At 69.3% G+C, this 55,466-nt stretch carries 49 protein-coding genes and 1 other annotated feature (1 of these 50 running past the window's edge); of the genes, 24 read left to right on the top strand and 25 right to left on the bottom strand.

The window, feature by feature from the left end; genetic code table 11:
- The first annotated feature begins 89 nt into the window (after positions 1-89).
- Both BLR51_RS14965 and BLR51_RS14970 read left to right on the top strand, forming a co-directional pair.
- Positions 90-1,256 carry an iron-containing alcohol dehydrogenase gene (locus tag BLR51_RS14965; RefSeq protein WP_089848378.1) on the top strand — a complete coding sequence of 389 codons (1,167 nt, stop codon included), beginning with the start codon at positions 90-92 and terminating at the stop codon, positions 1,254-1,256.
- A 387-nt stretch (positions 1,257-1,643) separates the two neighbouring features.
- Entirely contained in the window at positions 1,644-2,678 is a 1,035-nt protein-coding gene (locus BLR51_RS14970; RefSeq protein ID WP_089848380.1) for a helix-turn-helix transcriptional regulator, read from the top strand.
- Between the two features lie 211 nt (positions 2,679-2,889).
- Here BLR51_RS14970 and BLR51_RS14975 read toward each other — a convergent pair whose 3' ends face one another.
- From BLR51_RS14975 to BLR51_RS14985, 3 genes are all read right to left on the bottom strand, one after another.
- On the bottom strand, positions 2,890-4,941 hold the full coding sequence (locus BLR51_RS14975) for a calcium-binding protein (protein WP_089848382.1): 2,052 nt from the start codon (positions 4,939-4,941) through the stop codon (positions 2,890-2,892).
- 333 nt (positions 4,942-5,274) lie between these two features.
- Complete coding sequence (locus BLR51_RS14980; RefSeq protein WP_089848383.1) at positions 5,275-6,591, bottom strand: HlyD family type I secretion periplasmic adaptor subunit; 1,317 nt, start codon at positions 6,589-6,591, stop codon at positions 5,275-5,277.
- Positions 6,588-8,285, bottom strand: a complete 1,698-nt coding sequence (locus BLR51_RS14985) for a type I secretion system permease/ATPase (protein ID WP_311135842.1) — start codon at positions 8,283-8,285, stop codon at positions 6,588-6,590. The genes BLR51_RS14980 and BLR51_RS14985 overlap by 4 nt, the downstream gene beginning before the upstream one ends.
- 438 nt (positions 8,286-8,723) lie before the next feature.
- Here BLR51_RS14985 and BLR51_RS14990 point away from each other — a divergent pair, with 438 nt between their 5' ends.
- From BLR51_RS14990 to BLR51_RS15000, 3 genes are read left to right on the top strand one after another with little or no spacing between them, the layout of a single operon-like run.
- Entirely contained in the window at positions 8,724-9,293 is a 570-nt protein-coding gene (locus BLR51_RS14990; protein ID WP_089848387.1) for a TRAP transporter small permease, read from the top strand.
- On the top strand, positions 9,275-10,528 hold the full coding sequence (locus BLR51_RS14995) for a TRAP transporter large permease (RefSeq protein ID WP_242656740.1): 1,254 nt from the start codon (positions 9,275-9,277) through the stop codon (positions 10,526-10,528). The genes BLR51_RS14990 and BLR51_RS14995 overlap by 19 nt, the downstream gene beginning before the upstream one ends.
- A gap of 12 nt (positions 10,529-10,540) precedes the next feature.
- The gene (locus tag BLR51_RS15000; protein WP_089848389.1) at positions 10,541-11,509 is read left to right on the top strand and encodes a TRAP transporter substrate-binding protein; all 969 of its coding nucleotides are present in this window, start codon (positions 10,541-10,543) and stop codon (positions 11,507-11,509) included.
- A 28-nt stretch (positions 11,510-11,537) separates the two neighbouring features.
- Here BLR51_RS15000 and BLR51_RS15005 read toward each other — a convergent pair whose 3' ends face one another.
- Genes BLR51_RS15005 through BLR51_RS15020 form a run of 4 tightly spaced genes read right to left on the bottom strand, consistent with a single transcriptional unit; the run spans position 11,538 to position 15,019 of the window.
- Positions 11,538-12,080 (bottom strand): cytochrome b, encoded by a 543-nt coding sequence (locus BLR51_RS15005; RefSeq protein WP_089848391.1) that lies wholly within the window; start codon positions 12,078-12,080, stop codon positions 11,538-11,540.
- Positions 12,067-12,876, bottom strand: coding sequence for an ABC transporter ATP-binding protein (locus BLR51_RS15010; protein ID WP_089848393.1), 810 nt, complete (start codon positions 12,874-12,876; stop codon positions 12,067-12,069). The genes BLR51_RS15005 and BLR51_RS15010 overlap by 14 nt, the downstream gene beginning before the upstream one ends.
- Complete coding sequence (locus BLR51_RS15015) at positions 12,873-13,916, bottom strand: FecCD family ABC transporter permease (protein WP_207543635.1); 1,044 nt, start codon at positions 13,914-13,916, stop codon at positions 12,873-12,875. Before BLR51_RS15015 ends, BLR51_RS15010 begins: the two co-directional genes overlap by 4 nt.
- On the bottom strand, positions 13,913-15,019 hold the full coding sequence (locus BLR51_RS15020) for an ABC transporter substrate-binding protein (protein ID WP_242656741.1): 1,107 nt from the start codon (positions 15,017-15,019) through the stop codon (positions 13,913-13,915). Before BLR51_RS15020 ends, BLR51_RS15015 begins: the two co-directional genes overlap by 4 nt.
- Before the next feature lie 101 nt (positions 15,020-15,120).
- Here BLR51_RS15020 and BLR51_RS15025 point away from each other — a divergent pair, with 101 nt between their 5' ends.
- Positions 15,121-15,993, top strand: a complete 873-nt coding sequence (locus BLR51_RS15025) for an alpha/beta hydrolase (RefSeq protein WP_089848395.1) — start codon at positions 15,121-15,123, stop codon at positions 15,991-15,993.
- A gap of 23 nt (positions 15,994-16,016) precedes the next feature.
- Here BLR51_RS15025 and BLR51_RS15030 read toward each other — a convergent pair whose 3' ends face one another.
- From BLR51_RS15030 to BLR51_RS15040, 3 genes are read right to left on the bottom strand one after another with little or no spacing between them, the layout of a single operon-like run.
- Positions 16,017-19,877, bottom strand: a complete 3,861-nt coding sequence (locus BLR51_RS15030; RefSeq protein ID WP_089848397.1) for a non-ribosomal peptide synthetase — start codon at positions 19,875-19,877, stop codon at positions 16,017-16,019.
- 1 nt (position 19,878) lies between these two features.
- Positions 19,879-20,115, bottom strand: coding sequence for a phosphopantetheine-binding protein (locus BLR51_RS15035; protein WP_089848399.1), 237 nt, complete (start codon positions 20,113-20,115; stop codon positions 19,879-19,881).
- A complete protein-coding gene (locus tag BLR51_RS15040) occupies positions 20,112-21,737 on the bottom strand; it encodes a (2,3-dihydroxybenzoyl)adenylate synthase (RefSeq protein WP_089848401.1) in 1,626 nt (541 codons plus the stop codon). Before BLR51_RS15040 ends, BLR51_RS15035 begins: the two co-directional genes overlap by 4 nt.
- Positions 21,738-22,038: 301 nt before the next feature.
- On the opposite strand from BLR51_RS15040, the gene BLR51_RS15045 reads away from it, so the two are divergent.
- Genes BLR51_RS15045 through BLR51_RS15065 form a run of 5 tightly spaced genes read left to right on the top strand, consistent with a single transcriptional unit; the run spans position 22,039 to position 24,946 of the window.
- Positions 22,039-22,470 carry a hypothetical protein gene (locus BLR51_RS15045; RefSeq protein ID WP_242656742.1) on the top strand — a complete coding sequence of 144 codons (432 nt, stop codon included), beginning with the start codon at positions 22,039-22,041 and terminating at the stop codon, positions 22,468-22,470.
- Positions 22,467-23,129, top strand: coding sequence for a MotA/TolQ/ExbB proton channel family protein (locus BLR51_RS15050; RefSeq protein ID WP_089848403.1), 663 nt, complete (start codon positions 22,467-22,469; stop codon positions 23,127-23,129). Before BLR51_RS15045 ends, BLR51_RS15050 begins: the two co-directional genes overlap by 4 nt.
- The gene (locus BLR51_RS15055) at positions 23,122-23,514 is read left to right on the top strand and encodes an ExbD/TolR family protein (RefSeq protein WP_089848405.1); all 393 of its coding nucleotides are present in this window, start codon (positions 23,122-23,124) and stop codon (positions 23,512-23,514) included. The genes BLR51_RS15050 and BLR51_RS15055 overlap by 8 nt, the downstream gene beginning before the upstream one ends.
- On the top strand, positions 23,514-23,900 hold the full coding sequence (locus BLR51_RS15060) for an ExbD/TolR family protein (protein ID WP_207543636.1): 387 nt from the start codon (positions 23,514-23,516) through the stop codon (positions 23,898-23,900). Before BLR51_RS15055 ends, BLR51_RS15060 begins: the two co-directional genes overlap by 1 nt.
- A complete protein-coding gene (locus BLR51_RS15065; protein WP_089848409.1) occupies positions 23,897-24,946 on the top strand; it encodes an energy transducer TonB family protein in 1,050 nt (349 codons plus the stop codon). The genes BLR51_RS15060 and BLR51_RS15065 overlap by 4 nt, the downstream gene beginning before the upstream one ends.
- A gap of 150 nt (positions 24,947-25,096) precedes the next feature.
- Here BLR51_RS15065 and BLR51_RS15070 read toward each other — a convergent pair whose 3' ends face one another.
- Positions 25,097-26,476, bottom strand: a complete 1,380-nt coding sequence (locus BLR51_RS15070) for a YncE family protein (protein ID WP_089848411.1) — start codon at positions 26,474-26,476, stop codon at positions 25,097-25,099.
- A gap of 265 nt (positions 26,477-26,741) precedes the next feature.
- Between BLR51_RS15070 and BLR51_RS15075 the strand changes: the two genes are divergently transcribed.
- From BLR51_RS15075 to BLR51_RS15085, 3 genes are all read left to right on the top strand, one after another.
- Complete coding sequence (locus BLR51_RS15075; RefSeq protein WP_089848413.1) at positions 26,742-27,755, top strand: TRAP transporter substrate-binding protein; 1,014 nt, start codon at positions 26,742-26,744, stop codon at positions 27,753-27,755.
- A gap of 83 nt (positions 27,756-27,838) precedes the next feature.
- Positions 27,839-28,813 (top strand): D-erythronate dehydrogenase, encoded by a 975-nt coding sequence (gene denD, locus BLR51_RS15080; protein ID WP_242656743.1) that lies wholly within the window; start codon positions 27,839-27,841, stop codon positions 28,811-28,813.
- 9 nt (positions 28,814-28,822) lie between these two features.
- Positions 28,823-29,581 (top strand): FadR/GntR family transcriptional regulator, encoded by a 759-nt coding sequence (locus tag BLR51_RS15085; protein WP_089848415.1) that lies wholly within the window; start codon positions 28,823-28,825, stop codon positions 29,579-29,581.
- Here the strand turns inward: BLR51_RS15085 and BLR51_RS15090 are convergent.
- Positions 29,578-30,312, bottom strand: a complete 735-nt coding sequence (locus BLR51_RS15090; RefSeq protein WP_089848417.1) for a hypothetical protein — start codon at positions 30,310-30,312, stop codon at positions 29,578-29,580. The two genes, BLR51_RS15085 and BLR51_RS15090, sit on opposite strands and share 4 nt — an antisense overlap.
- A gap of 369 nt (positions 30,313-30,681) precedes the next feature.
- On the opposite strand from BLR51_RS15090, the gene BLR51_RS15095 reads away from it, so the two are divergent.
- Positions 30,682-31,992 (top strand): AAA family ATPase, encoded by a 1,311-nt coding sequence (locus BLR51_RS15095; RefSeq protein WP_089848419.1) that lies wholly within the window; start codon positions 30,682-30,684, stop codon positions 31,990-31,992.
- Positions 31,989-33,044 (top strand): ParB/RepB/Spo0J family partition protein, encoded by a 1,056-nt coding sequence (locus tag BLR51_RS15100; protein WP_089848421.1) that lies wholly within the window; start codon positions 31,989-31,991, stop codon positions 33,042-33,044. The genes BLR51_RS15095 and BLR51_RS15100 overlap by 4 nt, the downstream gene beginning before the upstream one ends.
- Positions 33,045-33,095: 51 nt before the next feature.
- Here BLR51_RS15100 and BLR51_RS15105 read toward each other — a convergent pair whose 3' ends face one another.
- A complete protein-coding gene (locus tag BLR51_RS15105; protein ID WP_089848423.1) occupies positions 33,096-34,166 on the bottom strand; it encodes an ROK family transcriptional regulator in 1,071 nt (356 codons plus the stop codon).
- A 102-nt stretch (positions 34,167-34,268) separates the two neighbouring features.
- Here BLR51_RS15105 and BLR51_RS15110 point away from each other — a divergent pair, with 102 nt between their 5' ends.
- Positions 34,269-35,261, top strand: coding sequence for a beta/alpha barrel domain-containing protein (locus tag BLR51_RS15110; protein WP_089848526.1), 993 nt, complete (start codon positions 34,269-34,271; stop codon positions 35,259-35,261).
- A gap of 76 nt (positions 35,262-35,337) precedes the next feature.
- On the opposite strand, the gene BLR51_RS15115 is transcribed toward BLR51_RS15110, so the two are convergent.
- The 4 genes from BLR51_RS15115 to ectA are packed head-to-tail and all read right to left on the bottom strand — an operon-like array spanning position 35,338 to position 39,048.
- Positions 35,338-36,777 (bottom strand): aspartate kinase, encoded by a 1,440-nt coding sequence (locus tag BLR51_RS15115; protein ID WP_089848425.1) that lies wholly within the window; start codon positions 36,775-36,777, stop codon positions 35,338-35,340.
- A 9-nt stretch (positions 36,778-36,786) separates the two neighbouring features.
- Positions 36,787-37,176, bottom strand: a complete 390-nt coding sequence (locus BLR51_RS15120) for an ectoine synthase (protein ID WP_089848427.1) — start codon at positions 37,174-37,176, stop codon at positions 36,787-36,789.
- Between the two features lie 6 nt (positions 37,177-37,182).
- Positions 37,183-38,457 (bottom strand): diaminobutyrate--2-oxoglutarate transaminase, encoded by a 1,275-nt coding sequence (ectB, locus tag BLR51_RS15125; RefSeq protein WP_089848528.1) that lies wholly within the window; start codon positions 38,455-38,457, stop codon positions 37,183-37,185.
- Positions 38,458-38,517: 60 nt separating this feature from the next.
- A complete protein-coding gene (ectA, locus tag BLR51_RS15130) occupies positions 38,518-39,048 on the bottom strand; it encodes a diaminobutyrate acetyltransferase (RefSeq protein WP_089848429.1) in 531 nt (176 codons plus the stop codon).
- A gap of 261 nt (positions 39,049-39,309) precedes the next feature.
- On the opposite strand from ectA, the gene BLR51_RS15135 reads away from it, so the two are divergent.
- Positions 39,310-39,798, top strand: a complete 489-nt coding sequence (locus BLR51_RS15135; protein WP_089848431.1) for a MarR family winged helix-turn-helix transcriptional regulator — start codon at positions 39,310-39,312, stop codon at positions 39,796-39,798.
- A gap of 6 nt (positions 39,799-39,804) precedes the next feature.
- Here the strand turns inward: BLR51_RS15135 and BLR51_RS15140 are convergent, their stop codons facing one another.
- Genes BLR51_RS15140 through BLR51_RS15170 form a run of 7 tightly spaced genes read right to left on the bottom strand, consistent with a single transcriptional unit; the run spans position 39,805 to position 47,429 of the window.
- Positions 39,805-40,851: a glycosyltransferase family 4 protein gene (locus BLR51_RS15140; RefSeq protein ID WP_089848433.1), complete on the bottom strand. Its 1,047-nt coding sequence runs from the start codon at positions 40,849-40,851 to the stop codon at positions 39,805-39,807.
- Complete coding sequence (locus BLR51_RS15145; RefSeq protein WP_089848434.1) at positions 40,848-42,410, bottom strand: ABC transporter permease; 1,563 nt, start codon at positions 42,408-42,410, stop codon at positions 40,848-40,850. The genes BLR51_RS15140 and BLR51_RS15145 overlap by 4 nt, the downstream gene beginning before the upstream one ends.
- A complete protein-coding gene (locus BLR51_RS15150) occupies positions 42,407-43,207 on the bottom strand; it encodes an ABC transporter ATP-binding protein (RefSeq protein ID WP_089848435.1) in 801 nt (266 codons plus the stop codon). Before BLR51_RS15150 ends, BLR51_RS15145 begins: the two co-directional genes overlap by 4 nt.
- Entirely contained in the window at positions 43,197-44,189 is a 993-nt protein-coding gene (locus BLR51_RS15155; protein ID WP_089848437.1) for an ABC transporter substrate-binding protein, read from the bottom strand. Before BLR51_RS15155 ends, BLR51_RS15150 begins: the two co-directional genes overlap by 11 nt.
- 59 nt (positions 44,190-44,248) lie before the next feature.
- Positions 44,249-45,169 carry a lysylphosphatidylglycerol synthase transmembrane domain-containing protein gene (locus tag BLR51_RS15160; RefSeq protein ID WP_089848439.1) on the bottom strand — a complete coding sequence of 307 codons (921 nt, stop codon included), beginning with the start codon at positions 45,167-45,169 and terminating at the stop codon, positions 44,249-44,251.
- On the bottom strand, positions 45,166-46,779 hold the full coding sequence (locus BLR51_RS15165; RefSeq protein ID WP_242656744.1) for a sulfatase-like hydrolase/transferase: 1,614 nt from the start codon (positions 46,777-46,779) through the stop codon (positions 45,166-45,168). The genes BLR51_RS15160 and BLR51_RS15165 overlap by 4 nt, the downstream gene beginning before the upstream one ends.
- Entirely contained in the window at positions 46,755-47,429 is a 675-nt protein-coding gene (locus BLR51_RS15170) for a CDP-alcohol phosphatidyltransferase family protein (protein WP_242656745.1), read from the bottom strand. Before BLR51_RS15170 ends, BLR51_RS15165 begins: the two co-directional genes overlap by 25 nt.
- Before the next feature lie 185 nt (positions 47,430-47,614).
- On the opposite strand from BLR51_RS15170, the gene BLR51_RS15175 reads away from it, so the two are divergent.
- The 5 genes from BLR51_RS15175 to BLR51_RS15195 all read left to right on the top strand — a co-directional run bounded on the left by BLR51_RS15175 (position 47,615) and on the right by BLR51_RS15195 (position 52,521).
- Positions 47,615-48,163 carry a cytochrome b gene (locus tag BLR51_RS15175; RefSeq protein WP_089848443.1) on the top strand — a complete coding sequence of 183 codons (549 nt, stop codon included), beginning with the start codon at positions 47,615-47,617 and terminating at the stop codon, positions 48,161-48,163.
- A 91-nt stretch (positions 48,164-48,254) separates the two neighbouring features.
- The gene (gene fucP, locus BLR51_RS15180; protein WP_207543637.1) at positions 48,255-49,550 is read left to right on the top strand and encodes an L-fucose:H+ symporter permease; all 1,296 of its coding nucleotides are present in this window, start codon (positions 48,255-48,257) and stop codon (positions 49,548-49,550) included.
- An 80-nt stretch (positions 49,551-49,630) separates the two neighbouring features.
- On the top strand, positions 49,631-50,719 hold the full coding sequence (locus tag BLR51_RS15185; RefSeq protein ID WP_242656746.1) for a TRAP transporter substrate-binding protein: 1,089 nt from the start codon (positions 49,631-49,633) through the stop codon (positions 50,717-50,719).
- 4 nt (positions 50,720-50,723) lie between these two features.
- Complete coding sequence (locus BLR51_RS15190) at positions 50,724-51,209, top strand: TRAP transporter small permease (protein ID WP_165616833.1); 486 nt, start codon at positions 50,724-50,726, stop codon at positions 51,207-51,209.
- A gap of 4 nt (positions 51,210-51,213) precedes the next feature.
- Positions 51,214-52,521 carry a TRAP transporter large permease gene (locus BLR51_RS15195; RefSeq protein ID WP_089848447.1) on the top strand — a complete coding sequence of 436 codons (1,308 nt, stop codon included), beginning with the start codon at positions 51,214-51,216 and terminating at the stop codon, positions 52,519-52,521.
- An 8-nt stretch (positions 52,522-52,529) separates the two neighbouring features.
- Here BLR51_RS15195 and BLR51_RS15200 read toward each other — a convergent pair whose 3' ends face one another.
- Positions 52,530-53,960: an alkaline phosphatase D family protein gene (locus BLR51_RS15200; protein ID WP_089848535.1), complete on the bottom strand. Its 1,431-nt coding sequence runs from the start codon at positions 53,958-53,960 to the stop codon at positions 52,530-52,532.
- Between the two features lie 171 nt (positions 53,961-54,131).
- Positions 54,132-54,187, top strand: a sequence feature (sul1 is cis-regulatory element that is thought to sense ions involved in sulfur or methionine metabolism; They are found in Alphaproteobacteria).
- Positions 54,188-54,261: 74 nt separating this feature from the next.
- Here BLR51_RS15200 and BLR51_RS15205 point away from each other — a divergent pair.
- A protein-coding gene (locus tag BLR51_RS15205; protein WP_089848449.1) for a SulP family inorganic anion transporter crosses the window boundary here: on the top strand, positions 54,262-55,466 show its 5' portion. It continues 295 nt past the right edge of the window; only the first 1,205 of its 1,500 coding nucleotides appear in the window; it begins with the start codon at positions 54,262-54,264; its stop codon lies beyond the right edge, outside the window.

Here is a 55,466-nt window from a genome sequence, read left to right on the forward strand (position 1 = left end):
ACCGCCGCCACGTGCCCCGGCGCCGTGAATACAAATGCAAGCGCCTTTCCCGGCGCTTTGACCCCATGCCATGACCCAAGGAGAAGATCATGACCGATGCCCGCCCCAGCTACAGCTTCGACACGCCCGGATCCCTGCTGGTGGACTGGGGCGGCGCCCGGCGGCTTGGCCCGCTGCTGGCGGAAAGCTTTGCCGAACGGCGGATCCTGATCGTCACCGACGCCTTCCTGCATCGCAACGGGCTGCTGGACCCGGCCAAAGCCTCGCTGCAGGAGGCGGGGTTTGCGGTGACGGTGTTCGACGATGTGGTGGCCGATCCGCCCGAAGCCATCGTGCTGGCCTGTGCGGACATGGCGCGCGCGGCTTCGGTCGATATCGTGCTGGGGCTTGGCGGCGGATCGTCGATGGACATTGCCAAGCTGGTGGCGGTGATGATCCGCTCTGACCAGCCGCTGGCGGATCTGTATGGCATCGGCAAGGTGCGCGGCAGCCGCACGCCGCTGGTGCAGGTGCCCACCACCGCCGGGACGGGATCCGAGGTGACCAACATCACCATCCTGACCACCGGCGAGACCACGAAAATGGGCATCGTCGCGCCGCAGCTTTACGCCGACCGGGTCATTCTGGATGCGGAGCTGACCGTGGGCCTGCCGCCGCTGCAGACCGCCGCCACCGGCATCGACGCCATGGTGCACGCCATCGAGGCCTTTACCGGACGGCACCGCAAGAACCCGCTGTCGGATCTCTTCGCCAAGGAGGCGCTGCGGCTGATGGCGGCAAACCTGCTGCGCGCCTGCGACACCGGCACCGACCGCGCCGCGCGCGAGGCGATGCTGCTGGGGGCGACGCTGGCCGGGCAGGCCTTTTCCAACAGCCCGGTGGCGGCGGTGCATGCGCTGGCCTATCCGCTGGGCGGGCATTACCACCTGCCCCATGGCCTGACCAACGCGCTGATGCTGGGGCCGGTGCTGCGCCACAACATGACGGCGGCGGCAGTGCACTATGCCGAACTGGCCGATGTGGTGCTGGGCACGTCGGGGGGCGATGTCGCGGCGCGGGCCGAAGCCTTTGTGGAGTTCATGGACGATCTGATGACCCGCTCCGGCGCGCCGCGCCGTCTGCGCGACTGCAAGGTGGCACAGGATCACCTGCCGGTTCTGGCCAAGGACGCGATGCTGCAGACACGGCTGCTGATGAACAACCCCGTGGAGGTGACAGAGGCCGACGCGCTGGCGCTGTATCAGGCCGCCTACTGACCGCTGCGCGGGCCCGCAGCCGCCGCGCTGCGGGCCCCGATCCCGCCCGGTGATCCCGCGCCTTTTGCCGCAAAGCAGAGCCGGTTTTTCGCTATTCGCCGCAGCGTTGCAATTTGCGCAATTCCCGGGAATTTGTTGACGTTGGGCCGGAGTCTGGATAATCTCGACAGTAATTAGAACCAAGTTTTTCCGATTCCGGTGACGGCCCAATTTTCACGGTGCAGACCGGGCTTTCACACAAAATGACGGGGGCGGGTCGCGTTGTCTGGCCCCCTGTTCGCCGATAAGGCTTCTTGATTTCCGAGGGTCGTTCGGGGTCGTCCATATGTGTGTAAATGGCGACCCCGTTGTGGTTTATCTTGTAAAGACGGGAGAAGGGGCAATTTCATGTCACCGACCGGCTCCGAAGACTCCGGCTTTCGCCGCCAGGAGTTCATTCAGCATCTGTGCCTCTGCGCGGAACTGCCCGCGCTGCTTATGGGGTTTTACGACAGCGCCACACGCCGGATCAGCGAAAGCTGGGCGGCAGGCACGGACGGGGGCCCCACCCCCGCCGAGATGATCCGCGCCGCAGAGGCGCGGCTTGCCGTGCAGACCGCGCTGACCGCCAATGGCCCGCCACAGGACGCGCCCGAGATCTGGCTGGCCGCCGGACCGCTGGCGGTGGGGATGGGCAAGCCGGTGGCGCGGCTGGTGCCGGTGCTGGTCTGCACCGCGCCGCTGCCGCTGACACAGCCCGGGCTTGCGGCGCTTTTGCGCATGGGGCTGGCCTATGCCCATCAGCAGCTGACCGAGGACGTGTATTCCCGGCTGATCTGGCCCGAAGGTCTGGTGGAGGCGACGCTGCGCGTGCTGTCCATCGAGGTGTTTCTGGTCACCGCCACCGGCGAGATCCGCTATGACGGGCGCAGCCCCGGTCCTGTGGGCGCCGATGAGCCCGACTGGCTGATGGTGAACGGGCGGCTGAGCCTGCGCGACGATGCCTGCCGCGCGCAGCTGCAGCGCGCGCTGGCCGTGGCCACCGGCCCCGCGCCCTCCGCCTCCATCGTGTCGGTGCCGGCGCGGTCGGGGCTGATGCGCATGGCGGTGGTGGCGCCACTGCTGGCCAGCACCCCGCCGCAGGCCATGGTGCTGTTCGAGGCGCCGCGCACCGATCACGCCGCGCTGCGCGAGCATTTTTTCGCCACGCACGGACTGACCCAGTCGGAAAAGCTGGTGGCGCAGGAGGTGCTGGACGGCAAGACGCTTAACGAAGCTGCTGAAAACACTCGGTTTTCGCTGTCGACAGTGCGCAGCTACATGAAACAGATCTTTGCCAAGACCGGCGCGCACCGGCAGAGCGAGCTGATTTCCATGTATTACACCGCGATCCTGCCCGTGGGCACCAGCATCGCCAGCGCCGAGGCCCGGCGCAGCCACTGACCCCGAACATCATGCGCCCCGCCTGCCGGATCAGCGGCGGGCGGGGCGTCACGCAGTGCAGGCCGGGAACCGGGGCGCCGAAGCACCGCCCCATGTCTGGAACGGTGCCCCGGAGAACGGACCGAGGATGGGGTCTTGTCCGTGGTCCGGTTCTTCTCCGGCAGAGCGCCCCTTGCGGGGCGCTCCTGTTCTTGGACCGATGGACCGGCGCTCACTCGGCGGTCAGGTCGATATACAGAGACCCGTTCTGGATCGACACGTTGGCATCTTCCTCCACGAACAGATCGGCGATCTGCAGTTCGGTGGCGTTGATGGTCGTGTCGCCCACCTTGTCGGTGCTGAGCGGGGTGATGCAGACCGGCGTCGGCACATAGGGTTCGGGGCAGTAGACCTCGGCCTGATCCGGTTCGCAGACGAAGGGCGTGATGCACTTGTCCTCGAAGCTGATGATGCCTTTGCCGTCGCCATCCTCGCCCTGCTTGGTCAGGAACTCAATCAGCACCGATTCATCAAAGAACGGATCGGTGGGGTCGATGCCCTCAAGCTCGCTCACCAGACCTTCGATCAGCACCGACCCGCCAAGGCTGGAGGTGATGAGCACGTCATCGCCCACGATCGAGGCAGAGAGCGTGCCTTCGAAGTCGGTGTGGAACACCACGCGGTCTTCCTGATCGGCGTCGAAGTCCTTGATGACGTTGTAATCGATGGTCAGGTCGGTGCGGTCGCATTCGCCGTCGCCATCCTCGTCGATCTCGTGGCCGAAGACAAAGTCATCCCCGTCCGCGCCCCCGATCAGCACGTCCTGTCCGCTGTCCGCGATCAGGCAGTCATCATCCTTGCCGCCTTTCAGCGTGTCGTTGCCGACGCCGCCAAGCAGGGTGTCGTTGCCGCCGCGGGTTTCACCAGCGTCGCCGCAGACCACGTCGTTGCCCTTGCCGCCGAAGACAAAGTCATCGTCCCGGCCCCCCGTCAGCTTGTCATGGCCGGTGCCGCCATCGATGCGGTCGTTGCCATCGTCGCCCTTGACAAGGTCATTGCCGTCGCCACCGGCCATGCAGTCATCGCCCACGCCACCATACATGCTGTCCGACCGGGCGCCGCCGTCCATGACGTCATTGCCGGCATCGCCGCACATGGTGTCAAAGCCGTCATTGCCCTGCATGTGATCGTCGCCGTCGCCGCCGGACATGAAATCCTGTCCGTCATTGCCCGCGAGCGTGTCATTGCCGGTCTGGCCATAGATCGCGTCGTCCCCGGTATCGCCGGTCACCACGTCATCATCTTCACCGGCATAGATGGTGTCGTTGCCCGAACCGCCGGAGATCGAGTCGCTGGCCTCGCCATCGGCGGGGTTGCCATCGGCATTGTCGCCATAGACGGTGTCGTTGCCGTCGCCGCCCGCGATGCAGTCGGCGTTGTCATTGCCTTCGATCAGGTCGTCGCCGGTGCCGCCCCAGATGTGGTCGTCATCCGCCCCGCCCTGGATATTGTCGTTGCCTTCGTTGCCCCAGAGGCTGTCCTGACCGCGCTGGCCAAGGATGGCATCGTCATCCGCCCCGCCCAGCAGTCTGTCATCGCCATCATAGCCGCGCATCGTGTCCGCGCCGCTGCCCCCGAAGGCAAGGTCATCGCCGTCGCCGGCGTTGATGTAATCGTCACCGGCGTTGCCCGCCATGGTGTCGTTGCCGTTGTTGCCATAAAGCGTGTCATCGCCCAGACCGCCCGACATCATGTCGTTGCCGCCCTGGCCGTTCAGCATGTCATCGCCGTCCTGACCGGCCATGCAGTCATCGCCCTCGCCGCCAAGCAGCTTGTCATCGTCGCTGCCGCCCAGCACGACGTCATTGCCGTCGCCGCCAGTGGCCCAGTCGTTGCCGGCCCCGCCGATCAGCAGGTCATCATCTGTCCCGCCGTCCATCTTGTCGTTGCCGCCGCCGCCCGCCAGCACGTCTTCGCCCGTGCCGCCGGTCAGTTCATCATCGCCCTGATCGCCGCTCAGCTCGTCTCCCATCAGGATGTCGTTGCCATTGCCGCCGAACAGGTAGTCATCCCCCGCGTCGCCGCGCAGGAAGTCGTTGCCGTTGTTGCCAAAGATGGCGTTGGCATTGGCATTGCCCGCGATGTGGTCATCACCCCCAAGGCCCTTGCCCCGGTTCACGCCGGGAATGTCCTTGAAATCACCGTTGTCGGTGTTCGGAGTGCCGCCCAGCCAGGGAGCGCCCCCGACAAGGGCCCAGGCTTCGTTTGCGGATTTCATGGTCATGATCTTTCCCCCAAATAAGGATTGCTAATCAAATCCCCCCGGATGTCCGGTCTCTTCCGGTCTCATCGGGGCCACCACGGTGCGGGTCTCAATTCTCCCGAACCTGCCCCAATTCAGCCATAGTCGCCCGAGTCCGGATACCCTCATTTGGGGGCAAACGTCATTGCGCAAAAACATCCAATGCAGACATAAATAAAATGGCGCTATTGCGCCCCCCGTCCTTTATTCAGCCGGACAGGCCGCGCAATAACGCCATTCAATTCGGATCAGGGCCCGGGTTTATTCGGTGAAATCCGGCAGAGGGGGATATATGGGGATGATGGGCCGCTCCTGTCAGCTGTCGTCGCGCATGGCGCGATCCAGATAGCGCGTCAGTGGCGCGGTCAGATAGGCCAGCGGCGTGTGTTCGCCGGTGCGGATGAAACTGTCCACCGGCATGCCCGGGATCAGCACCTGATCCGCGGTCAGCTTGGAAAGCTCGGTCTTGGGCAGCTCCACCTCCACCCGGTAATAGGGCCGCCCGGTGGTCGCGTCGGTGAAGGCGTCGGGCGAAACCAGCATGACCTGCCCCAGCAGATCGGGCGTGTTGCGCATGTCGAAGGCCTGCACCCGCACCACCACCTGCTGCCCCGGATGCACGCGGGTCACATCGATGGGGTCGACCTGCGCCTCGATCACCAAGGGCCGGTCCTGCGGCACGATGTAGAGCAGCGGATCGGCGGGGCGCACCACCGACTGCGCGCCGAAGAGCCGCAGATCATAGGCCACCCCCGCCACCGGCGCGCGGATCAGCATCCGGTCCAGCTGGGTCTTCAGCGCCGCGCGGCGCTCGCGGGTTTCCATCTCCGAGATTTCCAGATCGCGCAGCGTGGTGATCGCCTCCTCGCGGCGCTGGGTCTGCAGCTGCAGCAGTTCGATGCCGATCTCGGCGATGCGCTCCATCGCCTCGGCGCGGCGCGCCACCAGTTCGCCGCGCAGACCGGCCAGCCGCGCCTCTTCGCGCTGCAGGTTCAGCACGCGCGAGCTTTGCGCCAGTCCCCGGTCCAGCAGGCCCTGCTGCACCGCCGCTTCCTGCCCCACCAGATCCAGCTGCCGGTCCAGCGCCACCATCTGCGCGTCGATGCCGCCGATCTGGTTCTGCAGCTGCAGCTGCTGGTTCTCCAGCTGCGTCACCGCCTTGGACAGGCTGTCCTGCCGCGCCTCGAACAGGCCGCGCTGGCCCTCGACCAGCCGCGCCACCTCGGGCGCGCTTGCCGCCGCCAGCAGGTCGGGGTCAAAAACCACCGCGCCCGCATCGTCGCGCTCTGCCTCCATCCGGCCGCGCCGCGCCATCAGCTCGTAAAGGCGGCTTTCGGTGATCGCCAGTTCCGACAGCGCCAGCGTCGGGTCAAGCCGCACCAGCAGCGCGCCCGCCTCGATCCGGTCGCCTTCCTTGACCAGCACCTCGGCGACCATGCCGCCATCCAGATGCTGCACCGCCTGCCGGTTGCGGTCCACCACGATGCGGCCGGGGGCGATCACCGCCCCGTCGATGCGCGCCGAGGCGGCCCATGCGCCAAAGCCCCCCACCAGCGCCACCAGCGCCAGCCCCCCCGCCAGCGCGGGCAGGGTCACGGAAAACAGCGGGTTGCGATCTGATTTGCCCATCATGCCAGCCCTCCGACGCTGGTCTTGGCCACGTTGCGGCGGATGACCTGCACATTGGACAGCATGTCCGACATGACCTCTTCACGCGGGCCCCATGCCTTGCGGGTGCCATCCTCCAGCACCAGCAGCTTGTCGCATTCCTTGATGGCGGCGGGGCGGTGCGCCATGATGATGACGGCATGTCCCGCCGCCTTCATCGCCAGAACCGCGCCGTTCAGCGCCACCGAGCCTTCGTTGTCGAGGTTGGAATTGGGCTCGTCCAGCACCAGCAGCACCGGATCGCCATAAAGCGCGCGGGCAAGGCCGATGCGCTGGATCTGCCCGCCCGAGAGCTGCGTGCCGATGGTCTGGACCGGGGTGTTGTAGCCCTTGGGCAGCTTCAGGATCATCTCATGCGCGGCGGCACGCTGTGCTGCCTCGATCACGCGGGTGCTGTCGAAACTGGTGGCCAGACGCGCGATGTTTTCCGCCACCGTGCCGTCGAACAGCGTCACGCGCTGCGGCAGATAGCCCACATATTCCGCCAGACGTTCCGGGTGATACTGTTCGATCGGCGCGCCATCGAGCCGGATCTTGCCCGCCCCCGCCGGCCAGACGCCGGTCAGCGCCGAGGCGAGCGTGGATTTGCCCGACCCGCTGGGGCCGATCACCCCCACCGCCTCGCCGGGGGCCACGGCAAAGCTGACCTGCCGCAGCGTGGGCGCATGGCCCTGCGGCGGCGTCACGGTCAGGCCCATCACCTCCAGCCGGGCGCGCGGACGCGGCAGCGTCACCGCCACGCGGTCTTCGGGGATCTCCGACAGCAGGGCCGCCAGATTGTCCCAGGCGCGGCGGGTGCGCTGCACCGTGCTCCACTGGTTGACGATGGTCTCCACCGGCGCCAGCGCGCGGCCCAGCAGGATCGACGAGGCGATCATCAGGCCGGGCGTGATCTCTCCGCGCAGCACCAGCCACGCGCCCAGACCAAGGATCGCCGATTGCAGGAACATCCGGAACACCCGGCTGAGGCTGGCGAAATTGCCGCCCATGTCGCTGGCGCGCAGGCTCAGATCCAGCGCACGTTCCCGCGATTTCGCCCATTTTTCAAAGGCATTGCTCTGCATGCCCAGACTGCGGATCGTCTCTGCCTCGTTCTGCAGCTGGTCGGAATAGCGGTCCGCCACATAGGCGGAGACCTGCGATTTCACCGCCGCCCCCCGCGTCAGCATCTGGTTCAGCAGCGCCGACAGGATCAGCAGCCCGCCGCCCACCGTGGCGAAGAGCCCGATCATCGGGTGGAACAGCCCGAGCCCGACCAGAAACACCGGCGCCCAAGGTGCGTCGAACAGCGCGGCAAAGACCGGCGAGCCATAGAACCGCCGCATCGCCTCCAGATCCTTGAGCTGCTGGCCCGCCCCGGTGGTCTCGTCGATGCTGTGGTCGCTGGCGGATTTTTTCAGCAGCGCGTCGAACACGCGGCGGTCAAGCCCGGCCTGAAACCGGGTGCCGATGCGGTTCAGCACCCGCGCCCGGGCCCAGTCCAGAATGCCCATGATAAGAAACATGAAAACCATGACGCTAAAGAGCGCCACCAGCGTCGGCTCTGACCGGGCCGCCAGCACGCGGTCATAGGTCTGCAGCATGAACAGGGGGCCGGTCAGCATCAGCAGGTTCACAAAGATGCTGAACCCCGCCGCAAGCCACAGGAGCTTTCGCAACCCGCGCCGCGCTTCTTTTAATTCAGACAGTCCTTCCAATAGGTTACCCGCCATGTTCTGGCCCCCCTCGTTAAAAACACCATGGCCCTGAAAACAGCGGGCCTTTGTAACAATCGGCTCAGCGGGCCGGGGCAAATCCCGGTCGGGGTTCTCCGCGTCAAGGGGTGACCCCACCCTCTGAATGCCGTGTCAGCTTACTCCAGAAGGTGATTTTCGTCACTTCTGATTTTGGCACAGGCAAATGTGTTAAGAATTGGGCGCAACCCTATGAAATTACGGTCGACGCGCATCCGAGGCAGGCTGACGCTCTTGCGCATCACCCCTGAATCTGTCTTGGCCAAAACGAATCGAGGACCGGCGGAGCAAGGGGGCGCCAAAAATTCCTGATTGAATCTGTCGGCTACAGGATTAGAAGGGGCGCAAAGACACGAGGCAGGCATGATCTCCCCCCGCACCGCCCCCCGCCCCCCCGGCCCGCTTGCCGCGGTCTCTGACGCGCTGGCCTCGGTCGAGGCGGCGGCGGCGGGGCTGATGCTGGCGGGGGTGCTGGGCATCTCTGCGGCGGGGGCGGTGGCGCGCAGCGCGGGCGCGCCGCTGGTCTGGGCCGACGAGGCGGCGATTGCCGCCATGGTCTGGGCCGGGTTTCTGGGGGCGGCGGCGCTGTTCGGGCGCGCGGGCCATATGGCGATCACCCTGCTGCCCGAGCATCTGCCGCCCCGCGCCCGTGCCGCGCTGGATCTGGTCACCGCACTGATCCTGCTGGGATTTTTTGCGGGGCTGGCGGGGCTGGTCTGGCGCTGGTTCGACCTGCCCGGCCTGATCCGCAGCGGATCGGCACAGGCGCTGGCGCAGGACAGTTTCAACTTCCTCTATCTGGAGCCGACGCAGACGCTGGGTCTGCGCAAGATCTGGCTCTGGCTGGTGCTGCCGCTGTTCACCCTTGGCGGGCTGGTCCATGCGCTGGCGGGCGTGGCGCGGGCGGCGGCGGCATGGCGGGTGCTGTCATGATGGCGCTGGCCGGATTTGCCGGGCTGCTGACGCTGGCCCTGCCGATCGCGGTGGCGCTGGCGCTGACCGCCGCCCTGCTGATCTGGCAGCGCGGCGACGTGATCCTGTTCGACAGCCTTGCGCAGCAATATGTCACCGGGCTGGAAAGCTACGGGCTGCTGGCGCTGCCGCTGTTCATCCTGCTGGGCGAGGCGATGAATGCGGGCGGCGCGGGGCGGCGGCTGGTGGCGCTGGCCGCCGGGCTGGTGGGGCCGGTGCGCGGCGGGCTGGCGCATGTCAGCCTTGTGGCCAATGTGATGCTGGCGGCCATTCTGGGATCGACCGTGGCGCAGCTGACCGTGATGATCCGCATGGCGGTGCCGCAGATGGTGCGCGCGGGCTATCCCCGTGCCGATGCCGTGGCGATCACCGCGGCGGGGGCGATGCTGGCGCCGGTCATCCCGCCTTCGATGCTGTTCATCCTGTATGGCGTGATCGCGCAGGTGCCGATTGGCGATCTCTTTACCGCGGGGCTGATCCCCGGCGCGCTGATGGGGCTCGCGTTTTTCCTCCTGATCGCGCGGCGGGCGCGGCGCGCGGACTGGCCGGTGGGCACGGCCGACCGAGACCTGCCCTTGCGGCAGGCCCTGCCTGCGCTGGCGATCCCGGTCTTTGTGGTCTGCTCCATCGCCTTCGGTCTTGCCACACCGACCGAGGCAGGCGGGCTTGCCGCCCTGCTGGCGCTGGCGCTGGGGCTGTGGGTGTTCCGCGACATGCGGCTTGCCGATCTGCCGGGCATCTTCACCCGCGCGGCACTGGGGGCGGCGGGGGTGCTGTTTCTGGTGGCCTCGGCGCAGCTTCTGGCCTGGATTCTGGCCTATGCCGGGATCCCGGCACAGGTGGCGGCACTGCTGGCGGGGGCCAGCGACAGCCCGGTGCTGTTCCTGCTGCTGCTGAACCTGCTGCTGCTGGGGATCGGCATGGTCATGGATCCGATCCCCGCGCTGCTGCTGACGGTGCCGGTGATCCTGCCGCTGGCCACCGACCAGTTCGGGCTGGACCCCATCCATATGGGGCTGGTCATCTGCATGAATCTTTCGCTTGGCCTGCTGACGCCCCCCGTGGGCGCGGGCCTTTTCGCCGCCGCCAGCCTTTCCGGAGAGCCAGCCGGGCGCATCGCGGTCAGGGTGCTGCCCTATCTTGCTGCGGCGTTTGCCGTGCTGATCGGGGTCTCGCTCTGGCCGGTTCTGATCTGACAGGAGACGGGAATGGACCGCAGAACGCTTCTTGGCTCGGGGCTGGCGCTTGGCCTTCTGGGCCCGCAGCAGGCACTGGCGCAGGGCGCGCCCTCGCTTCGGCTGGGGCTTATCACGCCCCCCGCGCATCAATGGACGCAAAGCGCCATGGCGCTGGCCGACCGGCTGCGCGCCTCGGGCCTCACGCTCGCCGTGCATCCGGCGGGGCAGCTGGGGGCAGAGGCGCAGATGCTGCAGCAGCTGCAGACCGGCGCGCTGGATCTGGCCTTTCTGACGCTGGGAGAATTCACCAACCGCGCGCCGGATTTTGGCGCGCTGACAGCGCCTTATCTGGTGCGCGACATTCAGGGCGCGCAGGCGCTGCTGGCGGGGGAGGTGGCGCAGACCCTGTCGGCGCGGCTGGCGGAGTTCGGCCTTGTCGGGCTGGGCTTTGGCATGGCGGGGATGCGGCAGGTGCTGCTGTCGCGGGCAGCGCCGCAGGTCGGCGATCTGGCCGGGCGCAAGATCCGCACCGTGCCCTTGGCGCAGGAGCTGGATTTCTGGGAAAAGCTGGGCACCGCCCCCACGCCGCTGCCGCTGCCGGCACTTTATGACGCGCTGGCCAATGGCCAGATCGACGGCATGCAGATCGATTTCGAAGGCACATGGAACAGCCGGTATTTCGAGCTGGCGGGAGAGATGCTTGCCTCGGATCACATGATGTTCCCGATGGTCGCCGTCGCCTCGGCCCGCCGCTGGGGGAGGCTGGACCAAGGCAGCCGCGCCGTGCTGGAGACAGAGGTGGCCGACACGCTGGCCCAGATCCGCAGCGCCTATGAAGGGATCGACGCCGCCACCCGCGCGCAGATCGAGGCGGCGGGCTTTCCCGTGCGCACCGTGGGCCGCGACTGGTTCGGCGGCGCGGTGGAGGCGTGGTATGACGACTGGCGGAGCCGCACGCCGATCCTTGCCGATCTGGAGGCGGAGGCGGCGCGGCTGTAAGGGCCGCGCATCACGGGGTGCGGGCGGCTTAGCGCCGTCCGGCCATCCGCGCCAGCGTGCCGTCGCGCCAGACCCGTTCGTGCAGCACCACCATGGCGACATGGCCCAGCACCAGCACCCCAAGGATCCATGCCAGTTCGCCATGCAGCAGATTGGCGGGGGTCGTGGCCCAGCCCAGCTCCACCTCGCGCCCCGGGAAAACCGGGATGCCAAAGGGCGCAAAGGGCCGCGTGCCACCCCATGCCCGCAGCAGCGCCAGCGACGGGATGGCAAGCATCATCAGATACAGCAGCCCATGCCCCGCCTGCGCTGCCATGCCCACCAGCCCCGCGCTATGGGACGGGCGGCGGCCCCGGTTGGCCAGCGCCCAGCACCCCCGCAGCAGGATCAGCGCAAACAGCAGCGTGCCCACCGGCGCATGGGTGCCGACAAAGAAGCTGACCAGCGGCGTGCGCCCCAGCAGCAGCCGCAGCCCCATCCCGACAAACTGCCACAGGATCAGCGCCGCCATCCCCCAGTGCAGCGCCCGTGTCACCAGCCCGTAGCCGGTATGCGTGTCACGCCAGTGCATCTTCTGTCTCCGTGTTCTGGGACAAGCCGTCCACCATCACCATCACCCGGCCCGCCGAGCAATGCTCGACCCGTGCCCGGATGCCGTAAACCTGTGCCAGCCGCGCGGGCGTCAGCACCTCGGCCGGCGGGCCGGAGGCGGCGAGCCTGCCGCCTTCCAGCAGCACGATGCGGTCGGCCCATTGCGCGGCCAGCGCCAGATCATGCAGCACCGCGATCACCACCCGGCCTTCGCGGGCAAGCGCCCGCGCCTCTGACAGCAGGTGGAACTGCCGCGCCAGATCCAGCGCCGAGGTCGGCTCGTCCAGCAGCAGCAGCTCGGGGTCGCGGATCATCGCCTGCGCCAGCCCCACCGCCTGCCGCTGCCCGCCCGACAGCGCCGCCATGGGCCGCAGCGCCAGATCGGCAAGGCCGAACCGCGCCAGCACCGCCACCGCGTGGCGCGTCGCGGCGGGCCCGCGCAGCGCCCGGCCCGCCAGCCCGCCGCCTGCGTTCATCGCCACCACCAGCGCCTCCAGCACCGACAGGGCAGAGCGGCTTTCCAGCACTTGCGGCATGAATCCCACCCGCCGCGCCTGTTCGGCGCGCGGCAGCCGCGCCAGATCGTCGCCCTCCAGCGCCACCCTGCCGCTGGCGGGCAGCAGCCCCGCCACCGCGCGCAGCAGCGTCGATTTGCCAGCGGCGTTCGGCCCCGCGATCACCGCAAATTCACCCTTGGGAAAGGCGGGCAGCGTCAGCCCGTCGATCACCCGGCGCGGCCCCCGCGCCACGCTAAGGTCTTGCACCACAAGGCTCATCGCAGATCCCCCTTGCGCAGCACCAGCGCGAAGAACACCGGCAGCCCCACCAGCGAGGTGACGATGCCCACCGGCAGCAGGATGCCCGGCACCAGCAGCTTTGACGCAACCGAAGCCAGCGACATCAGCAGCGCGCCGGTGAACAGGCTCGCGGGCAGCAGGAACCGGTGATCCTCGCCCACGGCCATGCGCGCGATATGCGGCCCGGCCAGCCCGACAAAGCCCACCACGCCGACCATGGACACCGACGCGGCGGCGAGCAGGCTGACCCGCACCAGCGTCCAGCGCCGCAGATGCGCCACGTCCAGCCCAAAGCCCTGCGCCTGTTCCGCCCCCAGCCGCAGCGCGGTCAGCCGCCAGCTGGCCGCCAGCGAAAACGGCAGGCACAGCGCCAGCACGGCGGCCAGCACCGCGATGCCCTCCCACCGCGCGTTCACCAGACTGCCCATGGTCCAGAACACCAGCTGCTGCAGCGCGTCGGGCGAGGCCACGAATTGCACCAGCGCCAGCAGCGCGGCGGCGGTGAAGTTGACGGCGATGCCCAGCAGGATCACCACCTCGCTGCCGCCGCCGCGCAGGGCAGAGGCAAGCTGCAGCAGCCCCAGCGCCAGCAGCGCAAACAGAAAGGCATTGCCCGACACGGCCCAAAGCGCGGGCAGCCCCGGCAGCGCCAGCCCCAGCACGATGGCGACCCCGGCGCCAAGCGCGGCTGCGGCGGAAATGCCCAAGGTGAAGGGTTCGGCCAGCGGATTGTCGAGCACGGTCTGCATTTCCGCCCCCGACAGCGACAGGCAGGCGCCGACCAGCAGCGCCATCACCGCGACGGGCAGACGCACCTGCCAGACGATGACCTCTGCGGCGCGCGGCACCTCGGCGCCGCCCAGCGTGGCCAGAACCTGCCCCAGCGGCAGACCCGAGGGGCCAGAGACCAGATCCAGCAGCACCGAGGCTAGGGCCCCCAGCCCCAGCGCCGCCACCAGCGCGACGCGGCGTCGGGTGCGGCGGCCCTGTTCGGCCAGAATGCCGTCGGCCACGGTCATTGCTGCGGGATCCAGTAGGTGCCCGGCATCGACACCGGGGAAAACCGCGCCTCGATCTCGGCCAGCGTCGCCCTCGGGTCGAGATCGGCAAAAAGCTCGGGATGCAGCTGCTTGGCCAGCGCCTCGATCGCGACGATATGGATGGGGCTGTCGTTGAACAGATGCCAGAGCCCCATGGCGCGGCCCTCCGTCACCGCGCGCAGCCCGGCAAGGCCGGGCGTGGCGGTCAGCGCGTCAAAGCTGGCCTGCGCCGCCCCGGCCTCCACCCCTGCGCCCAGCACCAGCCCGCCGCGCGCCGCCATATGCGCGCCCCCGGTGGCAAGATAGACGTCGGGATCGGCGGCCAGCACGTTTTCCAGCCCCATATTGCCCATGACCCCGGGCACCACCTCGCGCCCGATGTTGATCGCCCCAGCGGCGGTGATGAAATCATCAAACACCCCCGGCCCCACCGTGGCGCAGCAGCCGGTGGGGGCCGCATGCACATGGATGAACACGCGCGGGCGGGCGGGATCGGCCTCGGCGATGCGGGAGGAGACCACCTCCAGATGGTCGGTGTAGAAGCGGGCAAACTCCTCTGCCCGCGGTTCGGCCCCGGTCAGCGCCCCCAGCAGACGCAGGCTGGGCAGGGTATGATCCAGCGGGGCGGTGAAGAAATCCACAAAGGCCACCGGGATCCCCGCCGCATCCAGCTGCTGCAGCGGCATGGCCATCTGCGGATCGCGCGCGTCAATCAGGCTCAGGATCACCAGATCCGGCATCAGCGCGATGGTGCGTTCCACCGACAGCAGCCGGTTGCCCGCCCCTACCGCCGCCACATCCGCCAGCGCCGGAAACCGCGCCAGATAGGCCGCCTCGGTCGCGGGATCGAGCCCCTTGTCCTGCCGCCAGCCCGCCACCAGCGCCACCGGATCGTCCTGCAGCAGGCCCAGCACCGTCAGGTGCCGCCCGTCGCCCAGCACGATTCGCCGCGCGGGCTCGGGCAGAACCACCTCGCGTCCGGTGACATCGGTGCCGCGCACCTCTGCCACAGCCGACAGGGGCAGACCTGACAGAAACAATAGGCCAAGATGCAGCAAGGTGGTGAAAAGACGGAACGTCACAACTCTTCCTTTCCGTAGGGGCAGCGCGGCCCATTGCAGCGGCGCGCACAGCCTTTTAGGTGGACGGCGCACCCGACCGACCTTTGCGAGAGATAAAAGACATGGACAAAACCGTCCGACAACGGGATCTCCCCCCCCACCGGGGGCGCGAAGCGCGGCTTGAGATCCTTGGTGCGCCCGTTTCTACCCACCGCGTCGAAACCTATGTCCTGCCCCGCGATACCTGCGGGCCAGACGATGCCACTGCCCCGGCCACCCGGGTGTTTCTGGCCCTGCCCAAGGCAGCGCCGCTGCGCCGGGGCTTTCCCGTTCTCTACCTGCTCGACGGCAACGCCGCCTTTGACCACCTGACCCCGGCGCTGCTGGAGGCGGTGCCCGATCTGGTGGTCGCGGGCATCGGCTATGACACCGACCAGCAGTTCGCCCGGGCCCAACGGACCTTTGACTATTCGCCGCCCGTGGCACCGGGGGCCGCACCGCGTCCCGATCCGCATCACCCCGACCGCAGGGCGGGCGGCGCGGAGCAGTTTCTGGCCCGGCTCACCGGCCCGATCCGGGCCGAGGTCGAATCCCGCCTGCGGATCGATCCGGCGCGGCGGATGCTGTGGGGCCATTCCTTTGGCGGGCTCTTCACCTTTTACACGGCGATGACCCGGCCTGACGCCTTTTCGCGCTATGCCGCGATCAGCCCCTCGATCTGGTGGGACGAGGATCTGGCCGCCGGTCTGGTGCGGGCACGCCGCCTGCAGCCGCGCCAGCGCACCCGGCTCTGCGTCGGGCTGGGCGACAGCGAACAGCGCACCGGCAGCTCCGCGCCCGCCCGCAAGGGACCGCCGCCGCAGACCATGGCGCTGCTCAACACGCTGTGCAGCCTCGACGGGCTGGAGATGCAGCTGACCATCTATCCCGAGGCGGTGCACATCGCGACGCTGGGCGCTTCGCTGCCGGAAACGCTGCGGATGGCGGCAGCCTGACCCAAGGCGGGATGCGGCGCGGGTCATGCGCGCCGCATCCGCTGGCCGGTCCGCGCCTCGGCTTCGGCCATGCGCGCGGACAGATCCGGCCCCAGCCGTGCGGCGGCGGCGGCGGAGACCATGTCGGGGTGCAGAAGCGGCAGGTCGATGGCCTCGACCGCAGCGGCATGGGCTTGCCACAGCGCTGCGACAAAGCCGCGCCCGGCATGGTCGCGCGCGGCGCGCACATGGGTCAGCAGGCCGGGATAGGCGCGGTGATGATGCGCGCGGATCAGCGCGTTGGTGCCAGAGACCAGCCGCACCACCGCATCCAGCGCCGCCCCCGGCAGATGCCCCATCGGCGTGCCGCCCCGGCGCAGGAAATCCACCACCGCCGCGCGGCTGTCGAGATCGGCATGGGCGTCGGGATCATGCCCCGCGATGGCCAGAAGCGCGCGCAGCGCCTCCGCCTCGGTCAGGTCGGGTTCGGCCCGCCAGACCTCGGCGGGATAGGCATCCAGCAGCGCCACCAGCCCCAGCTCGCGCCCCTGCGCGGCCAGCGTCACCGCCACCTCCTGCGCCAGAATGCCGCCCACCGACCAGCCCGCCAGATGCACCATGCCCTGCGGCTGCGCGGCGGTGATGCGGGCGGCATAGTCCTCGGCCATGGCTGACAGGGTCGCGGGCAGCACCGCGCCCGTCAGCACCGGCGCCTGCAGCGCATGGACCGGGCGGGCGGGGGCCAGCGCGCGGGCGAGCCTGCGATAGCCCCAGCCCAGCCCCCCCGCAGGCGGCAGCAGCCAGAGCGGCGCGCCCTGCCCTTCGGCCAGCCCCAGCAGCGGCTGCAACCCGGCCCGGGCGCTGTCCGCCAGATCCAGCGCGCGGGCCAGCGGGGCCAGCCCCGGTGTCTCGAAGATCTGCCCCAGCCCGGGATCGGTGCCAAACACCTCGGCGATGCGCAGGCTGAGCGTCAGCGCCGACAGGCTGTCGCCGCCCAGATCGAAGAAATCCGCCTCGCGCCCCGGGGGCTGCGGCAGATGCAGCACCTCGGCGTAAAGCTGCGCCAGACGCAGTTCCACCGGACCCAGCGGCGGGGTGCCGGGGGTCATGTCCAGCACCGGCGCGGGCAGCGCCTTGCGGTCAAGCTTGCCGCTGGGGGTCATCGGCCAGCGCTCCAGCGCCACCACCGCCGCGGGGATCATGTGGGCGGGCAGACGGGACGCGAGTTCGGCCAGAACCGGGGTCGCGTCAAAGCCGCGCCCCGCCAGCACATAGGCCACCAGCCGCACCGCACCGTGATCGGCCCGCGCCAGCACCAGCGCGTCGGACACCAGACCCGTGGCGCGGAGCACGGCCTCGATCTCGCCGGGTTCCACCCGCATCCCGCGGATTTTCACCTGATGATCGGCGCGGCCCTGATAGATCACCGCGCCATCGGGGCGCAGTTCCGCCAGATCGCCGGTGGCGTAAAGCCGCTCTCCGGGGGTGAACGGGTCGGGGATGAAGCGTTCGGCGGTCAGCTCGGGCTGGCCAAGATAGCCGCGCGCCAGCTGCACGCCGCCAAGGTAAAGCTGCCCGCGTACCCCCGGCGGCAGCGGGCGAAGCCGGTCGTCCAGAACCAGAAGCCGGGTGTTCCAGACCGGAAAGCCGATGGGCAGCGGGTCGGAGGTGTCGCTGGCCGGCGCGGGCCAGAAGCTGACATCCACCGCCGCCTCGGTCGGCCCGTAAAGATTGTGCAGCTGCGCGGTCATCCGGGCGTGGAAGGCCGCGCGATGCTCGGCGGTCAGCGCCTCGCCAGAGCAGAACACCCGCCCCACCGCCAGCCCGTCAGAGGCCGGATGCGCCAGAAACGCCGCGAGCATGGAGGGCACAAAATGCAGCGTGGTGATGCCCTGATCGCGGATCAGCCCTGCAATCGCCGCCGGATCGCGATGCGCGCCGGGCGGCGCCATGACCAGCGTCGCCCCGCAGAGATAAGGCAGGAACAGCTCCCACACCGACACGTCGAAGGTGATCGGGGTCTTCTGCAGGATCACGTCCGCGGCGCCAAAGCCGTACTGGTCGCGCATCCACAGCAGCCGGTTCACGATGGCGCGGTGATCGATCATTACGCCCTTCGGCTCTCCGGTCGAACCGGAGGTGAAGAGGATATAGGCCAGATCGCCGGGCGTGGTGCCGGGATCGGGGGCTCTGCCCTGCTGCGGCCAGTCCTGCGGCGCAAAGGGCACGGTGCCCCCGGCATCCAGCCCCGGCTCGGCCAGCAGCACGGCAGCGCCGGTGCGATCCAGCAGCCGGGCCAGCCGGGCGGGCGGGTTGTCGGGATCAAGCGGCACATAGGCCGCCCCCGCCCGCAGCACCGCCACCAGCGCCACCGCCAGATGTTCGGACCGCGGCAGCGCCACCGCCACCACGCCGCCCGGCCCCACACCCCGCGCGCGCAGCGCCGCCGCCAGCGCGGCGGAGCGACGGTCCAGCTCGGCATAGCTGAGCGTGGTGGCGCCGAAGCGGACCGCCGTGGCCTCGGGCGTGGCGCGCATCTGCGCGGTCATGAGGTCGGTCAGCGTGACATCGGGCAGCGGATGGGGGGTATGGGCGCCCTGCAGCACGCGGCGGGTTTCGTCCGCATCCATCAGCGGCACATCGGCCAGCCGGTCGGCCAGCAGCGCGCGGCCAAGATAACCCGCCAGCCGGTCACACTGCGCCTGCCCTTCGGCGGCGGTGTAAAGTGCGGGGTTGCTGTCCACCTCCAGCGACAGGGCGCGCAGCGCGTCGCCGCGATAGGTCACGGTCAGATCGTCGACGGCGCCTGCGCCAAGGATGTGCAGCCCCACCTCCAGCCCGGCGAAGCGCGGCGGCATGTCAAAGGGCTGCACGTTGATCATGGGCCCGTAAAGCCGCGCCTCCATCGCGCTGCGGCGCAGATCGCGGCGCATCTGTTCGGCACGGTAGCGGCCATGGCGGCGCAAGCGGGCCAGCCGCGCCGTCGCCTCTGCCACCACCTGCGCCAGCGGCGCGTCGGGGTCGGGATCGCAGCGGAAGGGCAGCACGTTCATCCACATGGCGGGCACGCGGGCGGCGCGGGTGCCCATGCGCGCCATGAAGGGCAGGCCCCAGACCCGGTCACCTTCGCCCGACACGCGCGACAGATACGCGGCGGTGAGCACGGTCAGCAGGTCGGGCCAGCCCACGCCCATCTCCTTGGCGCGCACCAGCAGCAGATCGCGGGTGACGGGCGGCAGATCGCAGCGCGCCCGGTCGAACCTGTGCGCAGTGACGGCGCGGCCCCGGGCGGGGCTGGCGACGTGATCGAGGCCGCGCAGATCTGCGCGCCAGAAGGCGGCATCGGTGGTCCGGCGGTCGGAGGCGCGGTAGGCGGCATCCTCCTCCAGCACCTGATCGAGCGGCGGAAAGGGCGGCGGCGGCGGGTGGCCCTGGCACAGCGCGGAATAGATCTCGCCCACGCGGTTGGTCAGCAGCACGATGCCGAAACCGTCCGTCGCAAGGTGGTGGATGCGCTGATACCAGAAGGCCCGGTCTTCGCTCAGCCGCAGCAGCACGAAGCGGGCGAGCGGATCGCGGGCAAGATCAAGCGGTGTGGCGCTGTCCTGCGCCATCATGGCATGGGCGGTGGCCTCTGGGTCCGGATCCGAGGTCAGATCAAGCAGTTCCGCTGCGGGGGGCGTGGGGTGCAGCCACTGTTCGGGCCGCCCGTCGCGCAGCGCGAACCGCAGGCGCAGCGCCGGGGCCTGCGCCACGGCCTCAGTCACCGCCTGCTGGAAGGCTTCCGGATCCAGCGGGCCGCGCAGATCCAGATATTGCCCGGTGTTCAGCACCGGGCTGCGCGGATCAAGCGCCTGCGCGATCCACAGCCCCTCCTGCGCCTCGATCAGCGGAAAGGCGGCCATGTCAGGCGCCCGCCCCCTGTGCCGCCAGCGCCTGCTGCCAGTCGGCCAGCGTGGCGCTTTCCCAAAGCAGGGTGAAATCAAGCGCGGGTTCAACCTCCTGCCAGCGCATCACCAGCGCCATCAGCCGCATGGAATCAAGGCCCAGATCAAACAGGTTGTCCTGCGGCGCGATCTCTTCGGGTGCCATGTCCAGCACCTCGGCCACGTCGGCGCGCAGCCGGTCCAGCGTCAGGGTCATGCGCCCTCTCCCTTGTCCAGATAACGGGTTTTCAGGGCCGCACGCAGCGCCTTGCGGCTGATCTTGCCCACGGCGGTGGTCTCGAACCCGGGGACGAAGATCACCTGATCCGGCACCTTGAACTCGGCGATGCCGCGCCCGCGCACAAAGGACTTGAGCTCGCGCGCCTGCGCCTCGGCGCCTTCGGCCAGCACCACGAAGGCGCAGCTGCGTTCGCCCAGAAACGCATCCTCCACCCCCACCACGGCGGCATCGAACACGGCGGGATGGGCGAGCAGATGATCCTCCACCTCCTCGGCAGAGATCTTTTCGCCCGCGCGGTTGATATGGTCGCCGGCACGGCCCCGCACCTCCAGATAGCCGCCGGGCAGGCGGCGCACCACGTCGCCGGTGCGGTAGAACCCGTCCGGGGTGAAGCTGCGGGCATTGGCGGCGGGATGGTCGTGATAGGCGCGGATGGTGTAGGGCCCGCGGGTGTAAAGGTTGCCCGGCTCCCCCTCGGGCACCGGGGCGCCCGCATCATCCAGCACCAGCACCTCGTCATCGGGGCTGATCGGGCGGCCTTGGGTGGTGGTGATGATGTCGTCGGGATCATCCAGCCGGGTGTAATTCACCAGACCTTCGGCCATGCCGAACACCTGCTGCAGGGTGCAGCCCAGCACCGGGCGGACGCGGGCGGCGGCTTCGGCCATGAACTTGGCGCCGCCCACCAGCAGCACCTGAAGGCTGCGGAGATCGTGTTTCGTGCGCGGCGCCGCCTGCAGCCAGAGCAGCGCCAGAGGCGGCACCAGCCCGGTGAGGGTCACGCCTTCGCGGGCGATCAGGGCGAAACACGGCTCCGGCTGCGGATTGGGCGCCATGACCACGCAGGCCCCCACATGCAGCGCGCCCAGATAGCCGGGGCTGCTCATGGGGAAGTTATGCGCGGCGGGCAGCGCCACCAGAAACACGCTGTCCGGCCCCAGCCCGCAGATTTCGGCCGAGGCGCGGATGCTGTAAAGGTAATCGTCATGGGTGCGCGGGATCAGCTTTGGCAGGCCGGTCGATCCGCCGGAGATCTGCAGAAACGCCACCCCGCGCGGATCGCGCGGCACCGGGGCGGGCATTTCCTCGGGTGCAAAGCCCGAAAGCGGCAGGAATTCCGCCGCCTCCCCCGCCACCACCACGCGCAGCCCGGGCAGATCGGCGGCAAGGCGGCGTGCCAGCGGCAGGTAATCGAAGCCCTCGTGCCGGTCGGCGCAGACATAGGCGCGCGCCTCCGACCGGGCGGCAAGGTGGCGCAGTTCGGTTTCCCGATGCGCGGGCAGGGCATAGACCGGCACCAGCCCGGCATGGAACAGGCCAAACACCACCGACAGGAACTCGGCGCGGTTGGGCATCTGCACCAGCACCCGGTCGCCGGGCACCAGCCCCAAACCGGCAAAACCCTGCGCGCACCGCCGCGCCTCGCGGCCCAGATCGGCATAGCTCCAGCGCGTATCACCCGCGACCACGGCGGTGCGGGGGCCGAACTCCCGCGTGATCCGGTCCAGCATCTGGCCAAAACTTTCGCCGGTCCAGTAGCCTTGGGCCACATAATGCGCGGCCAGATCCTCGGGCCAGATCTGCTGGGGATGGGTCATGGCGCCTCGCCTGCTCTGCCGTGTCTCAGCCCGCCCGTAGCAATCTCTACAAAAACAATCAACTTAGAACCGACGCCCCCCGACCCAGCGCCGGGGGGCTGGCAAATGCGGGAAAAGCCGTCATCCTAGGCGGAAACCTGGACATGCTGCTAATGTGTATTAATTTTCTCAGGTATTGAGCCTCACGACAGTGTGTGCCAAAGAAGCCCCCGACCCGCAGCCCCTGCTGTGGCCCACAGACCGCAGCCAGCGGACCGCACCCCGGCCCGCAAGCCCAATCCCCGAACGAACGGAGACGCCCGTGCCGCGCCTGACCCCCAAAGCCCTGATCTGGTTGACACTTTCCATGGTTCCGCTGCAGGCCGCAGCACAGGACGCAGCAGCGCCCGGCCTGTCGGTGGAGCTGAACGCGACGCAGGCCGTCGAGCAGGGTTGCCAGCTGAGCTTCCTGATCCGCAACAGCCATGACACCGACATTGATTCGGCGGTGTTCGAGACGGTGCTGCTGGACAAGGGCGGGCAGGTGGACCGGCTGACGCTGTTCGATTTCGGCCAGCTTCCCGCCGGGCGCCCGCGCGTGCGGCAGTTCGTGGTGCCGGGCACGCAATGTGACGGGCTGGGCCAGATCCTCATCAACGGCGCCAGCCGCTGCGAGGCGGGGGGTGCTGCCTCCAGCCTGTGCATCGACGGGCTGATGCTGAACTCCCGCACCGAGGTGGAGGTGATCGGATGATCGATCTGGTGAAAGAGGCGATCCAGCGCGCCGCCGATCTGGGCGGGCCGGTGGTGCTGATCCTTGGCGCGGTGTCGCTGGTGACGCTGGCGGTGGTGATCTACAAGCTGTGGCAGTTCGCGGCCTCCGGCGTGGGGCGGCATGCGGCGCTGCGGCAGGCGGTGGAGGCCTGGGATGCGGGCGACCGTGCCGGGGCGCGCGCCGCGCTTGACCGGTCGCGCAGCTATCTACGCCCGGTGATCGACATGGCCATGTCCGGCCAGCGCGACGCGCAGCGGCTGGAGGCGGAGGCAGAGACGCGCTTTGCCCGGCTGGAAAAGGGCTTTCGCCTGCTGGATTCCGTGGCGCAGCTGGCGCCGCTGCTGGGGCTTTTCGGCACGGTTCTGGGCATGATCTCGGCGTTTCAGGCGCTGCAGGATGCCGGATCGCAGGTGGATCCGTCGATCCTTGCCGGCGGGATCTGGGTGGCGCTGCTGACCACCGCCGTGGGTCTGGTGGTGGCGATGCCGACCGCCGTGATCCTGAGCTGGTTCGAGGCGCGGATGGAGGCAGAGCGCGTGCTGGCCGAACGCGCCGTGCACACCATCCTTGCCCCCAATGGCGACGCGCAGCGCGCCCCCGCCCGCAGCAGCGCCGAGGCCCGGCCGCGCCATGCGTAAGGCGCGGCGCAGACGGCGGCTGTCGATGACCTCGCTCATCGACGTGATCTTTCTGCTGCTGCTGTTCTTCATGCTGTCCTCGACCTTTACCCGCTTTGCGGAGGTCGATCTGGACGCCGCCGGGTCGGGCGCGCAGGTGGCGGCGGACACCCGCCCGCTGTTCCTGCAGCTGAGCCCCGACCGGCTGAGCCTGAACGGCGCCGACACCGCGCTGGAGGATCTGCCCGCCACGCTGGCCGAGCGGATCGCGGGCGCCGAGGCTGAAACCGCGACGCCGCTGATCATCGCCCTGCGCGGCGAGGTGACGGCGCAGCGGCTGACCGATGTGCTGGTGGCGCTGCGCGGCATCACCGGCCTGCGCGCCACCGTTCTGGGAGCAGGCTGATGCGCAAGGCCCGGCAGAAAACCGAACGCGAACCGACCATCGCGCTGATCAACATCGTGTTCCTGATGCTGATCTTCTTTCTTGTGGCGGGCACGCTGGCGCAGCCGCTGGACAGCACGCTGAACCTTGTGCGCACCGCCGATCTGGAGGGCAACGCCCCCGCCGATGCGCTGGTCGTGCATCCCGACGGGCGCATGAGCCTGAAAGGGAAGGAAATATCCAGCGTCGCCGAGTATATGGCGGGCATCGGACAGGAGGCGCCAGAGCTGGTGCGGCTGGTGCCCGACCGCGACGCCTCGGCGGCGCAGCTGGTGACGCTGGGGCGCGAGCTGCGCGCGGCGGGTGCGCAGCGCGTCGTCATCGTGACCGAAAGGGGGCTGGAATGATCGCCACATCCCGCAAGGTGAAACTCGCCGCCGCCGCCTTGGCGCTGTCGGCGCATGGCGGCATGCTGCTGGCGGTGATGCCCGCAGAGCCGGTGATGATCGAAGGCGCCTCGGGCGGCAGCGACCTGCGGCTGGGATCGGATTTTGCCGATATGGCGGCGGGCACGCTGAGCGCCGAGACCCCAGACGAGATCACCGAGGCCGAACCGGTGGTGCCGCCGCAGGCCGAGCCCGTGGAGACGCCGCAGGCGGAACCGGTGACGCCGGAGATGGCGCAGCCTGCGCCGCCGCAGCCCGTCACCCCGCCCGCGCCGCAGGAAACCCCGCCCGACACCGCCACCGCCGCCCTGCCCGTGGCGCCGCCCGTGGCCGCCGATGCGGTGCTGCCGCAGATGCCGGAACAGGTGGAGCCGCCGGAGGAGACCGAGACAGCGGAGCCGGAGCTGCTGCAGCCCACGCCCCCCGAAGAGCCGGAGGTGGCGGAGGCGCCCGAACCCGAAGAGATTGCGCCCGAACCGGAGCCAGACCTGGCCGAGGCGGTGCAGAGCAGCGCGCCCGAACAGTCGCTGCGTCCGCAGCAGCGCCCCGAACGCCGCCCCGAGCCCGAGCCGCAGCCGGAACCGCGCCGCGCCGAACGCGCGCCGGAGCCGCAGCCGCAGCGTCAGGCCGCCCCCCAGCCGCAGGGCAATGCCGACCGCAGCGCCCGCGCGGGGCAGGCCACGGGCCGGGCCGAGGGCACATCGGCCACCTCCGGTCAGGGCGGGCAGGCCAGCACGGCGGGCAATGCCGCCGCCAGCAACTATCCCGGTCTGGTGATGCGCAAGATCTCCCGCGTGCCGCGCCCGAGGGTGGGCAGCCGGGGCGAGGCGGTGGTGGCCTTCCGCATCGCGGCCAATGGCGGGCTGGCGGGGGCGTCGCTGGCGCGCAGTTCCGGATCGGCGGCGCTGGACAATGCCGCACTGCAGGTGATCCGCCGCGCCGCGCCCTTCCCGCCGCCGCCGCGCGGCGCGCGCAGCGATTACACCATCACCATCAAGGGCCAGTAGGCCGCGCCAGACGACAAGGCACAGCCGCCGCGGGTCACCCTGCGGCGGCTTTCCCGTATCCCCCCTGCCCCGCCGCAGGCGCGCAGCAAAAAGGGCAGCGGGGGATGTCCCCGCTGCCCCTGTCCCTGCCCCGTCAGCCGGGCCGCAGGCTTAGCCCTTCGGCACGACGTGGCTGATCTGATCGCCAGAGGGATCTTCGGCGCCCCGGCTCTTGTTGACCACATAGACCCCGCCCGCGCCGTCCAGCGCCGCGTGGTTGGCGAGCGGACCGACGGGCAGGTTGCCGACGATCTCGCCCTCGGCGGTCAGCGCCACCAGCGTGCCGGAGCCGCGCACCGACACCCAGGCCAGATCGCTTTGCGTGTCATAGACCACGTTGAGCGGGTTCGCCCCCACGGCGACATCGGCCACCACCTCGCCGCTCTCGGCATCAAGGATGGTCACGTTGTCGCTGCCCTGCGCGGCGGTGAAGATGCGGCCAGTGTCGGGATCAAAGCCCACGCCGATGGTGCTTTTGGAACCGGGCAGCGGATAGACCGCCGTCTGTTCGCCGCTGTCCAGATCGACCACGGCCACCTCATCCGTGCCAAGGCTGACCACGAACAGCTGGTTGCTGGCCTCGTCCACATGCAGCGTGGCCGAGGCGAAATCCTCGCGCCGCTTGCCGGAGGTCAGGGTGATCGGCGCCAGTTCTTCCATGGTGGCGCCGTCAAAGACATGCACCACAGGCTCGAACGTGGCGCTGACATAGACGCGCCCGCCCATGGCCACGGCATCACGCGGATGCGGCACCGCGTCCACGTCGAACTGCTTGACCAGCGACAGATCCTCGGCGCTGTAGACGGCGACGGTGTCCTGACGGGTGTTGGTGACCCAGACCCGGCCATTCTGCTGGTCGACCCCCACGCCATAGACCGCAAAGACCCCGCCCTCGCTGCCATCGGCACGGGCCGGAGCGGCGGCGGGGGTGATTTCGGCCAGCGTGTCCAGCGTCTGCGGATCCAGCTTCAGCAGCGTGCTGTCCTTGACCGGCGGGCGGCCCACGGCGGCGGTGACATAGAGCGCCTCGGGGGTGACGGCGACCTGATACAGCCCGCGCGGCAGCTTGCGCTGGGTCACGTCGAAGCTGCCGCTTTCGGGCAGATCCGGAGAGACCTTGAGCTCGAACGTGCTGGCATAGGCCGGGCCGGACACTTCGGCCACAACCGGATAAAGCCCCGGCTCGGTGCCTTCGGGGATGGCCACGGTGGTGGAGAACTTGCCCTCGGCATCCGCCGTCACCGCAGCCCCGTCATTCAGCGCGATGCCGTTCTGGCGCAGCACGACCTGCTGGCCGGGGGCGAAGCCTTCGCCAGAGACGATGGCGGTCGATCCCGGCACGATCGGCGCGCGGTTCTCGCCCGAGGCGGCAAGCTCACCGGCAAAGCCACGCGCCAGATCGGTGAAGGGATCGGCCAGCGCGGTGCTGGCCAGAAGCGCGCCAAGCGCAAGGCCGCAGACGCCGGAGCGGAAGGCCATGGAAAGGGACATGCGTGTCCTCCTGTAGCGGCGGAGCCCTGAGGCGCCGCAGATGTCTGGGGGATGGCTGCGGAGGCGCGGGCGCGGTCCGTGGCTCTGCGCCACGGGGCGCAGCTGCGGGTTGACTAGAATAGCCGACATTTCCAGTCAAGTATTCCCGGCCCGGCGCGCGGCGCTTTTGCGGCGGCACCTTTTGGCCCGATTGCCGGATTGTCTGGCAATCGCGGGATCCCCATGCTACCGCTGCCCGCGGAGAAGTTTGTAGGGAGGAGACCTCATGACCAGATGTTTTGCCATGCTGCTGGCCGGCACCGCGCTGCTGGCCGGTGCGGCCAGCGCGCAGACCACCACGCTGCGCATCCAGAACCAGCAGTCGCCCGAATCCGTGTCGGGCAAGCTCATCACCGAATTTGTCGATCAGGTGGAAACCATGTCGGGCGGATCGCTCGACATCGAGATGTTCTACAGCTCCGCCGTTGTCGCCTCGGCAGAGACCTTTGGCGCGTCCGCCAACGGCATCCTTGACTGCGACATGACCAATGGCAGCTACCAGACCGGGCGCGACGCGGCGTTCCAGTTCGTGGCCGACACCATGGGCGGCTATGACACGCCGATGCAGTATCTGGCATGGCTGCAATATGGCGGCGGGCGCGAGGCGGTGAATGAGCTTTACAACGCCCATGGCATGGAATTTGTCGGCGCCTATCTGGGCGGGCAGGAATCCATGAACTCCACCAAGCCGCTGGCAGGGATCGAGGATCTGAAGGGCTGGAAGTTCCGCTCGCCCCCCGGCATGGAATCCGAGATTTTCGCGGCGCTGGGATCCACCCCCATCGTGATGGATTTCACCGAGATCTTCACCGCGCTGGAAACCGGCATCATCGACGGGGCCGATGCCTCGACGCTGGCGAACAATGTGGGGCTTGGCATCTATGACATCGCCAAGCACACCACCTATCCCGGCTTCCATTCCATGTCCTCGGACCATCTGGCCTGCAACAAGACGGTCTGGGACGGGCTGACCGACGCGCAGCGCGGCATCCTGACCTCTGCCATGGATTCGCTGGCCATGAAGCTGGTGATGAACACGCTGGTGCAGAACGGCGAGGCGGTGACGGCGCTGCCGGATCAGGGCGTGACCCTGCATGACTGGTCCGCCGAAGACCGCGCCGCCTTCCGGGCCGCCGCGATTGGCCGCTGGGACGAATGGGCGCAGAAATCCCCCGCCACGCAGCAGCTGGTGGACAGCCACAAGGCGTTCATCTCCCGCATCGGGCTTGGCACGGACTAAGCCCTCGCGGGTTCGGCGCCGCCGGACCCATCCCCGGGGGCGGCGCCGTGCCGCCCCCCTTCCCTGACCCCGGACTCCCTGACATGACCGACATGACCATCCTGATCCTTGGCGGCGGCGGCTTCATCGGCCGCAAGGTCGCGCAAAGCCTTGCCGCGCGCGCCACGCTGCGCGGCCAGCCCATCACCCGGCTGGTGCTGGCGGATCTGGCCGAACCTGCCCCGCTGGACGCGCCCTTCGCGGTGGAAACCCGCGCCTGCGACATCACCGACCGCGCCGCCGTCGATGCCCTGATCGGGCCGGAGGTGACGGTGATCTTTCACTTCGCCGCCATCGTCTCCTCTCATGCCGAGGCGGAGTTCGAGACCGGGATGGCGGTGAACCTGCACGGCACGCTCAACGTGCTGGAACGCGCCCGGCTGCTGGGCACCTGCCCGGTGGTGGTCTTCACCTCCTCGCTTGCGGTGTTTGGCGGCGAGGTGCCGGATCCGATCACCGATCACACCATCCCCAACCCGCAGACCAGCTATGGCATGCAGAAGGCCGTGGGGGAGCTGTTGCTCAACGACTATTCCCGCAAGGGTTATGTGGACGGGCGCGGCTTCCGGCTGCCCACCATTTCGGTGCGTCCAGGCAAGCCCAACCGGGCCGCGTCCTCCTTCATGTCCTCGATCATCCGCGAGCCGCTGAACGGGCAGGAGGCGGTCTGCCCGGTGGACGAGACGCAGGAGCATTTCTACCTGAGCCCGCGCAAATGTGTGGAAAACCTCATCAAGGGCGCCGAGCTGGAGGCGGCGGCGCTGGGGATGCAGCGCTGCATGACCATGCCCGGGCAGCGCCTGTCGATCCGGCAGATGATCGACGCGCTGACCGCCGTGGCGGGGCCGGAACCGGCCAGGCTGATCCGCTGGGAAGACCAGCCCGACGTGGCGGCCATCGTGCGCGGCTGGCGCTATGATTACCGCTTCGACAAGGCGCTGGCGCTGGGGCTGGACGCCGATGCCAGCTTCGAGGAGAACGTGCGGGCCTATCTTGAAGACGATCTTCCCAAGGCCTGAGGCCCGACCATGCTAAGCGCCATCCAGCAGACCCCGCGCTACCGGCTGGCGGCGGAGGAACTTGCCGCCGCCATCCGGGCGGGGGACTTCGCGCCGGGGGCCAAGATGCCGCCCGACCGCGATCTGGTGGCGCGGCTGGGGGTCAGCCGCACCACCCTGCGCGAGGCGATGATCGCGCTGGAACTGATGGGCTATGTGGTCACCCGCTTTGGCGCGGGCGCCTTCGTGGCCGACCCCCTGCCCGCCGCCGCGCCGGAGGCAGCGGGCCTGCCCGGCTATTTCGAACTGGTCGAGGCGCGCTTTGTTGTGGAGCCGGAGATCGCCGCCATCGCCGCCACCGAGATCACTCCCGAAGGGCTGGCGGCGCTCTCTGCCTGCATCGAGGGCATGTGCGACACCACCCTGCCCTTCCCCCGCATCGAGGCGCATGACCGGGAGTTTCACCTCATCATCGCCCGCAGCACCGGCAATTCGGTCTTTGTCACGATGGTGGAGGAGTTCTGGCGGGTGCGGCTGCGTTATCCCGAATGGACCCGGCTCAACAACCGCCAGAACGCCGCCGACATCGCGCGGTTTTCGCGGGACGAACACACCGCCGTCATGCAGGCGCTGGCCGCCCGCGATGCCCCGGCGGCACGCGCCGCCATGGCGCATCACTGCCGCAATTCCGGCGCCCCCCTGCTGGAGCGCTGGCGCCGTCTGGAGGGAGAGACCGGCGCCGAGGAGGTGCTGCACCGGCTGCGCCGCCGCAGCGAAGCGATCCGTTAACGCGCCCTGAGTTCGACCCGGCGCAGGCCGGGATATTCCATCTGCGCCGCCCCCAGCAGCGGGCGCAGATGATGCGTCATCACATATTGCGCCACAAAGCCCGAAGGCGCCGTCAGCTGCAGCACGCCTTCGGCAAATTCCGCCGCGCGCAGCCCGCCGAACCAGCTGCGATGCAGGGCAGGTTCGCTGCGCGCCAGACGGTCAAGCGTGCGCCCCCACGGATCCGCCGTTGCCGGGGCCGGGGCGACCGGCAGCGGGGCGGGGCTGGCCGCGGGCACCCGTGCGCCAAAATCGACCCGCACCACCTTTTCCTCGGGCGCCTGCGGCGGCTCGCTGCGGCCCATCTGGCCCATCATCCGGGCGCTGTAATCCGGCCCCACCCGGTCCCAGTGCGGCGCGCTGAGCCGCAGCACCTCGGCCATGTCGAGCCGGTAGGCGGCCACCCTGCCCCGCACCCCGGGCCGCAGCTGCACCAGCACCCCCGCCGTGGTCAGCCGCTTCAGCTCGCGTTTCACCGTGCGTTCGTCCACCGACCACATCCGCGCCATTTCCCGCTGCCCCACGGTCAGCTCGTCCCGCGCCCAGTTGTAGCGCGCCGTCACCAGCGCGATCAGCCGCAGCATCGAGGTCTGGAACCCCGGGCTGCCGCACAGCCCCGCCACCGCCAGCGCCGTCAGCAGGTCGTATTTCTGGGATCCGGCCTGTGGGCCGGTGAACCGTTTCGCATCCATGATCTGTCTCGCACGCCTCAAGGGGGCCGGCTGCTTTGGCCGATTCCTCTGTGACCCTAAGTGTCCAGCTATCCCGTCGTTTGTCAATGAATTGCTAAGAACGGGATCGGCGGCTCTTTCCTGAAAAACGAAGAAAAGATCGGTATATTGGTAATGGGGGACAGGCTGGCGCCCCCTTATCCCCCCTGCGATGTCCCCCTATCGCTGCCCATTGGCCCGGATCTGTCCCCCTATCTGTTGCGGCGGGGTCGCAGAAATCGCGTTAATCCGAATCTTGGCGGAAAAAACGAAAAACTCGGGACTTGGCATTTTGAACTTTGGGCAATTCGCGTTATTGAGGCGACAGTAGCAGAAAACAAGAGCAGGGTCATGCGCGATCACAGCGATCTACAGACGATGAACGAACGCAGCCTCGCCCAGCAGGCGGCAGTGCGGCGGGCGACGTTCTCTCCGGCGGAGGAAAAGACGCTCCGCCCGTTCTCCATCTGGGAAATCAGCCAGTTCATGTTCGACGTGCCCGCCGACACGCTGCGCAAGAAGCTGGCCGATGACCCCTCGCTGCCGCAGGGCACGGTAGAGGAGGATGGCCGCCAGCGCTGGTTCACGCTGGCCGAGATCAACGAGCTGCGCCGCCGGGTGCGGTTCCGGGGCCATACGCTGCTGCCCAAGCGCCCGCCGGGCCGGGCCATGCGCGTGGCGGTGTCGAACTTCAAGGGCGGCGTGGGCAAGACCGTGGTGGCGCAGCATCTGGCCAATGCCGCAGCGCTGGACGGCTACCGGGTGCTGGTCATCGACTTTGACCCGCAGGCGACGCTGACCCATTCCATGGGGCTGGTCGAGGTCAAGGAATGGAACACCGTCTGGGGCATCATGTGCCGCGACCTGTGCCGCGAGGCCGACCGCATCGCCGCCGCCTATGACGATCCCGCCGACTGCCCCTACCCCACCGCCGACGAACTGCCCGAGGATGTGCAGTCCATCGGGGCGCAGCGGATTCAGGACTTCATCCAGAAAACCGCATGGGCCACCATCGACATCATCCCCAGCTGCGCCAATGCCGCCTTTGTGGAATTCGCCTCGGCCCAGTATCGGGCCATGCACAAGGCGTGGAGCTTTTTCGGCTGCGTGGCCCGCTATCTGGATGAGCTGCCGCAGGATCAGTATGACCTTATCATCTTCGACTGCCCGCCCGCCATCGGCTACCAGTCGCTGAACGCCGCCTTTGCGGCAGACATCCTCTATATCCCCTCCGGCCCCGGCTACTGGGAATATGACAGCACCACCAGCTTTCTGGGCCAGCTTGGCGACGCGCTGGAGGATATTTCCGACGGGTTCGGCAAGGTGGCCGAAGATGCCGGCATCCGCCTGCCCAAACGCTTTGACGACGTGCGCCTGCTGATGACCCGGTTCGAGGCGTCGAACCCGCTGCATGTCGCGATGATGGATGCCTTCCGCAACGTGTTCGGCGACGATGTCTGCCAGCACCCGATCGAGATGACCCGCGCCGTCGAACAGTCGGGGCGATTCCAGCAGTCGGTCTATGAACAGGATTACCGCCAGATGACGCGCGAGACATGGAAGCGCGCCCGGCAGAGCTTTGACGCCGCCTATGCGGAATTCCGGCAGGTGGTGCTGCGCGCGTGGGAAGCGAAAGCCAGCAGAAAGGATGGTGAGGCATGAGCGGCAAGAACAAGTTCGGCTTCGGCCCCATCGCGGCGGATCCCGTCTCGCCGCGTCGCCGCGACGTGGGCCCGATGGGGGCTGCGGTGCGCGAGGCGGCGAGCAGCATGACCGAAAGCACTGAGTCGCTGGTGGAGCAGCGCCGCCAGAACGCGCAGGACGCCAAGGCGTTCCGCGCCGCGCAGTCCGAAGGCCGGGTGCTGGTGGCGCTGCCGCTGGACGAGATCCGCATCGATGCCCTGCCCCGCGACCGGATGGACCTGTCCGCCGTCGCCGCCTCGGACGAGATGGAGGAGCTCAAGGCCTCGATCCGGGAGCGCGGGCAGAAAGAACCGATCGAGGTGTTCCGCGATGCGGCGGGCAATTACCAGCTGAAGAAAGGCTGGCGCCGTCTGACCGCGCTGCAGCAGCTGCGGGTCGAATCCGGCGATGACCGCTTTGGCCATGCCATCGCGCGGGTGGCCGAGGGGGCGGCCAGCCGCATCGACCTTTACATCGACATGGTCGAGGAAAACGTGATCCGCGAGGATCTGAGCTTTGCCGAGATGGCGCAGGTGGCGATCACCGCCGCCCGCGAAGACACGATGGACGGCCAGAGCGCCGAGGCGCTGGTGGGGCGGCTTTACGCCTCGCTGCACAAGATGAAACGCTCCTACATCCGCAGCTTCGTGTTCCTGCTGGAAGAACTGGGCGAGGCGCTGCGCTTTCCCAAGGCGGTGGCGCGCAATCTGGGGGTGGATGTGGCGCGCAAGCTGCAGGCGCAGCCCGACCTGTCGCCCCGGCTTCGCCAGTCGCTGACCGGGGTCGCCAGTGCCGAGGATCAGGCAGAGATCCTGCGCCGCTTCGTGGAAAGCCCCGCGCCCGATGTTGCGCGGGAAAAGCCGGAGGCGCGGCAGAAAAGCGTGAAATACGAATTCCACGTCGGAGCCACCAAGATCACCGCGCGCAAGGGCGAATGCCGCATCCTGTCGGAGACGGATTTTTCCTCGGTTGACCGGCGGCGGTTGCAGCGCGCCATCGAGGCGTTCGAGGCGGTGCTGCGCGAAGGGTAACCCGCGGGTTACGGAAGTCTGAACGCTCCCGACAAAGGCGTAACCCGCGGGTTACGCCTTTGTGCTGTCGGGGGTCAGCCAGGCGTCGCGGGCCAGATGCGCGGCGCCGGTCAGCGCCAGATCGGTGCCGCGCGCGGTGCGGATGTCGAGCCCGGCGGTGATCTGCGGCGGGCAGCGGCGGTAGATCGCCGCGCGCAGTTCGCGCAGCAGCACATCGCCCAGCCCCGCCAGCGCCCCGCCGATCACCAGCGTCTGCGGGTTCAGCACCGCCACCAGATCGGCGCAGGCGGTGCCCAGCAGGCGCGCGCCTTTCGCGACGCGCCGCAGCGCCTGTGCATCGCCGCTGTTGCACAGGGCCAGCAGCGCCGGGGTGTCGGGGCAGGGCACACCCGCGGCGCGCAGGTCGCGCGCCATGGCCCAGCCACTGGCCCGCGCGTCCAGACAGCCGCTGCGGCCACAGGGGCAGGGCGGGTGCGGGGCTGCGCCATGGCGCAGATGCGCGATCCCGCCCGCAGCATCGCCCGCGCCGCGCAGCAGCCGCCCGTCGCTGAGGATGGCGCAGCCCAGCCCGGTGCCCGCCGCGACAAAGGCCAGATGCTGCCGGTCGGGCCAGTGCTGGCGGTGTTCGGCCAGCGCCATCAGCGCCACGGCGCGGTCACTGGTCACGGGCAGGCCCAGCCGGGCGCGCAGCAGGCCGGGCAGGGCGTCCTGCGCCGCCTCGTCGCGCGCCAGAGCCATGCCCGCCACCGGCGGCGCGTCCTGACACAGTGCCGCGATTGCGGGGCAGAGCAGGTCCAGCAGGGTCGCGGCGTCAGCCCCGGGCGGCAGCGTCAGGTCGCGCCTTTCGCGCAGCGTCAGGTCCAGATCATAGCGCCCGATCCGCGCCCGGCCTTCGGTCAGGTCCAGCGCCAGCAGGCTGCGATGCGTGGCGTTGATCTGCCACAGCCGCGCCGGGCGCCCGCCCTCCGGCGCGGCCTGCGCGCCCTCGTGGACCAGCCCGGCCTGCTGCAGCCGGTGCAGCCGCTCGGCGGTGGTGGCGCGCGACAGCCCGCAGATCCCGGCAATCTCGCGCCGGGTGCGGGCGGGGCCAAGCGCCAGCAGGCGGTAGATCGGGCAGGTCATGAGGCGCTCCGGCTGGGAATCTTCAGCACTTTTGCATGACGTTAGGCAAAAGTTAAGACTTTGCAGGCACAGGATGGCGCGCTGCCGCTACAGGAGTTTTCCGTGCTCAGACTGGATGAAAAGCTGTCCCGCATCCGCCATGGCGCCTATCGCGCCGGGGATTTTATTCTGGGCGACGCGCGCGATGGCGATCTGGCGCGGGCGATGCTGGCGGTGGGGCATCACTTTGGTCCGGGGGGCGCGCCGGGCCGTCCGCGCAGCCGGGCCGAATTTCTGGCGACGGTGCAGCAGATGGTCGAACAGGATGTGATCGACCTGATGCTGACCTCGCTCAGTTCGCTGGAGGTGGTGCAGGGCAGGGGGCTTTACGACACCAGCCGTGTCACCCCGGCGATCCGCGCCAATGACAATACCGATCACTGGCAGTTCCGGGGCGCGCGTTATGACCGCGAGCCGCCGCGCCCTTTCCGCAGTTCCAGCCTGTCAGAGGCGCGGCGGCTGGGATGCGATCTTGGGCTTTATGGGCTGAGCTTCAGCAATGACCGCGATGCCGATCTGCTGGCGCTGCGCCACTATGCCGAGTTCCGCGAGGATGCGCGGCGTCGCCGCTTCCGCCACGCGCTGGAGGTGGGCAATCCCGGCCCGGCCAGCGGGCTCGCGCCCGATCAGGTGGCGGGCTTCGTCAATGACGCGGTGATCCGGGCGCTGGCCGGGCTCACCTCGCGCGAGCGTCCGGAATTCCTGCGCCTGACCTATAACGGCCCCGCCGCACTGGAGGAACTGGCCAGCTTCGACCCCTCTCTGGTGCTGGGGGTGCAGGGCGGGGCGGCGGGCACGACCCGCGACGCGCTGGAACTGGTGGCGCAGACGGAACGCTTTGGCGGGCGGCTGGCGCTTCTGGGGCGCAGGATCGCGCAGGCAGAGGATCCGCGCGCGCTGGTGAGCCTGCTGCGCGCCGTGGCCGATGGCGCCGTCCCCTCGGCAGAGGCGGTGCGGGCCTATCACGGCGCGCTGCAGGGCAGGGGGCTTACGCCGCTGCGACCGCTCGACATGGACAGCCAGGTGACCGATCCCGTGCTGCGCGCCGCCGCCTGACGGCCCATGCAAAAAGGACCGGGGCCAGCGCTGGCCCCGGTCCTTCCGGTCGGTAAGGTCGCAAAGCCTTGGTCTGTCACGCGGCGCGCGACAGACCCTCGCGATCCTGCTCCACGAAGGCGCCATGCAGCGCCTTGATGATCGGCTTCAGCTTGTCGCGGTCGACGATGAACTGCACGTCGACATTGCGCGGCCCCTGCGTGGCGCCGATCGCTTCCAGCCCGGCATCCGCGATGGCACAAAGCCCGGTCTGCAGCACCGCAAGCCCGCTCAGGTCGCGCCCGATCACCGAGGCGATCGACAGCGTGCGGTGCCGGATCTCGGCCGAGGGGTAGATCGCGGCCAGATCCTTTTCCACCCGGCGCAGCGATTTCAGCGAGGTGTCGACGTAATGCGTGATCGTGTTGGCGTTGGACACCTTGGACACGATGCGCACGTCATGCCGGGTCAGCGCGTCCAGAATGGCGGCGTCATAGCCTTTGACCCCCACCATATCCTGTTCGAACGCTTCCAGCGCGATGATGTCGAGCCCGGTGACGATCTCCACCGCCGGGGTTTCCGCCGGGCAGTCATCGATCAGCGTGCCGGGATCGGCAGGCTCGAACGCGTTGGTGACGCGCAGCGGCACCTGCGCCTGACGCAGCGTCTTGGCGGCCTTGGGGTGGATCGCCTCCATCCCCATGTTCGACAGTTGGTCGGCCACGTCGTAATTGGTCCGGCCCAGCTTGCGCACCGCCTCCGGCCCCACCAGCCGCGGATCGGCGGAGGACAGGTGGAATTCCTTGTGGATGATCGCCTCGCGCGCGCCGGTCAGCGCCGCCAGCTTGGAAAACGTCACCTCGGAATAGCCGCGGTCAAACTCGCGCATCAGACCTTCGGCGCATTGCGCGTAGCCGGTCACGATGGGCATTTCCGTGGCGGGATCGATGCCCGACATGGCGCCCCGGATGCGGTCATCCAGCGTCACGTCGCCCTCGTCGCGCCAGCCGGACAGATCGACCAGCCGCGCATTCACACCGGCGCGGCGCAGCATCAGCATGGTGGTAAAGGCGGAATGCGCCTCGCCGATGCCGGAGAGCAGCTCGCGCACCTGCAGCATGTGCTCTGCCAGCCGGAAATGGCCATAGGTGCAGAGCCGCTGCAGGTCGATCAGGCAGTTGCGGGCGCCGTCGATGCGCGAGCGGACAAAATCCGTCGCCTGTTCGACATCGCCGGGATGATCCAGCACCGATTCATGCGCCGCGATCATCGCCTCGGCGGCGCGGGTCAGCGCATCCTGCCAGCCATGGCCGCTGTCCTGCTCGGCGAAGCTGGCATAGACGCCCGGCTCGCCGGATTTCTTGTGCTCCAGCAGCAGGTCGGTGATCCCGCCAAAGGCGGAGACCACGAACACGCGGTTATAAAGCGCCGCGCCTTCGCGGTCGCCGATGAGCAGGGTGTCGCGCAGTTCGTTGACGCGGGACATCGAGGTGCCGCCGATTTTCTCGACGGTGTGATTTTGCGGGGTCTGGGTCATCTGGACCTCTCAGGCTGTCTCCGCCGGGGCATAGGATCCGTCCTCACGATGGACCTCCGTGCCCGTCACCGGCGGGTTGAAGCAGCACGCCATCACCAGCTTTTCAGTGGCGCGCAGCGTGTGCTTGTCGTTCAGGTTCAGCGCATACATGACGCCGGGCTTGATCTGGTGGGTTTCCCCGGTCGCCAGATCCGTGATGGAGCCCGCGCCCGCCATGCAGTAGACGCTTTCGAAATGGTGCTTGTAGTGGAACGTGTGTTCCGACCCGGCCTCCAGTTCGGTGATGTGGAAGGAGAATCCCATTCCGTCATCGGCCAGCAGCATCCGGGTGGATGTCCAGCGGGCATCCGAAACGGCCCGGTCGGTGGTCTTCAGTTCGTTGAAATCACGCACGATCATAATGGGTTACTCCGCAGCAATCTTGGTGTTTTTGGTCAGGCAGGCTTCGGTCGCTTCGCGCAGCATCGCAAAGCCCTGACGGAATTGGGCATGGGTCGTGGTCAGCGGCGCCAGCACCTTGACCACCTCGTCATCCGCGCCCGAGGTTTCGATGATCAGCCCCAGTTCAAAGGCCTTGGCGCAGATCGCGCCCGCCAGCTCGCCCGAGCCCACATCGACGCCGCGCATCAGGCCACGGCCCTTGAGCCTGGCGCCCGGCACCATCTCGGCGATGCGGGTCAGTTCTTCTTCGATCAGCTGGGCCTTGGTGGCCAGATCCTTCTGGAAAGTGTCGTCCTTCCAGAATTTTTCCAGCGCCACGCGGGCGGTGACAAAGGCATGGGTGTTGCCGCGGAAGGTGCCGTTGTGTTCGGCGGGCTTCCACACGTCCAGTTCCGGCTTCAGCAGCAGCGCGGCAAAGGGCAGGCCCATGCCGGACAGCGACTTGGCCAGCGGAATCATGTCCGGCTGGAACCCCATCTCCTCGAAGGAGAAGAAGGTGCCGGTGCGGCCCAGACCCGCCTGAATGTCATCGGCGATCAGCAGCGCGCCATGCTTCTTGGCGAGCTTGGCGATGCCGCGCAGCCAGTCGGCGGAGGCGGCGTTGAGCCCGCCCTCGCCCTGCACCGGCTCCACGAGGAAGGCGGCAGGCGCATCAAGACCCGAAGACGGGTTGTCGAGCATCATCTCGATCTGCGCCAGCGTGTCCACATCGGGACCAAAGGCGCCCTCATAGGGCAGGTGGGTGACCCCGGCCAGCGGCAGGCCCGCGCCACCGCGCTTGCCGGAATTGCCGGTGGCGGCCAGCGCGCCCACGGTCATGCCGTGAAAGCCGTTGGTGAAGGCCACGATATTGGTGCGCCCCGTCACCTTGCGGGCGAGCTTCATCGCCGCCTCGACGGCGTTGGTGCCGGTGGGGCCGACCATCATCACCTTGTGGTCCATGTTGCGCGGACGCAGCACGATCTCCTCGAAGGCCTCCAGAAAGGCGGCCTTGGCATCGGTGTGCATGTCCAGACCATGGGAGATGCCGTCATTGCTGATATGCTCGATCAGCGCGGCCTTCATGTCCGGGTCATTGTGGCCGTAGTTCAGCGAGGAGCAGCCCGCCAGAAAGTCCAGATACTCGCGCCCGGTGCTGTCGGTCATCACCGACCCCTGCGCCTTGGTGAAAGTCACGGGGAAGCTGCGGCAGTAGCTGCGCGCTTCGCTTTCGCGGCGCGCATAGATCTCGGGTGTCATGTCCTTGGCCATGAGATGTCCTTTCGGGAATTGGGGAATAAGGTGACGGTCGCCGCCCGATCAGGCAGCAGAGCGAAGCTCTGCCCGGGGCAGGGCGATGGTCACCATGTGTTCGGTATCGTGCTGCCCGTCGAAATGGGCAGACTTTTCAAAATGCGGCGCGTCGCTCAGCTCGCCGCCAACGGCACGGGCAAAGCTGCGGAACAGGCCCCACGAGGCGTCATTGTCGCGCGTGATCGTGGTCTTGATCGCGACAGCGCCATCGGTTTCCTTGCGGTTGAGCAGTTCAAACAGCATGGTCTTGCCCAGACCCAGGCCACGCGCCTTGGCACTGACAGCAACCTGCCAGACAAAAAGCGCGTTCTCGCCAGGGATCATGTGGCCGGAGATCCAGCCCACAACCTCGCCGTTCAGTTCCGCCAGCACGCAGGTATCCGCGAAATGGTCGGCCTGAATCAGGTTGCAATACATCGAATTCTCGTCGAGCGGCTTGCAGTCCTTGATCAGTTCCCAGATCGCAGCACCATCGGTCGACTCCGGCTTGCGCAGGAGAGGGGTGCGGGTTTCGCTCTGGTTAACGTCCTTGGGCATGAAGTCCTCGCGGGGCTGTTTCGTTCGTCTATCAAAGTAAGTGGACCCACGAAAAAAGCAACCCCCTCTCTGGACTGCCCAAAATTGGAGCGGCACCCCGCAAAAGCACCATGGTTCAAGGCGGTTAGAGCACGCTATAAGCGCCTTTTGGCGCGGGTTCCGAAAAAAATCATTAGCAAGACGAAATAAAATCCCTACATGTTTCGCATGTTGAAGCATTTCCCCCTTCTGTGCGATCCTGTGACACTTCCCGGAGGGATCATGGACCGTACCGACCAAAGCCTTATAGCGCTGCGCCGCATCCTGCGGTCGACAGAGCTATATACCCGAGACCTCGCCAGTGCCGCCGGCCTGACGCCCGCGCAGCTGCGCGTGCTGCAGATCGTGTCCGGCAAGGGCGGCACCGCCACGCCCAAGGAGCTGTCCAAGCAGATGGGGGTCAGTCAGGCCACCGTCACGGCGCTGGTGGACAAGCTGGTGGCACGTGGCCATGTGGCGCGCGAACGGTCCGACGTGGACCGGCGCCAGACCAATGTGAACATCACCGCGCGCGGACGCGCCGCCGTGGCCGAAGCCCCCGACGCGCTGCAGCAGCGCTATGTCAAAGCCTTCGAGGCGCTGGAGGGCTGGGAGCAGATGATGCTGGTCGCCGCTCTGGAGCGTGTGGCGGGGATGCTCGACGCGCGCGATCTGGATGCCGCCCCGGTGCTGGCTATCGGCGATATCGGATCGTCGAGCGTGCCGCATTAGGCGCGGTTACGGCAGCGCGTCCAGCACCTGACCGGCCCGCCGCGCCGTGTCCTGCCAGCCGGGCAGGGCCTCCCCTGCGCGCAGGGCGGCACCGGCCTTGGCCTGAAGCAGGGCGCTGTCCTGCAGCATGTCGCGCAGCGCGCGGGCGAAGGCGGGCGCGTCCTCGGGCGGCACCAGCAGCCCGGCCTCTGCCGGGACGGTATCGGGCACGGCGCCGGTGGCACAGGTGACGATGGGCAGGCCATGGGCCAGCGCCTCGTCAAAGACGATGCCATAACCTTCGTAGCGGGTGGCGAGCGCAAAGATCTGCGCGCGGCTGTAGTGCTGCGCCAGATCCCCGGCGCTGACCCGCCCCGCCAGCGTGACGCGGGCGCCAAGGTCCAGCCTCCGGTGCAGCCGTGCCAGATCGGCGGCGAAAGCGGGGTCATGGGGGCTGCCCACGATCACCGCCTGCCAGACCAGATCGGTCACCTCGGCCAGCGCGCGCAGCAGGATGTCATGCCCTTTGCGCGCATGCTGGATGCCCACCGAAAGGATCAGCGGCGGGTCGGCGGGGCAGGGGGCCAGCGTGGGACGGTCGGTGCCGGGGCGCACGATGGTGATGCGGTCAGGCGGCACGCCATAGTCGGAGGCAAGCAGGGCGGCGGTGTGCGGGCTTGGCACCAGCACATGTGCGGCGAGCGCCAGATTGTCGCGTTCGGTGCGGAAGAGATGCGCGGCCCGGGCGGGATCAAGCCCGGTTTCATGCGCGAGCGGATGATGGATCATCGCCACGATCGGGCTCTGGACCCGGGCCAGCCCTTCGGTCGCGATGGAGCCATAGATCAGCCCGTCGAGGATCAGAACGCGGTCGGGCGGCAAAGCCGCCAGCCGCGCCACAGCCTCTGCCATGTCGGGATCGCTGGGGGCGGGGAATGTGGCGCCCAAGGGCAGGTGGGCCATGTCGCGCCCCTGCGCCTGCAGCCCTTCGAGCAGGCGGCGTTCATAGATATAGCCCCCCGTCAGCTTGGTGATGTCGCCGGGGATGGCAAAGGTGGCGGGGCGCAGGGTCATGTCAGCTGTTCCGGGGCATAGCGGCGCAGCACGCGGGCCTCAATGCGGGCGACGGCGGCATGGCAGAGGGCGGAGAGCGTGGTGGTCAGCACCACCGCGCTCCAGAGCAGGTCGTAATCCGACAGCGAGGCGGAGAGCGCCATGAGGCTGCCAAGCCCGCGCCCGGTGGCGAGCCATTCCACCACCGTCACCGCCAGCACGGCGGCGGGCACCGCCATGCGCGCGGCGGCGAAAAACGCGGGCAGCATGGCAGGGATGCGCACCCGGAGGAGCCGGGTCAGCCGGGTGGCGGCGAAGCTGTCCATCACGTCCATCACCTGTCCCGGGGTCTGACGCAGCCCGTGCAGGCAGGCGACCAGTGTGGGAAAGAACACCATCACCGCCACCAGCGTCACGGTGCCCGCCGCCCCCCGCCCCAGCGCCAGCACGATCAGCGGCGCGGTGGTGACGATGGGGACCGAGCGCAGCGCGATGGCGGCGCTCATCACCGGGCCTGCCACCTGCGGCGCCAGCACCAGCGCCATGGCCAGCCCCGCCCCCGCCGCCAGCCCCGCCAGATAACCTGGCAGCAGGAAAGCGGCGGTTTCCGCCAGCGCCACGCCCAGCTTGGCCCGGGTGGCGCCCGCATCGGCATCGGTGAGCAGGGCGGCGGCGACATCGGTGGGGCTTTTGGCGAAGAACGGGTTGAGGTCGAACGCGGCGATCGCCCCCCACCACAGCGCCAGCGTGGCGGCACAGACCAGCGCCGCCGCCCGCAGCCCCTGCCGCCGGGCCGGGGCGGGCGGCGGGCTCAGCAGGAGCGGCGGCGCGTCGGGGGCAAGCCGTCGGGCCAGCGCGCCAAGCGCCACATAGGCCAGCATCGCCACGGCGGTGGCGACGGTGGCCAGCGCCCAAGTCATCGGCACGTCGAGCCCGCGCAGCGCGCGGATGGTCAGCACGCCCATGCCCCGCTCTGCCCCGGTGAATTCGCCCACTATGGCGCCCAGAAAGGCCGCAGGCGCGGCGATCTGCAGCCCCGCCACCAGATAGGGCAGCGCCGCGCGCGCCCGCACATGCACCAGCGCCGACCAGCGCCCGCGCCCGTAGCTGTGCACCAGATCGAACCAGCTCGCAGGGGCCGCGCGCAGCCCGACCAGCAGCGGGATCAGCGTGGTGTAATAGACGGCCAGGGCCGCCAGCACGATCTGCGGCCCGGCACCGGGGCCAAAAATCACCCGCAGGATCGGCCCGGTCGCCACCAGCGGCAGGCAGAACACCACCAGCGCCACGCCGGTCACCAGCGCCTGCGCGCGCGGCCAGAGCAGCGCCAGCGCCGCCAGCGCCAAGGCCGCCAGATTGCCCAGCACGAAGCCTGCCGCCGCATTGGTCAGCGTCTCGCGCAGCGCCCGTGCCATCAGGCCTGGATTGGCGGCGAGCCAGCCCAGCACCTGCGAGGGGGCTGCCAGCACGAAGGCACCGGTCAGCGCCCGCGCCGCCAGTTCCCACCCCGCCAGCGCCAGCAGGGTCAGCACCAGCCCGCGCAGGCGCGGGCCGGGGGCGGGCAGGGCAAGCGTGGTCATTGCGCGGCCAAGGGCGGCTCTGCCCGCGCCATGCCCTGCGACAGCGCTTCGTGCACCGCGTCGGTCAGCGCGGCGAAGGCATCGGTGCGGGCATCGCCGGGGGCACGCGGGCGCGGCAGGTCGATGGCGATGTCGGCGACAATGGCGGCGGGGCGCGGCGACAGCACAAGAATGCGGTCCGACAGCATCACCGCCTCGGTCACGGAATGGGTGACCAGCACGGTGGTGGTGCCGCGCGCCTCCCAGAGCCGGGGCAGATCCTGCGCCAGCTGCTGCCGGGTCAGTTCATCCACCGCCCCGAACGGCTCGTCCAGCAGCAGCAGCCGCGGTTCGGTGACCAGCGCCCGGGCGATGGCGGCGCGCTGGCGCATCCCCCCCGACAGCTGCGCGGGCCGGGTGTCGCCGAAGCCCTCCAGCCCCACCAGTGCTATCAGCTCGTCAATGGCGCGGGCATCGGCGGGGCGGCGCGCAAGGCTCAGCGCCAGCGCGATATTGCCGCGCACGCTGCGCCATGGCAGCAGCGAGGGATCCTGAAACGCCACCGACAGATCGGCGCGGCGCAGGGTTTCGGCAGGGGGCGCGCCGCCGATCTCGATGCTGCCGCTGGTGGGCGGCTCCAGCCCCGCGATCATCCGCAGAAGTGTGGACTTGCCGCAGCCCGACGGCCCCACCAGTGCTGTGGTCTGCCCCGGCTCCAGCCGCAGGTCGAGCGGGCGCACCGCCTCGGTGCCCCCGGCAAAGGTCTTGGCCACGGCGCGGCAGATCACCGCGGGCGGGTCTGTGCGCTCAGCTGCCATGGACCTCTTCAAGGATGGAGCGGTCCCACAGATCCGGCGTCACCGTCCGGCCCAGAAGCGCAAGGGTTGCGATATTGTCCTCCACCGCCGCGTCGGACCACCAGCCGAAGCCATGTTCGTCCGTGCTTTCGGAGAACATCAGCGGCACCTGCCGTTCGGCCTGCAGTTCCTGCGTTGGCAGATCAAGCCCGGCATCGGGGTACATCTGCAGCGTCAGGGCGGCGGCGGCAGCGGTGTCCTGACGGTAGGCCTCCCAGCCGCGCAGCTCGCCGCGCAGCAGCGCCACCAGCTCGGCCCGGCGGTTGGCAAGGCTGTCGAGCGTCGCGATATAGGTCTGCGAATGCAGCGCATAGCCGTGATCGGCCATCAGCATGGTCTGCGCCGCGATCCCCTGCATGGCCATGGCCACGGGCAGATCGGTTTCCCAGCACAGCAGGCAGTCCACCTCGCCCGCCAGCAGGGGCTGGGCGGAATACTGGGTCGGCACCACCTCGATCCGGTCGATATCCACATCGTTGAGCGTGCAGAGCGCCTGCAGCACCGGGGTATTGGCCAGCGCCATGCCGATGCGCTTGCCCATCAGGTCGGCAGGCTGCGCCACGGGATTGTCGGGCAGCGAGGCGATGACAAAGGGGTTTTTCTGCATCGCCACGCCAAGGATGCGGAAGGGCGCGCCCTGTTCCACGGCGGCGGCGGTGTAATCGGCGGCGGAAATGCCGATCAGCGCCGTGCCCGACACCACCGGCGGCTCCACCGGCGCGTTCGGACCGCCCGGGAGCAGCGTCACCTCCAGATCCTGTTCGGACCAGAAACCGCGATCCTGCGCGATATAGCTGCCCGCGAACTGCACGGAATGCTGCCATGACAGCTGCAGCGCGGCGCTGGACTGCGCGCGGGCAAGGCGGGGCAGGGCGGGCAGGGCCAGCCCGGCGGTGGCGGTGCCAAGGAAACGGCGGCGGCTGAAGGGGGCGGGGCGGGTCATCGGATCCTCCTGAGGGGTGTCTTTAGGCTAAGCCGGGGAACGGGTTTGGCAAGATGGCATCAGGGTCGCGGGTCGGCGCGGGCGCGGGGGACGGGCCAGAGCGCCACCAGACCCGGCAGCACCGACACCAGCAGCATCAGCCCGAAGGCGATGCTGGTCGCAAGCCCGGCGGCGGCGCTGGCGCCCGCCAGCGGAAACAGCGCCGCCGCCGCCCCTTCGCGCAGGCCCCAGCCGCCGATGGTCAGCGGCAGCACCATGGTCAGCAGGATCAGCGGCACCAGCGCCAGAATGGCCGCCAGCGGCAGGGCTGTGCCGGTGGCCCGCGCGCAGAAGGCAAAGGCGGCAAGGTTGCAGGCCACGGTGCCAAGGCTGAGGCCAAGCTGGCGGGGCAGGGTGTCGCGGCCCAGCAGGGCACGGGCGCAGGCCCCGGCAAAACCGCGCGCGGCGCGGCCCAGGGCACCGGGCAGGGCGCGCGCCGCCCACAGCGCCAGCGGCAGCAGCGCGGCGATGCCCAGCACCATGAGCACCGGCAGCAGCAGCCCGGGCGGCAGCATCCGCCCGCCGAGCGCCAGCCCCAGCGCCAGTGCCGCCAGCAGCGCCGCCTGTCCGGCCAGCCGTTCGATCACCACCGCCTGACCCGAGACCAGCAGCCCCGCGCTGCCGCGCGCCCGCAGCGCCCGGCCCGCATCGCCCAGCACCCCGCCGGGCAGCGCCTGATTGACGAGCTGGGCCAGGTAATATTCCGCCACCGCCCGTCCGGCCCCCATCTGCAGCCCCAGCCGCGCCGCCGTCAGCCGCCAGCGCAGCGCCGACAGCACGGTCTGCGCCGCCAGCGCCAGCAGCGCCGCCCCGAGCCAGAGCGGATCGGCGCTGCGCAGCAGGTCAAGCGCCTGCGCCCCGTCCGCCACCCGCCACAGCAGGACCAGCAGCGCGCAGGCCACGGCGGCCTGCGCCAGCCGGATCAGCGTGGCCCGGCTCATGGGGCGGGATCCGTCAGGCTGGACAGGATCAGGTCGCGCATCTGGTCCATGGGCCGCACCGGCGCGTCGGCGGCGGGGATCAGCCCCTGCGTCAGGCCCTGCGCCGCCAGCCGCGCCACCAGATCGGGCGGGCCGATCACATGCACCGGCACGTCGGGGCGGCTGTCCTGCGCGACAAATCCCGCCGCCTGATGATCGCCCAGCACGATCATCAGCGGCGCATCCCCGGCATGGCGCGCGGCATAGTCCAGCACGGTGCGCAGGCTGTAGGCCACGGCCTTGCGATACTGCTCGCGCACCCGGTCATGATCGCGCCAGACCACCTCGGGCGGATCGCCCGCCAGCGCCATCGGGGTGAACAGGCTGCCATCGCCCACCTCCTCCCAGGGCAGGGGGTCGGGCACCGGCACCCATGGCGCGTGCGACGACACCAGCGCCACCTGCACCACCGCAGGCCGGTCGCGGGACGGATCCAGCAGCAGCCGGTCCATCGCGCTCAGCGTATACTGGTCGGGCATGGTCACCCAGTTGAACGGCGCGCCGCGATAGCCCAGATCCTGCGCGGCAAGGATGGTGTCAAAGCCCATCACCGCGCTTTCCGGCCAGTCCAGCGTGATCTGCGGCATCACCGCCGCCGTGGGAAATCCCGACCGGCCCGCATGGTGAAACAGCGTCTGCCGCCCGCTGGCCAGCACGGCGGCATAGCGGCTCTGGTCATTGACCCAGAGCCCGTTGGCGAAGGTGGCATGGGCCAGCCAGCTTTGCCCGCCCTGCGTGGGCGAGGCGAGCCAGCCCGAGGCCATGGCCAGCCCCAAATCCGCCAGCCGGGTCTGCGCGCCCTGCAGCGTGGCGCGGGTGGTGTCGGCGTAAAGCGGGCCATCAAGGCTGGCGCGGCCATAACTTTCGATGAAGACCACCAGCAGGTCGCGGTCCAGCGCCTGCAGCAAATCCGGCGCCCCGGCAAACGGATCGCGGGCGGCGGCGGCGCGGAATTCGCGCAGATCCTGCAGCGTGCGGTCCACCAGCACCAGCCGTTCGGTCAGATGGCGGGTGGCAAAGGCGGTGCCGGGCGGATCCGCGGGCAGGCGCCAGCGGCCCATGGCGGCGCCGGTCTGGGCCACGACCAGCAGCGCCAGCGCGGCCGTCAGCGCCACGGGCAGCAGGCGGGGCCGGGGGCGCAGCCGGCCCCAGACCCCGGTGGCCCGCCACAGCAGCACCGCCAGCACGATCAGCGCGCCCAGAGCCGCCAGCACCGCGAGCACGGTCATCGGCATGCCCAGACTGCCTTGGGCAAGGTTCAGCGCGGCGGCGGCCAGCGGCAGGTCGCCCACCGGGTTGAAGGGCCGGGCAAAGGCCGTGACCATGGCCAGATCCGCCAGCCGCAGCGCCACGCTCAGCATCAGCACCGCGACGATCAGCCCGCGCAGCCAGCGCGCGCCCCGCCCCGCCACCAGCAGGGCCAGCAGCAGCGGCAGTTCCAGCGGCAGCAGCAGCAGCGCCCCCGGCGTCAGCGCGCCGGGATGGCTGGGCAGCACCAGCACCAGATGCAGCACCAGCGCCGCCAGAGCCAGACGCAGCGCCAGCATCATCCGCGCGCGCGCCACAGCCACAGCACGTCCCGGCCAAAGGACCACAGCAGCGCCGCCGTCACCGCCAGCACCAGCGGCGGCGCCATGGCGGCGGGCAGGCCGGGCAGGTGCAGCGCGATCAGCGTGGCGATCTGCACCACGCAGACCAGCTTGCGCGAGCGGCGGTCGGGCAGCGGGCCGTCGAGCCATGGCAGCCCCCGGCTGGCCGCCACAAAGACATAGCGCGGCAGGCCAAGCAGCAGCACCACCGGCCCCACCGTGCCCTCCGCCCAAGCAAGGGCTGCCAGCACCAGCGCCAGCGCCGAATCCACCTCCATGTCGAAGCGCGCGCCAAAGCCGGAGGCCAGCCCCTGCCGCCGCGCCAGCCAGCCATCCACCCCGTCCAGCGCCAGCGCCACGGCGGCCAAGCCCACCACGACCCAGCCCGCAGCACTGCCGCCGGGCACCAGGGGGGCGGCCAGCACCGCCACCAGCATCATCCGCAGCAGCGTCACCAGATTGGCAAGTCCCAGCGCGGAATGGGGATGGCTGCGCGCCAGACCCAAGGCGGCCAGCGCCGCCCCCGCGCCATGCAGGGCCAGCGCCACCAGCGTGCCGCCATCAAACAGCGCCGCCGCCAGCGCGGCCACGCCAAGGGCACCGGCAGCGGCTGCCAGCGCAAATCGGATCACGGGGCCCAGAGACCGGGGCCGGGGAAACCAGCGGCGCGCCCCTCGGGGCGGCTCGGGAACAATCAGAACCATTCGCTATGGTCTAGCGCGCGTCAGGCGCAGTCAAGTGGGCCTCACGCCGCGTTTGCCGGCTCACGGTTTCGTGCTAGCATGGCGGGGATTGTGCCAGAGATCGGGGACCCGCCATGATGCGCTACCGCCTGCCCGCCCGCCTGCTGCACTGGATCATGGCGGTGCTGGTGCTGGCCATGATCCCCGCCGGGCTGGTGATGGTGCAGCAGGGGATCGCGCGCCCGCTGCAGGACGCGCTGTTCCTGTTCCACAAGAATACCGGCGTGCTGCTGCTGGGGTTGGTGGCGCTGCGGCTGGTCTGGCGCTGGCGCAACCCGCCGCCGCCGCTGCCGGCCACGCTGCCGCCCGCGCAGGCGCGCATCGCAGGCCTCACGCATTGGGCGATCTATGCCGCGCTGATCGCGCTGCCGGTGCTGGGCTACATCCGGGTGCGTGCGGGCGGCTTTCCCATCGAGACGCTGGATGCGCTTGGCCTGCCGCCGCTGGTGCCACGCTCTGAACCGCTGGCCGATCTGGCCAAATCGCTGCACGCGCTGGCGGGTTTTGCGCTGGCGGGGCTGGTGCTGATGCATATGGGCGCTGCGGCCTATCACGGGCTGATCCGCCGCGACGGCATCTTTTCCCGCATGTGGCCGCCTTTCGGGGCGGGGCGCGACAATTAATCACTTTCTTTTAGAAATTCCCCCCGCGCTTATGGAGCTTTGTCCAAGGATGGTCTAAGGCCCGCCCCGGATGTGCCAAAGGAGGGGTGGGATGCGCAGACTCATCAGCCGGTTCGTGGATCAGGGCATGGGCCTGCCCTTTGCGCTGCTGGTGCTGTGTTTCGCCGCTTGGGGGGTCGCGGCCAACATGACCGACCCGCTGGTGCAGGTGTTTTCGCGCATCTTTTCGATGTCGACGCTGCAGGCCTCGCTGGTGCAGTTCGCCTATTACGGTGCCTATTTCCTGCTGGCGCTGCCCGCCGCCTTCATCACCCGGCGCTTCAGCTACAAGACCGGGGTGCTGACCGGGCTGGGGCTGGCGGTGCTGGGCGCCTTCCTGTTCTACCCGGCGAGCCTTGCCATGACCTATGGCTTCTTCCTGCTCGCGCTCTTCTGTCTGGCGGGCGGGCTGTCGATCCTTGAAACCTCCGCCAATCCCTTTGTCATCGCCATGGGGCCCGAACATAACGCCACGCGGCGGCTCAATTTCGCGCAGGCCTTCAACCCGGTGGGCACCAATATCGGCGTGCTGCTGTCGGCAAGCCTGATCCTGCCCAACCTCAACCCCGCGACCGAGGCGCAGCGCGCCGCCATGACCCCCGACGCGCTGGACACGATCCGTCAGGCCGAGCTTGCGGCGGTGATGGGCCCCTATGTGGGCTTTGCCGTCGTGCTGCTGGTGATCTGGCTGCTGATCGCCTTTTGCCCGATGCCCGCCCGGGCCGAAACCACCCCCGCCACGGCGGGCCGCATCGCCTTTGGCGCCACGCTGCGGCGGCTGCTGCGCAACCGGCACTACGCTTTTGGCGTGGTGGCGCAGTTCTTCAATGTCGCGGCGCAGACCTGCACATGGACCTTCACCCTGCATTACGTGATCGGAGCCCTTGGCGGCACCGAGGCGCAGGCGGGCTGGTATCTGCAGGCAAGCCTTGTCGTCTTCCTGCTGTCGCGCTTCGCCATGGTCGGGCTGATGGGGGTGCTGCGCCCGTCGCTGCTGCTGACCGGGATGGCGGGACTGGGCGTGGCGCTGGCCAGCTTTGCCGCCCTCAGCCCCGGCATGGCCGGGGTCTGGGCGGTGGTGGCGCTGTCGGCCTGCCTGTCGCTGATGTTTCCCACCATCTACGGCATCGCACTGGAAGGTCTGGGCGAGGATACCAAGTTCGGCGCGGCGGGGCTGGTCATGGCCATCGCCGGGGGCGCCGTGCTGCCCATGGTGCATGGCGCGGCGCTGGACGCCTTCGGCCCCGCCCCCGCCTTTCTGGTGCCTGCGGCCTGTTTTGCGGTGGTGGCGCTTTATGGTCTGTTCGATCTGGTCTCGACCCGCCGCCTGCGCGGGCAGCAGATCTGAGAGCCTCGGGGATTAGGAGTTTCGCAAGGACCGGCATGTGACAAGGGGGCAGTGATCCGCCTTGATCGAGGAGGCCTGCCTTGCGCCCGTCTGATGCCCGCCCGCACAAACACCCGCCCGCTCCGCCGCTGACCCCGCCGCGCCTCGGGCGGCGCGCGGTGCTGGCGGGTCTGGGCGCCACGCTTGCCGCCCCGGCGCGGGCGGGCCGCACCCGGATCACGCTGCGCCTGCATCATTTCCTGCCGCCCATGGCGCCGATGCAGACCGCCGTGTTCGAACCCTGGGCTGCGGCGCTGGCGGAGGCGTCGGAGGGCGGGCTTGATCTGCAGATCTTTCCCGCCATGCAGCTTGGCGGCAGGCCGCCGCAGCTGGCCGATCAGGCGCGCAGCGGCATCGCCGATCTGGTCTGGGCGATGCCCGCCTATACGCCGCGCCGCTTTCCGGTGGCCGAAACCATGGGCCTGCCCTTCATGGTGACCAGCGCCGAACAGACCTCGGTCGCGCTGCACCGGCTGATGACGGAATTTGGCGGGCAGGACTTTGCGGGCACGCGCCCGCTGGCTTTCTGGGTCCATGCCGGGGGCAAGCTGCATCTGCGCGACGCGCCCGTGGCCGGGGCCGCCGACCTGCGCGGCCTGAAACTCCGCAGCCCCAGCGCCAGCATGGGCGATCTGCTGGCGCGGCTGGGGGCGGAGCCGGTGTTTTTCCCGGTGACGGAGATGGTGACCGGGCTCAGCACCGGGGTGATCGACGGCTGCTGCCTGCCCTACGAAGTTGTGCCCGCCTTCCGCCTGCAGGAACTGACCCGGTTCAGCAGCGAACCCGAACCGGGCGGGCGCGGGCTTTACGGCAACAGCAACGTGCTGCTGATGAACGCGCGCCGCCATGACAGCCTGCCCGCCGAACTGCGCGCGGTGCTGGACGGGCTCAGCGGGCCGGATCTGTCGCGCCGCATCGGTGCCAGCTTCGACCGGTTCGAGACGGCGGGGCGGCAGGTGGTGCTGGCGCAGGGCAACACCATCACGCCGCTGCCCGCCGCCGAACTGGCGCGCTGGCGCGAGGCCGCCCTGCCGGTCCATGCCGACTGGATCCGCGTGCTGGAGGAGGCGGGGCTCGACGGTGCCGCCATTCTGTCGCGGGCCGAGGCGCTGCTGGCGGCGGGGGTCTGAGGCCATGGGCGGGGCGGGGCTCTGGCTCGACCGGCTGGCGCGCGGCGCGGCGCTGGCGGCGGGGGCCGTGCTTTGCGCCATGGCGCTGGCGGTGACGCTGTCGGTGGTTCTGCGCGCGCTGGGGCAGGGCGGGCTGCGCGGCGATTACGAACTGGTGGAGATGGGATGCGCCTGTGCCGCCGGGCTGGTGCTGCCGCTCTGCCAGCTGCGGCGCGGCCATGTGGTCATCACCGTCTTTACCGCCGGGGCGCCGCCCCGCGCCAGTGCCGCGCTGGACCGGATCTGGCTCTGGCTGGCGGCGGCGATCTGGGCGCTGCTCTGGCTTGTGATGCTGCGCGGCATGGCCGAGATGCGCGGGACCGGCGGCCGCAGCATGCTGCTGGCGCTGCCGCTCTGGTGGGGCCATCTGCCCGCGCTGCTTGGCGCCGCCGGGGCAGGCGCCATCGCGCTCTGGCAGGCGGTGCAGCCCCCGCCCGCGCCGGGAGGCTAGAGGGATGGTCGCCCTCTGGCTGCTGGCCGCGCTGCTGCTGGCGGTGGCGCTGCGCGCGCCGCTGGGGCTTGCCATGCTTGGGACCGGCGCGCTTGGCTATGCGCATTTCTCCAGCGCGGCGGCGCTCGCCGCGCATCTGGCCACGGCATGGCCCGCGCGCTTCATGTCGCATGACCTGGCGATGGTGCCGCTTTTTGTGCTGATGGGCCATCTCGCCACGCGCGGCGGGCTGTCGGCGGCGCTGTTCGCCGCCTGCCGCGCGTGGATCGGGCACTGGCGCGGCGGGCTTGCCATGGCGGCGGTGGCGGGCTGTGCGCTCTTTGGCGCGATCTCGGGCTCGTCGGTCGCCACCGCCTCGACCATGGCGCGGGTGGCGCTGCCGGAAATGCGCCGCCACGGCTATGGCGCGGGGCTGGCCTGCGGCACGCTGGCGGCGGGGGGCACGCTGGGCATCCTGATCCCGCCCTCGGTGGTGCTGATCCTTTACGCGCTGCTGACCGAACAGAACATCGTCACGCTGTTTCTGGCGGCGCTGCTGCCCGGGCTGCTCGCCGTGGCGGGATTCGTGCTGGCCATCGCCGTCACCGTGCGGATCTGGCCCGATGCCGCGCCGCGCCATCCGCCCTGCCCAAGCGCCGACCGCTGGCGCAGCCTCCGCGCCATCTGTCCCGCGGCTGGCATCTTTGCACTGGTGCTGGACGGGCTTTACGGCGGCCTTTTCACCCCGGCAGAGGCCGCCTGCCTTGGCGTCGTGCTGACCGCGCTGGCCGGGATCCGCAGCGGAGATCTGGGCTGGGCGGGGCTCCGCGACAGTCTGCTCGAGACCGCCGTCACCAGCGCGATGATCTTCGTGATCCTGTTCGGCGCCGACATGGTCACTGTGATGCTGGCCCTGTCGCAGCTGCCGCAGGCGCTGACCGGCTGGGCCGGTGCCGCCGGGCTGCCGCCGATGGCGGTGCTGGGGCTGGTGCTGCTGGCCTATCTGGCGGCGGGCTGTGTGCTGGACAGCCTGTCGCTGGTGCTGCTGACGGTGCCGGTGGTGGTGCCGATGCTGATGACGCTCGACTTCGGTCTGAGCCCCGACCAGCAGGGGCTGTGGCTGGGCGTGCTGATGCTGATGGCGGTGGAACTGGGCATGATCACGCCGCCGGTGGGGCTCAATCTCTTCGTCATCGCGGCCACGGCGCCCGAGGTGCCCGCGCCGGTGATCTTTCGCGGCACGCTGCCGTTTCTGGCGGTGGAACTGCTGCGCCTGCTGCTGCTGCTGGCGCTGCCCGGGCTTTCGACCCTGCCGCTGGGAGGGCCGGGATGACCCGCCCCCTACAGCGCCAGAGGATCGGTCAGGCCGCTGGTTTCCAGATCCCAGCGTGCCTGCCACTCCGCCCCCTGCCGTTCCAGCAGCAGGTAGTTGCGTTCGGCCACATAGCGCCCGCGCTGGCCGGGCAGGCGACCGATGCGGATGGGATGGCCGGGCAGCGGCCCTTCGCCCAAGCTGGCGAGCGTGCCCAGAAACCGCGCCCAGCCCTGCGGCGGCGCCCGGTGTGCGATGCCGGAGGCGACAAGCTGCTGCAGCCCGCGCCCCTCGCCCAAATCCATCACCGCCCGCGTCGCCAGATGGATCTCGCCCGAGACGGCGGTCAGCGCATGGCCGGGCTGGCGCGCCATCTCGGCCACCATCTGCAGCATGCGGCGCCATTCGTCGCGATGTGCGCGGCTCTGCCACTGGTCGCGCAGGTCATCCTCGTATTTCTGCATCTTTGGCACGGCGACCATCACCGCCTCCAGCAGCGACAGGCGCGGCCCCAAGAGCGGCACGCTGGACAGCAGCAGCGTGTGGCCGGGCAGGGGGGTGCGGGATTCGGCCTCCATCAGCGACCAGCCGCCCGGCCCCATCACCTGCCGCCGCGTCCGTTCGGAGCGCAGGTCGGGCGCCAGCAGTCGCAGCCCCGGCGCGCGGACGGTCCAGCCCAGATGATGCCCGGCGGGATCGGCAAAGCGGCGCGGCAGATCCCCGTCGCAGGCGCCGTGCTGGAACAGCAGCGCCGCCTCGCGCGCGGCGGAAAACAGCGTCTGGCCCACCCCCGACCCCAGCCGCGAGCGGCGCAGGGACCCCCAGCCATCGCAGATGTCGTGATCGTCCCATTGCATGAGCGAGGGCACCCGCGCCATCAGCCATGCCGCTTCGGGGGCGGCGAGCACCGCCAGATAGCGGGTCAGGAAGCGTTCGCGCAGATGCTGGCGCAGCCCCGCCAGCGCCGAGGCCGAGGGCGCATCGGGCAGGCTGTCGGGCCAGTCATGGCTGAGCGGGTGGTCATGGGTGACCTCGTCGGCATAGACCTGATCGCCGCCATGCAGCAGCAGCGCCAGCGGGCGGCGGCGGTGCTCTTCGCGCAGGCGGGCCCACATGGCGTTGCGTTCGGACCCTTCGCGCAGCAGATCGCCGGTTTCCTCGCCATTGCAGGAGACATATCCCAGCCGCAGGTCGCCGGTCAGATCCCCCGCCACCTCATAGCGGTCGCCCGCCCAGCCATAGGCGGAGGGCCGGTCGGCGGGCAGGGTGAACCGCGCGCGCCAGACGGTGGCCTGATCGTAACCCGCAAGCCGCGTCACCGGCTGCGGCCCGTCGGGTGTGTCGAGCGGCGGCGGCGTCTGGCCGGGATCGGTGACGAAAAGCGCGGCCAGATGCAGCAGGCCGTCCCGCACATCATCCAGAAACAGCACGGGGCCCAGAGGGAGGAGAGAAGATGTCATCATCGCCACTTAGGCGCGCGCGCGAGGCTCGGCAATTCGCGGCGCGCAAATTTTCCGTGTGCCCCGCAGACCCATGGCCCAAAAAGCCACAGCCCGCCCGCGGCGCGCCGGGTCTTGGGTCATTTGCGCTTGTGTCCATGGGCCAGATCCCGTTTATGCGGGGCATTCGCGCAAGGACCCGGTGAAAATCCGGGTGGCTCTTCCGGCCGCCGATCCGCCGGACAACATCTTGACGAAACCCGACCGGCCTTGACGGACCGTCTTGCCAAAGACCTTCCGCGCCTCGGGTCCTGGACTGAACATGATTTCATTGACCGACTACCGGCACCAATGGTTCGGCAATATCCGCGGCGATCTGCTGGCGGGGCTTGTCGTGGCGCTGGCGCTGATTCCCGAGGCCATCGCCTTTTCCATCATCGCGGGGGTGGATCCCAAGGTGGGGCTTTACGCCTCCTTCTCCATCGCCGTGCTCATCGCCTTTACCGGCGGGCGGCCGGGGATGATCTCTGCCGCCACCGCCGCCACCGCCGTGCTGATGGTCACGTTGGTGCGCGAATACGGGCTTGAATACCTGCTGGCCGCCACGGTGCTGGCGGGGCTCTTGCAGATCGGCGCCGGGCTGCTGAAGCTCGGGCGCTTCATGCGCTATGTGTCGAAATCGGTGATGACCGGCTTCGTGAACGCGCTGGCCATCCTGATCTTCATGGCGCAGCTGCCAGAGCTGAACCCCGCGAACGAGGGTGTCACCTGGCTGACCTATGCGCTGGTGGCGCTGGGGCTTGCCATCATTTACCTGTTCCCGCGCCTGACCAAGGCGGTGCCCTCGCCGCTGGTCACGATCATCGTGCTGACCGTGCTGGTGCTGGCCATGGGCTGGGACGGCGTGCGCACCGTGGGCGACATGGGCGTGCTGCCCGACACGCTGCCGGTGTTCCTGATCCCCGACATCCCGCTGAATTTCGAGACGCTGGTCATCATCTTCCCCTATTCCGCCGCGGTCGCCGTGGTGGGCCTGTTGGAAAGCCTGATGACTCAGAACATCGTCGACGATCTGACCGACACCAAATCCAGCCGCGATCAGGAATGTATCGGGCAGGGCATCGCCAACACCGCCACCGGCTTCATCGGCGGCATGGCGGGCTGCGCAATGATCGGGCAGTCGATCATCAACGTGAAATCCGGCGGGCGCGGGCGGCTGTCGGCCTTCACCGCCGGCACGGTGCTGCTGATCCTCGTGGTGGGCTTGGGCGATCTGGTGGCGCGCATCCCGATGCCCGCGCTGGTCGCCATCATGATCATGGTGTCGATCGGCACCTTCTCGTGGTCCTCGATCACCGCGCTGCGCACGCATCCGCGCTCGTCCTCGGTGGTGATGATCGCCACGGTGGTCACCGTGGTCTACACCCACAACCTTGCCATCGGCGTGCTGGTGGGGGTGCTGCTGTCGGGCATCTTCTTTGCCGCCAAGATCGCGCAGCTGTTCCGGGTCACGTCGGATCTGTCGCC

Origin of the sequence: Salipiger marinus, assembly GCF_900100085.1 — a bacterium.
GTDB classification, from domain to species: domain Bacteria; phylum Pseudomonadota; class Alphaproteobacteria; order Rhodobacterales; family Rhodobacteraceae; genus Salipiger; species Salipiger marinus.

What these genes read in the sequence shown, in the direction of transcription:
- BLR51_RS15195 (WP_089848447.1), top strand. Translation starts at nt 51,214, where the DNA reads ATGGTCGCCCTCTGGCTGCTGGCCGCGCTGCTGCTGGCGGTGGCGCTG.
- BLR51_RS15060 (WP_207543636.1), top strand. Translation starts at nt 23,514, where the DNA reads ATGCGCAAGGCCCGGCAGAAAACCGAACGCGAACCGACCATCGCGCTG.
- BLR51_RS15040 (WP_089848401.1), bottom strand. Translation starts at nt 21,737, where the DNA reads ATGACCCATCCCCAGCAGATCTGGCCCGAGGATCTGGCCGCGCATTAT.
- BLR51_RS15105 (WP_089848423.1), bottom strand. Translation starts at nt 34,166, where the DNA reads ATGACCTGCCCGATCTACCGCCTGCTGGCGCTTGGCCCCGCCCGCACC.
- BLR51_RS15065 (WP_089848409.1), top strand. Translation starts at nt 23,897, where the DNA reads ATGATCGCCACATCCCGCAAGGTGAAACTCGCCGCCGCCGCCTTGGCG.
- BLR51_RS15005 (WP_089848391.1), bottom strand. Translation starts at nt 12,080, where the DNA reads ATGCACTGGCGTGACACGCATACCGGCTACGGGCTGGTGACACGGGCG.
- BLR51_RS15160 (WP_089848439.1), bottom strand. Translation starts at nt 45,169, where the DNA reads ATGAGCCGGGCCACGCTGATCCGGCTGGCGCAGGCCGCCGTGGCCTGC.
- BLR51_RS14995 (WP_242656740.1), top strand. Translation starts at nt 9,275, where the DNA reads ATGGCGGGTGCTGTCATGATGGCGCTGGCCGGATTTGCCGGGCTGCTG.
- BLR51_RS14965 (WP_089848378.1), top strand. Translation starts at nt 90, where the DNA reads ATGACCGATGCCCGCCCCAGCTACAGCTTCGACACGCCCGGATCCCTG.
- BLR51_RS15030 (WP_089848397.1), bottom strand. Translation starts at nt 19,877, where the DNA reads ATGGCCGCCTTTCCGCTGATCGAGGCGCAGGAGGGGCTGTGGATCGCG.
- BLR51_RS15145 (WP_089848434.1), bottom strand. Translation starts at nt 42,410, where the DNA reads ATGACCACGCTTGCCCTGCCCGCCCCCGGCCCGCGCCTGCGCGGGCTG.
- BLR51_RS15075 (WP_089848413.1), top strand. Translation starts at nt 26,742, where the DNA reads ATGACCAGATGTTTTGCCATGCTGCTGGCCGGCACCGCGCTGCTGGCC.
- BLR51_RS15015 (WP_207543635.1), bottom strand. Translation starts at nt 13,916, where the DNA reads ATGACCGTGGCCGACGGCATTCTGGCCGAACAGGGCCGCCGCACCCGA.
- BLR51_RS15085 (WP_089848415.1), top strand. Translation starts at nt 28,823, where the DNA reads ATGCTAAGCGCCATCCAGCAGACCCCGCGCTACCGGCTGGCGGCGGAG.
- BLR51_RS15050 (WP_089848403.1), top strand. Translation starts at nt 22,467, where the DNA reads ATGATCGATCTGGTGAAAGAGGCGATCCAGCGCGCCGCCGATCTGGGC.
- BLR51_RS15175 (WP_089848443.1), top strand. Translation starts at nt 47,615, where the DNA reads ATGATGCGCTACCGCCTGCCCGCCCGCCTGCTGCACTGGATCATGGCG.
- BLR51_RS15055 (WP_089848405.1), top strand. Translation starts at nt 23,122, where the DNA reads ATGCGTAAGGCGCGGCGCAGACGGCGGCTGTCGATGACCTCGCTCATC.
- BLR51_RS15120 (WP_089848427.1), bottom strand. Translation starts at nt 37,176, where the DNA reads ATGATCGTGCGTGATTTCAACGAACTGAAGACCACCGACCGGGCCGTT.
- BLR51_RS15200 (WP_089848535.1), bottom strand. Translation starts at nt 53,960, where the DNA reads ATGACATCTTCTCTCCTCCCTCTGGGCCCCGTGCTGTTTCTGGATGAT.
- BLR51_RS15140 (WP_089848433.1), bottom strand. Translation starts at nt 40,851, where the DNA reads ATGACCCTGCGCCCCGCCACCTTTGCCATCCCCGGCGACATCACCAAG.
- BLR51_RS14990 (WP_089848387.1), top strand. Translation starts at nt 8,724, where the DNA reads ATGATCTCCCCCCGCACCGCCCCCCGCCCCCCCGGCCCGCTTGCCGCG.
- BLR51_RS15100 (WP_089848421.1), top strand. Translation starts at nt 31,989, where the DNA reads ATGAGCGGCAAGAACAAGTTCGGCTTCGGCCCCATCGCGGCGGATCCC.
- BLR51_RS15135 (WP_089848431.1), top strand. Translation starts at nt 39,310, where the DNA reads ATGGACCGTACCGACCAAAGCCTTATAGCGCTGCGCCGCATCCTGCGG.
- denD (WP_242656743.1), top strand. Translation starts at nt 27,839, where the DNA reads ATGACCGACATGACCATCCTGATCCTTGGCGGCGGCGGCTTCATCGGC.
- ectA (WP_089848429.1), bottom strand. Translation starts at nt 39,048, where the DNA reads ATGCCCAAGGACGTTAACCAGAGCGAAACCCGCACCCCTCTCCTGCGC.
- BLR51_RS15000 (WP_089848389.1), top strand. Translation starts at nt 10,541, where the DNA reads ATGGACCGCAGAACGCTTCTTGGCTCGGGGCTGGCGCTTGGCCTTCTG.
- BLR51_RS15190 (WP_165616833.1), top strand. Translation starts at nt 50,724, where the DNA reads ATGGGCGGGGCGGGGCTCTGGCTCGACCGGCTGGCGCGCGGCGCGGCG.
- BLR51_RS14970 (WP_089848380.1), top strand. Translation starts at nt 1,644, where the DNA reads ATGTCACCGACCGGCTCCGAAGACTCCGGCTTTCGCCGCCAGGAGTTC.
- fucP (WP_207543637.1), top strand. Translation starts at nt 48,255, where the DNA reads ATGCGCAGACTCATCAGCCGGTTCGTGGATCAGGGCATGGGCCTGCCC.
- BLR51_RS15095 (WP_089848419.1), top strand. Translation starts at nt 30,682, where the DNA reads ATGCGCGATCACAGCGATCTACAGACGATGAACGAACGCAGCCTCGCC.
- BLR51_RS15090 (WP_089848417.1), bottom strand. Translation starts at nt 30,312, where the DNA reads ATGGATGCGAAACGGTTCACCGGCCCACAGGCCGGATCCCAGAAATAC.
- BLR51_RS14975 (WP_089848382.1), bottom strand. Translation starts at nt 4,941, where the DNA reads ATGACCATGAAATCCGCAAACGAAGCCTGGGCCCTTGTCGGGGGCGCT.
- BLR51_RS15035 (WP_089848399.1), bottom strand. Translation starts at nt 20,115, where the DNA reads ATGACCCTGACGCTGGACCGGCTGCGCGCCGACGTGGCCGAGGTGCTG.
- ectB (WP_089848528.1), bottom strand. Translation starts at nt 38,457, where the DNA reads ATGACACCCGAGATCTATGCGCGCCGCGAAAGCGAAGCGCGCAGCTAC.
- BLR51_RS15115 (WP_089848425.1), bottom strand. Translation starts at nt 36,777, where the DNA reads ATGACCCAGACCCCGCAAAATCACACCGTCGAGAAAATCGGCGGCACC.
- BLR51_RS15155 (WP_089848437.1), bottom strand. Translation starts at nt 44,189, where the DNA reads ATGACCCGCCCCGCCCCCTTCAGCCGCCGCCGTTTCCTTGGCACCGCC.
- BLR51_RS15025 (WP_089848395.1), top strand. Translation starts at nt 15,121, where the DNA reads ATGGACAAAACCGTCCGACAACGGGATCTCCCCCCCCACCGGGGGCGC.
- BLR51_RS15010 (WP_089848393.1), bottom strand. Translation starts at nt 12,876, where the DNA reads ATGAGCCTTGTGGTGCAAGACCTTAGCGTGGCGCGGGGGCCGCGCCGG.
- BLR51_RS15070 (WP_089848411.1), bottom strand. Translation starts at nt 26,476, where the DNA reads ATGTCCCTTTCCATGGCCTTCCGCTCCGGCGTCTGCGGCCTTGCGCTT.
- BLR51_RS14980 (WP_089848383.1), bottom strand. Translation starts at nt 6,591, where the DNA reads ATGATGGGCAAATCAGATCGCAACCCGCTGTTTTCCGTGACCCTGCCC.
- BLR51_RS15150 (WP_089848435.1), bottom strand. Translation starts at nt 43,207, where the DNA reads ATGGCAGCTGAGCGCACAGACCCGCCCGCGGTGATCTGCCGCGCCGTG.